Genomic DNA, 57,671 nt, shown 5'->3' with positions numbered 1-57,671 from the left:
TTTTGAGTAAATCCGCTTCCTGATATTTCATCCAACCAGTCTGTACTGGCTCCGCCATCTGTAAAAGGTATACTGAATCCCTGAGAGCGCAAATTTCTTTGCTGACCGGCATTCAGAAATTTAGCCTTATTCGCAAAATTAGATATAGACGCAAATGTTGAATATGTAATGGTTGATGGTATATCTTTATTTACAGTTTTTGTAGTAATAAGAATTACCCCATTTGCCCCTCTTGTTCCATAAATAGCAGCAGCCGAAGCATCTTTTAAAACATCTATAGAAGCAATATCGTTTGGAGAAACCGTATCGATACCTCCCGGCACACCATTAATCAATATCAAAGGTCCTGTCCCTCCTTTTAAAGTAGAAACTCCTCTTAATGAAATATTTGAAGTTGCAGAAGGGTCACCAGAACCATTAGTAATGGTCAAACCTGCTACTTTACCTCTTATAAGATCGGATGCGTCCCTAATATCTCCTCTTGTAAAATCCTTTTCTTTTATACTTGCTATAGCACTTGTAACTCTTTCTTTCTTTTGAGTTCCATATCCTACAACAACAACTTCTGTTAATTCATTTAAGTCTGATTCTAAAATTACATTGAGCGTCTTGCCGTCTGGTTTTAGTTCTTTAGTTTTTAATCCTACATAAGAGAAAACTAATATGACATTGTTTCCTTTAGTAGTAATTTCAAAATTACCGTCGAAATCACTTGTAACTGCATTGGTTGTGTTTTTCTCTAAAACTGACACTCCCGGCAGAGGAAGATTATTTGCGTCTGTAATTTTTCCGCTGTATTTCTGTTGAGAAAAAGAGCTAAAAACAACAAACAAAAATAAAATTGCACAGAACATCTTATCTCTATAACAGGATGTTACAGTGCGTTTAATAACTTGTGTGGTTGGTTTCATAATTTAAACAGTTTGGTTTGTGTACGTTTAACATTTGTAAAGTTATGTTAAATGAGAGTCGGCCAAAATGCTTATATTACCACATGATAATACTATATTATCCGTTTTTAAGTAATAATTATATGTTAATGTGTATTTATCTATAATTTACCAAAGAATTGGGTAAAATTTTAATACATATTCAGTTTAAAACTTAAAATAAAGTATTTATCTCCAGAATTACACCTTTTTCAATTTCAAAAACGAGCCATAAAAAATAGATCCAAAATGTAAAATGGAAAACAAAGCATTATTTATAAATAGTAAAAAATGATATCATCCTGAGCGGAGTCAAATAGACTCAGTCTACCCTTGTTTTTAGTTTGCCCTCAATGGTTTAAAACCCATATTCTTTGTGAACATTTCTCAAAAAAAGCTTTATTTTTCATTTTAAAGATACGATATCCTCAATAATAAGAAGACTTAACCTACAATGCAATAAAGACTATTTTATACAACATTAAATCATCAGCAAATCTGAGATGTTTATTTTTGATATATTACAATATTGAGAGGTTAAATTATCAAAATAGCATTTTTAGACCTTATTTTGAATTAAGTAATACAGCTTTAAAAAAAATTAAATAATATTGCTGAATCCAATTATCATTTTTATAATATGTCTTTTAATCCCGGTTTTGACGAAAGTAAACTCCTCAGAGAACTATCTCAGGGAAGCGAGCCGGCATTTACTATTTTATACAATCGATATAAAAATGGTGTTTATGGAACCGCTTTAAAAATAACAAAATCAAAAATTCTGGCTGAAGAAGTGGTTCAGGATGTGTTTTTAAAAATTTGGCAAAATCATGAAAATTTAGCCGACATAGCCAATTTTGAAAATTATCTTTTTATTATTTCCCGCAATCATATTTTTGATATGATTAAAAAAGTAGCAAGAGAAACCTCTTTGCCGGTTGAACTTACTTATAAAAATACAACTTCAGAAGATACCGACACTGCTGTAAAAGACGATCAGTACAATGTGATTTTGAATCAGATTGTAGAACAGCTCCCGCCTCAGCAACAAAAAGTTTATAAAATGGCTAAACTGGAAGGTTTAAGTCATCAAAAAATTGGTGAAGACTTAGGAATCTCTACAGACACTGTTAAAAAACACATGGCACAGGCCTTAAAATTTGTGCGCCACAGAATTTCCCCTTACATGAATATGTTCATGACAATTCTTTTATTTTTCAAAGTTTAGGGTCTGGTTAGACATTTATTATTAATCTATATTGTTTTTTTATCACATCGTGCGGAGTCGGGATGCATTACTGGTTCTCGACGACGCCCGAACTGGCAATAGGCTGAAATATAAAATTAAAGAGTATTAGCCTTAAAACTTTTCTTTCAAAACAGCCCTTCGGATTATTTTTTTACGTTTTTTTTACATTTTTTTTACTTTCAACTACTCCCTCCCTTTTTTTCAATCGTCTTTATAATAAAGATCACTATTTAAATTGGCTTTGCCCCAAAAATGAACAGGGTCTTAAAAAAATTAAATTTTAAACAGCCCCAGGTTTACTATTTACCACCTATTATTAACTTATTTAATTTCAAATCGAATGCAGGAAAAAATATTTGAAGAATTATTTGAAAATTATTTGCAAAAGAAGCTGTCAGAAGTTGAAGAACAAAAACTGATGGAGCTTATTCGAAATGGTGAATATGATGATTTCATAAAAGAAAAAATTCATGTCATGCTTAAGGAAAAGACCGGATCTGAAGTAATGGGTAACGAGGAGAGTGCCTACATTTTAAGATGTATTTTGTCTGAGCCTAATAATAACAGAGAAGTAATCAGATTAGAACCGGAAAAAAGAACCAGAAAAAAAGTTCTCCGTGTAATCTTTGCTGCAGCGAGCATTATAGCTTTAATCGCTATTGGCAACAGTTTGTTTTTTAAACCAAAAACTTCAATTACAACTCCTGTAATGGAGCAGCCTGTAATTGCAGAAAATACTTCGGTAGATTTTAGCGGCAAACAATTGATTCATCTTCCGGACGGAAGTACAGTTCTTTTGAATGATAACAGTAGTTTAAAATACGAACAAAATTCTTTTAATAACAAAACCCGCGAAGTAACACTTACCGGAGAAGCTTTTTTTGACATTAAAAGAAACGAAACAAAACCGTTTATTGTACATACAGGCAAAGTACAAACCAAAGTTTTGGGTACAGCCTTTAACATCAATACGCACAATTCTTCAAATAATATTGAGGTCACAGTAACAAGAGGTAAAGTTCAGGTTGGAGATGCTCAGAAAATTTACGGCATCATAACGCCTAATCAACAGATTAAAGTGAACAAAAACACCCTCAGCTTTGAACAGAACAAGATCAGCGCTTCAATTGTTACTGAGTGGAAAAGCAATTACCTGATTCTGGATGATATTAATATGGAAGAAGCAATTGCCTTAATTTCTCAGAAATACAAAGTACAGATTTCATTGACAAACGAAAAGATTAAAAATTGCAGAATTACGGCCAGTTTCTTAAATGATGAAGATCTGGATCATGTGCTGAAAGTAATCAGCAGTGTTATTGAAACCGAATATCGTTACAACAAAGCCGGGACGATTATTTTGGACGGAAAAGGCTGTGAATAAATAAAAAAACAAAAAGGGCTGACTAAACCTCCTACTTTAGAAAGCTTTAAAAATAGATATTAACCTTAAAACCAAGCTATAAGAATAAATAAAAAAGCCATCCAGCTCCTACACCAGATGGCCCAAATTTTTAATAATTAAAACCAGTAACCATTAAAAACAAGCAAATTTATGAAATTACGCTGTAAAACAACCATGTTTGACAGGGAAAAGAAATCTGCCTTTTTCCATTTGTCAAAAAAAACACTTATGATCATGCGAATCAGTTTATTCCACATTTTCTTACTGACCTGTGGTACTCATATGGTCTTTGCTACCGAAATGAGCGGTCAAAATTTAGAATCAATATCTATTGACATTGAACTTCATAATCAGGATATTAAAACTTTATTTAAAACCATAGAAAATAAAACCGGATTACTGTTTGCTTATCAGCCGCAGATCATAAAAGATTTTCCAAAAGTAAACACACCCAAAGGACGCCGAAGTGTGAGTGCTATTTTGGATATCGTATTTCAGGGCAGTAATTTAGTTTACAAACAGGTAGACAAAAATGTTGTCATTTATAAAAAAGAAAAAGCAGAATCCAGCACATCCGGAAAAAATAATATGCCGGAAAGTGACCGTACGCTTACAGGAAAAGTTTTGGATGAAAAAGGATTTCCACTACCAGGTGTTTCTGTTCTTCTTGTAGGAAGCAACAAACATGGTGTAACTGATTTTGACGGTCAGTTTTATATTGATTTGCCGCCCGGAAAACACACACTTAAAGTCGCTTATCTGGGATATAAAACACAAGAAATTACGGTTGAAAACCAAAGTTCGATAACTATCAAATTACAGCCCGATTTGGCCAAACTGGACGAGGTTGTTATTATTGGTTATGGAACTACAACCAAAAGAACAAATACCGGATCTGTAGTTAAAATTACTTCACAGGATATTGAAAAACAGCCCATAACCAATATTTTACAAAGTTTACAAGGAAGAACGCCTGGAGTTTTTGTGACCCAGACATCCGGTTATGCAGGATCTGATATGAACATCAGCATTCGTGGTCGAAATTCAATATTGGGAGATAACCTCCCATTGTATATAATTGACGGGGTTCCTTATATAGGCGATGATATAAAAGAACAAGCACAAAGCTCTAATGTTATTAGAGGAGCACAAAAAAGAACCAGTCCTTTAAACATTCTTAACCCTAATGATATTGAAAGTATTGAAATCCTAAAAGATGCAGATGCTACTGCTATTTACGGATCAAGAGGAGCTAATGGGGTTGTGCTTATTACAACCAAAAAAGGAGAGGCAGGAAAAACAGAATTTACTGTAAATGCCTCATCGGGAATTTCAGAAGTAGCTCATAAAATAAAAACATTAGATACGCCTGCTTATCTTAACATGCTGCGCACAGCTTACACCAATGCTAATGCTGTGCCGAATAATAGAAGTACCGGAATCGCTCTTACGGATTATGATCCAAATGCCTACACAGACTGGCAGGAGAAATTAATAGGTGGTTCTGCAGCATTTAATAATTATTCAGGAAGTTTAAAAGGAGGAAATGAAAGTACCAATTTTCTTATAAGTGCTGCCTACCATAATGAAAATACTGTTTTGCCGGGAGATTTTGGATACGATAAATTTTCAACCAATTTTAATGTTAATCATTATACCTTAAACAAAAAATTAAAATTAGGTGCCTCTGTTTTATTTTCTTCAGATAAAAATAAACTTCCGTTTTATGATATAACCAATTATGCTGTTAATACAGCCCCAAATCGTCCAATTTACAATGCTGACGGATCTTATTATTGGTCATCAACTTACTCCAGCGATATCAATCCAATTGCTGCTTTAGACAGAAGAGTAGAAGATCAGGGAACCAATTTAATTTCAAATTTTAGTGCACAATTTGAAATCGCTAAAGGCCTTTCTTTTAAAACCGATTTAGGATATGGAAGGGCACAAATGAAAACGGAACAATTTTTACCAACATCGGGAATGAACCACGTTTATTATACAGCCAATAACATTGCTCTTAACCCTTTTAGATCTTATACTGTTTCTTTAAACAACACAAATAACTTTAATTTTGAGCCGCAATTAAATTACTCTGCCTTAATATGGAAAGGTAATCTTACTGCTCTATTAGGAGGGTCATGGCAACATAGAAAATCTGAAATGCCTTCTTATGTAAATACATCAGTATATAGTTCTGACAATCTTATTGGAATCACAAGTTCTGCCGGAAACGTAACTTCTGCAAATGCAACATCTGAGTATAAATATATTTCTCTTTTTAGCAGGGTGAATTATAATGTTGAAAATAAATATATTCTTAATTTAACCTTTAGAAGAGATGGTTCATCTAGATTTGGTCCTAATAAGCGCTATGGAAATTTCGGTTCTGTGGGTGCTGCATGGATTTTTACTGAAGAGAAATTTTTAAAAGACAATTCGCTGTTAAGTTTTGGAAAAATACGTTCCAGTTATGGAAAAATTGGAAGTGATGATATAGGAGATTATGGCTATGTTTCTACTTATAATGTTACTACTTATGGGGTTGGTAATTCAGCTATGTCACAAGCTCGTATTGCAAATCCAAATTATCGATGGGAAGAGACTAATAAATTTGAAGCAGCAATAGATTTAGGCTTTCTAAAGGACAGAATTTCATTAACGGCTGCCTATTACAGAAACATCTCATCAAATCAATTGATACTTGCTACACTTAGTCCACAAGCAGGATTTACCAGTTTTCAGGATAATTTAGGTGCCACAGTAGAAAATAAAGGATTAGAATTTACTTTAACTTCAACCAACATCCATAGTAAAAACCTAAACTGGACTACGTCATTTAATATTTCTAAAAACGAAAATAAATTACGCTCATTTGCTAATATCGAAACATCAGCATATTATTCCACTTATGTGGTTGGAAGACCATTAAACGCTAATTATTTACTAAATTATACTGGTGTTAATGCAAATGGTATTCCTCAATTTGAAGATGTTAACGGAGATGGTAGAATTTCTAGTGGTTTTGCAGATACAAAGATTGGAGACAGAGTATATCAGGGGCCTTCTTATCCTGACTATTACGGTGGAATATCGAATTCTGTGAGTTACAAGAATTTTTCACTTGACTTTTTATTCCAATTTGTAAAGCAGGAAGGAAGGACTTTATTAACATCGATTGGAGTACAACCCGGATATCCTTTCGGACTGGCAAATTATCAGGTTGATGAATATAACAATTATATAGCGCAGGGTAATGCATTAAGTTCTAACTATCAGGCAAGTTTTTTCAATTATTTAGGTTCTAATGCCAATCTTGTAGATGCATCATATATTAAATTGAAAAATGTAAGTGCATCTTATACAATTCCTTTGAATGAGGCTACACAAAAAATTATTAAAAATGCACGCGTAACACTACAAGGGCAAAATCTGGTAACATTTACCAAATACAAAGGATTTGACCCTGAAACACAAGGTTTGGCCTTACCTCCTTTACGTACTATAACTCTTGGAACTCAGTTGACATTTTAAATTAAAAAAACATGAAAAATAATTCTATAAAATACACCTATATATTTTCGTTTTTTCTTTTAATGGGACTAACGAGCTGTGACGAAATGCTGGAAGTTGACATTCCTATCAATCAAATTATGAGTGAAAAGGTTTATACCTCAGATCAGACAGCAGAAGCGACTGTATACGGAATTTACCAGAGTATGATAACTGGTGGATCATTTACTAATAACCTGCATTACATGCCTGGAGAAACATCGGATGAACTTATACTAAGAAGTCAGCTTACCGACGCTTACGTCACAAACGAAATTATAGAAACCGATGGGCCAAATGGGACTATGTGGACAGACTTTTACAAAACGATTTATAATGCGAATGCTGTTATTGAAGGAATAAATGCAAGCAAAACTCTAACTGCGAGTAAAACCCCTGCCTGGATAGCAGAAGCAAAATTCGTAAGAGCTTATTGTTATTTTAACATGACTAATTTATGGGGTGATGTTCCTCTAATCTTAACTACAGATGTCGAAAAAACGGCTCTGGCACCGCGTGATAGCCAAACTAAAATTTACAATCAGATTGTTCTGGATTTGACAGATGCGGCAAAAGATCTTCCTATTAATTACAGTAATTATGGCAATTTACGTATTAGAGCTACAAAATGGGCAGCAGAAGCATTATTAGCAAGAGTTTATCTTTATTTAGAAAATTGGTCAGAAGCTGCAGCTCACGCCAGCTCAGTAATAAGCCAAAACGGTACCTATAAACTGATTACGGGATTAACTGCCAACAACAGTCCGTTTATTGCTGATAATACAGAAGCCATCCTGCAAATCCCCTATTTCAATTTAGCGTATTCTTATGAAGGTGCTGCCGTGTATAATGCAGGAGGAAAATATCTGCTTCGAAAAGGGTTGTCAATATTTGAAACCAATGATGCCAGAAAAACAAATTGGACTAGCACTGTCGTAGTTTCTGGTACTACATATTTAGAACCAAGAAAATATAAAAATGCATACGTGGCTACTCCAGTGGAGCGTTCAACTTTTTTAAGATTAGCTGAACTTTATTTGATAAGAGCTGAAGCAAGGGTAAAATTAAACAATATTACCGGAGCTCAGGAAGATATTGATGTGATCCGAAACAGAGCTTTACTGGGAAATACCAGTTTAACAGACCCTACTCAATTATTGGATTTAATTGCCTTAGAAAGAGAACGTGAACTTTTTGGAGAGTTCGGCCACAGATGGTTTGATCTCAAAAGAACAGGAAAAGCAGATCAGGTTCTGGGGGCAATTACAGGAAAAATATGGGCTTCAACAGATAGTCTTTATCCTATTCCGGAAACCGCCAGACGCTCAAATCCTTTTTTAACCCAAAACTTAGGATACAACTAAATCATCATTTAAATAATCTACTCAGGAATGTTCCAAAAAAGCATTCCTGAGATTTTAAAAACACTATGGAAACAACAATTGTAAGAGTTGAGGACTTGTCGCATCAATACAGTAAGGATTGGGCAATACAAAATATAAATTTTGAAATCAAAGAAAACAGGATTCTGGGGCTTCTGGGCTCTAATGGTGCCGGAAAATCGACTACTATGAACATCCTTTGCGGGGTTTTAAACCAGACTCACGGAAATATATTTATTGATGGAATTAACCTGAAAGAAAATCCGGTCGAAGCCAAAAAACTAATTGGTTTTTTACCACAGACACCACCGCTTCACCTCGATTTAACGGTAGATGAATATTTGATTCACTGTGCGCAGCTACGACTGGTTAAAAAAGAAGATCTGAGAAACGCTGTTGAAAAAGCCAAAGAAAAATGCGGTATTTCTCATTTCAGCCATCGATTGATTAAAAATTTATCAGGCGGGTACAGACAGCGTGTGGGAATTGCACAAGCCATTATTCATGAGCCAAAGCTGGTGGTTTTAGATGAGCCAACCAACGGACTGGATCCAAATCAGATTTTAGAAGTCAGAAATTTAATTAAAAAAATTGCTCAGGATAAAGCTGTGATTTTTTCGTCACACATTCTTTCTGAAGTTCAGGCTACATGCCAGGATATCCGAATGATCGAAAACGGACACATGGTTTTCTCTGATACACTCGATGCTTTTAATAATTATATCGAAGCCGATAAATTAACGGCAAGTTTCGAAAATCCGCCAACAATCGAGGCATTAACCGCTATCGAAGAAGTTACAGCTGCTGTTTATCTTTCTCCTAAAAAAGTACAGATTACTTTTACAGGAACACAGGAAGTTGCTGAAAAAATTGTAGCTCAAAGTGTTAGCAGTAATTGGAAATTACGCGAAATCCAATTCGAAAAAGTATCTCTGGATGAGATTTTTGCACAATTATCTAAAAAAGCACCTTCAAAAAACGCTATCCTTTCTTAAAAAATAAATAAATGAAAACAATATACAGAATCGCTAAAACCGAACTCAATACCATGTTTTATTCGCCGGTAGCATGGGTTGTTTTAGTCATATTTTCCATCCAGTCCAACTGGAAATTCTTCGAATTAATTGAACGTTTTGAAAAATCGCAAAAGCTAGGCAGTGACATGCACAATTTGTCTCAGATTATTTTTTCAGGCTTTATGGGGTTATTTACAGAAATGCAGAATTATTTATACCTGTATGTTCCACTATTAACCATGGGCTTAGTAAGTCGTGAAATTAACAGCGGATCTATAAAACTGCTGTTTTCTTCTCCAATAAAAATTAAGGAAATTATATTAGGTAAATACCTTGCCATTGCAGCTTATTGCTCACTCTTTGTGGCCATATTGGGATTGCAGGTCGTAATTGCTTATTTCTCTGTTGATAATTTAGATCTAAAATTTGCTATTTCGGGTCTCATTGGCTTGTATTTACTGGTTTGTACCTATGCTGCTATTGGTCTTTTCATGTCTTGTCTTACTTCTTATCAGGTGGTTGCAGCAATCAGTACCTTGGTGGTTTTGGCAGGGTTAAATTTTATTGGCAAATTATGGCAGGACGTTGAATTTGTAAAAGACATAACGTATTTTCTATCCATTGCAGGGCGTGCCAACGAAATGCTTCAGGGGCTTATTATCAGTAAAGATGTATTTTATTTTATTCTGGTAAGTAGTCTTTTTATTGTATTGAGTATCTATAAGTTACAAACCGGACGAGATGCACAATCTATTGTGCAAAGAGTGGCAAAATATACTGCCTTAATAACTGTTGTTTTGGCATTGGGTTACATTACATCAAGAGCCTCACTTACGCTGTACCATGATATGACCCGCACAAAAGACAGAACCCTTACAGCCGCAAGTTTAGATATAGTCAAAAAAATAGAGGGTCCGGTTAAAATAGTAACGTATGTTAACTTATTAGATATCAACTATTCTATGGCTATGCCGTATTCTCAAAATTATGACATGGCACGCTTTGAACAATATACTCGTTTTTTGCCACAAATAGAAATGGAATATGTGTACTATTATGATACCTCAAAGAATGAAGCTTTATATGCCCAAAATCCGGGATTAAGTGACAAGCAACTGGCTGATAAAATGATTGAAACACAGGATTTAAAGATAAAAAAAATATATACTCCTGCAGAAATTAAGAAAATTATTGATTTAGGTCCGGAACAAAACCGCGTAGTGAGAACGGTAGAGTACAACGGACAGAAAACATTTTTAAGAATGTATGATGATATGTTCAAAGCTCCTAGTGAAAAGGAAATCTCAGCAGCCTTAAAACGTTTAATTGTTACGGCTCCAAAAATTGTTTTTGCCACCGGAAACATGGAGCGCAGTGTTGACAAAATTGGAGATAAAAATTATAAGACTGGTTTTAATGAAATTACATTCAGATACTCTTTAATCAATCAGGGCTTTGATGTTGCTTCTGTAGATATCAATGCGCAGAATATCCCTGAACAAACTTCTGTTTTAATAATTGCTGATCCAAAAACACAGTTGAGCCAGGGTGCTGTTAACAGAATCAGTACCTATATCGATCAGGGGAAAAATATAGTTCTTTTGGGAGAGCCAGAAACGAATTCGGCTTTGGCTGCAGTTACAGACAAATTAGGTATTCAATTTACGAAACAGGCATTGGTTCAGGAAAGTGAAATCAATTCTCCCGATTTTCTTGTAACCGATCTTCAAAGAAATGTAGATTCTACTTTAATTAAGTTTAGCCCTAATCCAAATAATAACCCAATTCCATTTTTAGGAAGCAGCGGCATCAAAACAGTTAGAGATACAGGTTTTAAAGTAACACCTCTTTTAAAAACCAATAACCAGCCTGCCTGGGAATCACAAACCGGAATTACATCTGTTTCACCTGAATTGAAAAAACAACCTGCTGTAAAAGCTGTTCCGCTGGTAGTAGCTTTGACGAGAAATATCAATGGTAAATCGCAAAAAATAATTGTTGCCGGAGATGCTGATTTTATGGGTAATGCTGAGTTAAGCCGCGGCGGTTCAGGGACATTCCAGTTTGTAACCGATATTTTCAGCTGGTTCACTAATTACGAATTCCCAATCGATACCACACGCCCTGAAAATACTGATAAAAAGTTAACTATAACAGCAAATCAGGTTTTCATCAGCAAAATTGTCTTCATTGGATTATTTCCCTTATTGATCATATTGGGTGGTGCTTTTATACTGATTAGGAGAAACAGAAGATAAAAATCATCCCAATGGTGTCGTTAAAAATGATATTTGATCTGTTTTTTTGCCCCCAATTAAAAATACCCGAATTGACTTTTTAATGACAACCATTGAATAAAAAATAAAAAAATGACTAAAAAAAATATCATTTTTGGGATGCTGCTGCTGTCTTTTCAAGGCGCATTTTCTCAATTCAAAACCACGATTCCACTGGATAAAAACGTGACAACCGGGAAATTAAAAAACGGGTTAACGTATTATATTTTGCATAATGAAGAACCAAAAGACAGAGCCAGTTTTTACTTTGTTCAGAATGTCGGTGCTATTTTAGAAGATGACAATCAGAACGGACTGGCGCATTTTCTGGAACACATGGCTTTTAACGGAACGGAGCATTTTAAAGGAAAAGGCATTATTAAGATGCTGGAGAAAAACGGTGTAAGTTTTGGAAAAGACATCAATGCTTACACAGCTCAGGATGAAACGGTTTACAACATCAGCACCGTTCCTGTGACCAATGAAAAACTGATTGATTCTACACTTTGGGTTTTACACGACTGGTCAGGATCTTTATCTTTAACCAATGAAGAAATTGATGCAGAAAGAGGCGTAATTCGTGAAGAATGGAGAACCAGACGTACAAGTGATTTTCGTCTAAAAAGCCAGACTGATCAGGTTTTGTACAAAAACTCTAAATACAGCAAAAGAGACGTTATCGGTGATCTGGATATTATCAATAATTTCAAATATGCTGAATTAAGAAATTATTATAAAAAATGGTACAGACCCGATTTACAAGCGGTAATCATTGTTGGTGATATTGATGTAAAAGCCATGGAACAAAAGGTAAAAACGATATTTTCGGGTATTCCTTTAGCAAAAAAGGCTACTGCCAGAACATACGAAAAGATTCCTAACCATGATGATTTGTATTTTGGAACAGCATCTGATAAAGAAGCTTCATCTACTTCTATTACATTACAATATGTACTTGATGAGCCTTTAGTGAGAGACAGCATTGTTTCCCGAAAAAATGTGATGAATTCTTTCTACACCAGTATTCTTAACAATCGCTTTAAAGAATTGATATTAAAAAACCAAAGCTCAGCTTTAAATCTGAAAACCTATTTTTCACCTGTTTCAAGATTAAATACGTCTTTTAATGTTTCGGCTTTAGCCAAAAAAGGAAAAATAATTGAAGCTTTTGAGGAAGCCTACACAGAAACTGAACGTTTGAGACGATTTGGTGCTGTCCAGTCAGAATTAGACCGTACCAAAAAACTTTTTATCAGTTCTTACGATGATTTTCTGAGTAATAAAGATAAAGTAGATAACGACAGCTGGGCTGATAAACTGACCAATTATTTCCTGAAAGCAAAACCGTTTCTTTCTGCTGATGATGACTATAAACTGATCGTAGGAATCATTAAAAGCATCACTTTGGAAGAACTGAACGCTTATGCGAAAACGATTCAGAAACCAAACAATCAGGTAGTTTTAGTTACCGGTTCTGAAGATGACAAAAATGATTTTCCGACTAAGGAAGCTGTTGTTAATGTAATAAAAAAGGTCGAAGGTAAAACTTTAGAACCTTACACAAAAAAAGAAAACAACGCTCCTTTGATCGAAAAAGATTTAAAACCTGCTGCTGTCAAAAAAACATTTGAAGTTGCCGGAATAAAAGATGCAAAAGGTTATATTTTAGAAAACGATGCCAAAATAATTGTGCTTCCAACAACTTATTCCCAAGATCAGATTGTTTTTTCTGCATTTTCAAAAGGAGGTAAATCTTTGGTAAAAACTGAAGATTTGGCATCGGCCGAAATTACAACTACATTAGCCAGATCTTCCGGTTTAGGAAATTTTGATAACATTGGCTTAAAAGAAAAACTGACCGGAAAAGTGGCACAGTCAGCTCCGTTTATTGGTGCAAATACGCAGGGATTTCAAGGAAGTTCCAATAAAGCCGATTTTGAAACGATGCTGCAATTGCTTTACCTTTCTTTTGAATCACCCCGTTTTGATCCGAACATTTTTAATATTCTAAAAGAGCAATATAAAAACCGTCTGGAAACCATTAAAAAAGATAACGAAAGTGCTTTTAAAGACACTGTCGATTTAGCAAATTCAAATAACAATCCAAGAACTTTCCTGTTCAACGAAAAATTTCTGGAGACAATTGATCTAAAAAAAGCTGAAAATATTTACCGTGACCGTTTTAAAAATGCGGCTGATTTCACATTCATTTTTGTTGGAAATATTCCGGATTCAGCTTTAGAGTTAATTCAGAAGTACATCGGGAATCTAAAATCAAATCCTTCTTTAAAAGAGAATTATGCCGATCATAATATTGAACCTAAAAAAGGAAAAACAGTTGTCCATTTCAAACGTCCGATGGAAGTTCCGAAAGCAACTGTTTATCTAAACCTGACAGGTAAAGCTACATACAGTAAAGAAAATGCACTTTCTATGTATGTAATCGGACAATTACTTTCAAAACGATTCCTGCAGACTATCAGAGAAGAAGAAGGCGGAAGTTATGGCGTAAATGTAGGCGGAACTCTGGAACAGATTCCGTCCCCAACTTTCAGTCTTGCACTGACTTTTGACTGTAATCCTGAAAAACAGGAGAAACTGATGCAAATTGTATGGAAAGAATTAAATGACTTAAAAACAGTTCCGGTTAATGCAAACGATCTGGAAGACATCAAAAAAGCATTGATAAAAACCAGAGAAGAATCATTGAAAACCAATTCTTTCTGGAACACAACACTTTACAACAACAGCTTAAATCAGATTCCGTTTTTACAGGATGAAGAATATAAAAATTTAATTTCTAAAATTAATCAGAAAACTATTCAGCAGTTTAGTAAGCACGTTTTGGATAGTTCTAGTAGCGTTGAAGTTATTATGAGCCCTGAAAGCCAATCAGGAAAGTAAGAACTTTAAAATACATTTTTATTTTATTAGTCATTAAAGGTTGTCTTCCCGGACAGCCTTTTTTGTTAGTAAAAAAAGACAAAAAAGAGTTAAAGAAATTGACAAACAGAAAGTATACAAATTTGGTGTTGTATATTTGAAATGTTAATAGTTAGCTATATGAAAAAAATAGGATTTTTATCGTTTGGGCACTGGAATAATCATCCGGGGTATCAGGCTCGCACAGCAAGTGATACGCTGCTTCAGTCTATCGATTTGGCAGTTGCAGCAGAAGAAATCGGACTCGATGGCGCTTATTTCCGTGTGCATCATTTTGCACAGCAGTTAGCATCCCCTTTTCCGTTACTTTCGGCAATTGGAGCCAAAACTAACAAAATAGAGATTGGAACCGGCGTGATTGATATGCGATATGAGAATCCGCTATATATGATCGAAGATGCCGGTGCAGCCGATCTAATATCTGGCGGACGACTGCAATTGGGCATAAGCAGAGGATCTCCGGAACAGGTTATTGATGGCTGGAGATATTTAGGATATGAACCTGAAGAAGGCGACACAGATGCGGATATGGGACGCAAAAAAGCGCTGGATTTTTTGGAAAGACTCAAAGGCGAAGGATTTGCAGAGCCAAACCCCTACCCTATGTTTCCAAATCCGCCGGGTTTATTGCGACTTGAACCCCATTCTGAAGGACTAAGAGAGAGAATCTGGTGGGGAGCAGCATCTAATGCTACTGCAATATGGGCTGCCGAAAACGGTATGCACCTGCAAAGTTCTACTCTGAAATATGACGAAAACGGCAAACCTTTCCACATTCAGCAAGCCGAACAGATCAGGTTGTATAAAGAAGCCTGGAAAAAAGCAGGACACACACGAGAACCAAGAGTCTCAGTAAGCCGTTCGATTTTTGCACTGGTCAACGATCAGGACAGGTATTATTTTGGACAGGACGGAAAAGGAACCGATAGTTTTGGATACATTGAAAGAGATAAAAGAGCCATCTTCGGAAAAAGTTATGCAGCAGAACCGGATAAACTAATTGCAGAACTGGCTCAGGACGAAGCTATTCAGGAAGCAGATACATTATTATTAACCATCCCAAATACTCTGGGTGTTGATTACAATATGCATGTCCTTTCTTCTATTTTACAATATATTGCCCCGGCACTTGGCTGGCGTTAATTTTTTTTAAGCCCTTATTTTAATGTAAGGGCTTTTCTTATTATTCTTGTCAATACTTTTAACAACTGTAAACTTAATCATTAGAGTTATCATTTTCTTTTTCTGCATTTTTTCAGAATCAGAAACAAAAAAAAAGAGATAACCGTAGCTATCTCTTTAAATCAGAAATTAAATTCTAAATTATTCAGGTATTAAATGCTCTTTATAAAACAAATACCAGATCAGATTAATTAAAATTACAAGTTAAAAAAACTGATTTTGCTTTATATATTATTCACAATCTGTAATTAACCTATTATAGATAACATTTTTTCCAAAAAATTAAAAAACGATGCTAAAACGCAAAATTTAAATTCTAGTTTATGAAACCAAATTTGTCTTCAAACACTTTTCCGATTACCGGAATTGGTTTCTTTTGTTCATTTGCGGCATTTATGATTCCGAAAATCCAAAGAATAAATATTGCGTATCCAATATAGCTGAGGAAATAAAGAAAAGGAACTATTGTCAATACTATCGAAAGGGCGATATTCACAGCTAATGAGAATAGAAAAATTCCGAAGCCCTGTTTAAGGTGATACGTTACAAGATCGCTTTTTGGCGTTATGTCTTTGCTTTTTACGAAAGCTATGATCCAGCCAATAATGGTGATATAGCTCAGGATTGATAAGGTTTTATTATTCATTGTTCTAATTATTTATATAGTTCAAAAATAGATGCAATCAAACAAATACGGAATAATCACTTTGTCATCAGTAACTTTTAATTGGTATTTGTGAAGATTGAATTCATAAACTGTCAAAACTATCAGAACATCAGGATCCATCTTTCATTAATTTAAAAAACTGTTCTTTTTTTGCTCTCGAAATTGGCACCACCGATTTGTCATTCATATGAATCATTCCTTCTCTCGAATAACTCAAAATAGCATTCACATTGATCAGATGTGACTGATGAACCCTGAAAAAAATCGGCGGAAGCAAAATATCTTCATAATTTTTTAACGGTTTCGAAACCATTATTTTTCGGCCATCGGTCAGGAAAAAAGTGGTATACGAACCGGAAGTTTCACATCTCAGAATCTGTTCTAATTTGACTACATACATTGCTTCCTGCGTTGGCAGCACAAGTCTGTCAGGAGTTTTAGAAAGATTCGTCTGTAATTCTGTAATCTGCTGTTTTTCGAGAACTCTTTCATGCAGAATTTCTATACGGTCAATTGCCGCTTTTAATTCCTGAGGATCTATTGGTTTTAGCAAATAATCAACCGCACTGTATTTAAAAGCATTAATAGCATGCTGTTCGTAAGCGGTTGTAAAAATGAGGTGAAAAGCATTAAACGAAATCTGCTGTAAAACCTCAAATCCGGTTCCGTCTTTGAGCATAATATCCATAAAAACCAAATCTGGTTTTAGTCTGTCGATTAACTTTTTGGCTTCTTCAACGCTTTCTGCGTATCCAATAATCTGGATATTTTCTCCGGAAACCATTTCCAGCATAATTGAAAGAGCTTCTCTTAACCGGTGTTCGTCTTCAATAATTATGGTTTTGTATATCATTGTAGTATTGGAATATTTATAATTACGATACAGCCCTGCCCGTCTGTATCCGGATTTCTTTCACTGACTGTAAATCCTGCATTCGGATTCTCTTTTTGCATTTTCGCTAATCTTTCATCGGTAATCGTGGTTGAAAGTGATTGGTGAGTATCATTTATCTTCAACTTTCTGGAAGCTGCCAATCCTATTCCGTTGTCTTTAATGGTACAGGTTAAATTTTGACCGGTTTCATCTTCTGTAAAATAAATTTCGATTAAACCCCGTACATTATTTTCCTGTGGTTTTAATCCATGTTCAACAGCATTTTCTATAAAAGGCTGAATCAACAAGGGCGGAATTAAAATATCAGTTTCAATGTTTTCATCACACTCAATTACATAATCAAAACCGTTGTTTAACCGAAGCTGCTGCAATTCGATATAGTTTTTTAAAGTATTGATTTCTTCTTCCAGCGAAATAGTTTCTTTTCTGGATTGTTCTAAAACCTGCCTTGTGAGTTTCGCAAATTTATTTAGATACGAAACTGCCGGAATGGTATCTTTCTGCAAAATCATACTCTGAATATTTCCTAAAGCATTAAAAATAAAATGCGGATCCATCTGTGACCGCAACAGCCTTCTTTCCAAAGACAATCTTGCAGCGAGATTTTCTATTGTTTCCTTTTCCATCAGCTGCATTTTAAGTTCACTATTCGCCTGCTCCTGTTTCAGGAAATCTTCTCTGTTCTGGTAATAGCGCTGACGGTAATAATACGAACGGAACATAAAAACCAGCCCAATCAGTAAAACGCCTGCAATGCCGTAACCCAACAATTTGTTCTTCTGCTGCAATTCATTTTCCAGTTCAAGTTGTTTGATCCTTTCTGCTTTTTTGGATGATTCATATCTCGCTTCAGCGTTTTGTAATTTAGATTGCGTTGATTCATTATATTTCAACTGATTGTATTTGGTAAAAAGCGTATCATATGCATAATATGCCTCAAAATCCTTTCGTTTAACCGAAACATCTTTTAAACAGCTGTAAAAAGTCGCTAAAAGATAATTATCTGTATAAGGCAATGTATTTTGATATTTGATTCCGTCTATAAAAAGAAGTTCTGCCTTGATATAATCGCCTTTTTGAGTAAAATACATTCCCTGGAGTCCTATTGCACTTCTAAAAATAATTTTTACATTATATTTTCTGGCGATGGCAGTGGCTTTTTCCAAAGCAGCTAAAAAAGCCTTTTCATTAATGGGCTGTGAGTCTTTCGTATAAAGATCGGCGAGATTTACATACGCAATTCCGATATTGCTTTTGCTTACAATTTTGTCTGCATTTTTTTCTGCCAGAGCAACCGTTTCCTTAAAAAAATTCATGGCTGTTTCCCATTCCTTTTTTCCGCCGGTTTCGATATTATCTGTCAGAAAACTTCCAAAAGCCAGTCTTGCATACAACAGACTCTCCGGATCTCCTGATTTAGCTGCATGAGCCATTGCTTCTTTCGCATATTTTTCTTCTTTTGCCGGCGATGCAGGATAAAAAAGATACGATATATCCGAAGCAATTTTGGCGCATTGATCGTGGGCTTTTATTTCTGAAAACATTTTATATGCTTCAAGCGAATAATTCAGCGCCTCAGGTTTATCTTCAATATACGATTTCAAAGATCCCATAGCAACAGCTGCGTGCGCTTTTGATCTGATCCTTTTTACATTTTGCGAAAGATAATAAGCCGTATCAGCATAATGCATAAACTCTTTTAAATGAAGCAGTCTTCTTTGCGTAAGCGCCAGGTAAGAATAACAAATGACTTCATCCTCTTTGCTTTTGTTTTTTTTAGCTAAGGCTAATGCCTGATGCTGGATTTTAATACTGGCTACAGTATCCGAAAAACGTTTAGCGTAGCCTTCTGCTGCCATTTTCTCAACAGGAGAAATCTGAGCCTGAATGATTGCGGTAAAGAAGAAAAACAGCAGAAAAATTTTCCGTTTTTTATTGCTGTTAAAAATGAAATTTTGAGGCATAAATGATAATAATTACCCGAAAAATACAAAAGTCTTCTTACTGACCAAACATTTTTAGGATGATTTTTTAACGGATAAAAATCTCACTCACAACACCTTAAAAACCCAACATTTCCTGATATATTTCAGAATTAACCAAATAAAAATCTAAACCTCCCAATTACCAATTGATAATTGTTATTGGTGTGTCTGTGAAGTAATCTTGTTATACTAAATTATTTTAAAATCAAATCTATTATGAATAAGAAAATCCTTTCATTACTATTCGTTCTTTTCTGTTCTTTAACTCAAATCACCTACGGACAGGAAGAAAAACGCACTAAAATTGAAATTACCATAAAAGACGGAAATAAAACAATTACTGCAGTTGTAAGATCTGCAACGGTTTCTTTTACCAAACCCTCTGAGCCTGTTTCAAAAGATCCATTAGACAAAAATGCTTCTAAAAATTATTATCTGGCAGTTGATTTTGAAAAACAGAATATCACTTTACTAAGTGCTTTCGCGAAAAGCAAAAACGGTATAGACGGCGAATTGACTATGGTAGATACCTATGGAAAAACGCCTTCGAGAAAATTTGAGTTTAAAGGTGCAACATTGGACGCTTTAAGCGATCAGCTTAATGGTGATTATTCGAGTTCTTATTTTTCACTGAATTGCCGATCATTGATTATTGACGGTGTAACTATTGAATAATATCAGATGACACAATTTAAAAATTTCACAAAAGACGGAAATAAATACATTATGAAGCGTGAATACGGCTTTAGTTTACTGGTCAGCATCGGGCTTGGGGCTTTTGCTGTCGGCGGAATCTGGATCAACGAAATGGCTATGTTCTGGATTTTTGGTATTCTGTCTGTCTGCAGTATTATTTCAATCTGGTCAAAACAGGTTATCATCGATATGGATGAAAAAGCAATTATTACAAAAGTCGGACTGATTGGTAAAATTTTCCCTATTCCGCTAAAGGATTTTCAAAACTTTGAACTGGTCAGAATGAAGCAGTATTTTATAACAACCAACACTTCATTAAACATAAATTATCTGAAAGACGGAAAAGAAAAAACGGCCATGATTGCACAGGGTTTTACCAGCCGTTCTATGCAAAATCTCGCAAATGAAATAGACGAAATACTGAACAGCTATGCACATTCGTGAAAAATATAACATAAAAGAAACTTCTGATTATTTCATTTTTGAGCCTTTAAAACCAACACAGCAGCTTTCGAAGTGGTTTTTGGCAGGAATTTTTGCCGGCGCGATACTATTACCTCTTTTTCAAAGTTATTTAGACGAAGTTTTATTTTATTCACTTTACCTATTACTGGGCTACGGCGTACTTCACAGCTTATATGATATCATGATCAGGTCAAAAATTCAGTATACATTTGATTTAAAAACAAATTCCGTTTACAGAATGAGTCCAATTTCTGCAAAGAAAAAAATATTGAAACTCGGGGAAGCTGTTATTTTTGTGAGTTCCGAAACGGGAAGCTGGCATTACAGCATTGGAGCGAGAAAAAGTCAGTTTGTAAAAAGTTACATCATCAGTGAAAACTTTAGTTCCGGCAGAAAAAGCGATGAAAAACAAGCTTTATTTGAAGATCAGATTTTGATTAAAATCCAAAAAATGATTGATACTGCTCAGACTGTTTAATAGTAACAATATTTGATATGAAAATTCACAAAATCATCGCCTTAGTAGTTTTATCAACCGTATTATTTTCATGTAATTTTTTTACCGACAGTTCTCCGAACAGGGTTTTTGAACTTATTGGTTTAAATGCCAATAAAATTCCACAAAGTTTTGAACGTGTTTTTAAAGAATATTACCAGCAAAAAGTAAACGGAACTTTACAAGCTCTTGCTGATGATCAAAAATCTATGCGCCCGTCTACCTGTGTTGAAGCAGTGAATTTTTATTATGGAAATACTTTTAAGGAAGACATTAAAAAAATAAACAGCCTAAGCCAGACTGAGGAGACCAAACCCATTATTGAAGCCGGAATCGAATTGTTTAAATATGCACAAGAGGTACAAACCAATGATTTTCCGAAAATTGCAAAAATGATTGACGACGGAAAAACTGAAGAAGAAGTCAATCGTGCCGCAAAAGAACTTGACGACACAAAAGGAATCGAGCTGGATAAAAAATATGAGAAAGTAATGAAATTATTATTGCCGTATGCTGACAAACACGGTGTTGAGTATAAAAAGTTTTAATTTAAAATTATGAATTTTGGGTTATAAGTTGTTGGGATAAAATTAGAATAAGTGTCAGGCTGAGCGGAGTCGAAGCCTTTTTAAACCTAATCCAAATCAACATTTGTAAAACTCATAACCCAAAACTCATAATTCATAACTAAAAAACTACCAGCCTTTTACAGCTCCGCCTTTAAACTCACGTTCGGCCGCTTTCTCCACTTCTTCAGACTGAAAAGCCTTTAAAAACTGTTTTACTTTCTCTTCGTTTTTATTGTCTTCACGGCTAACTACCAAATTCACATAAGGTGAATCTTTATCTTCGACAAACAATGCATCACGGGAAGGAACCAGTCCGGCAGCAGAAGCAAATGTATTGTTGATAATAGCAATTGAAACATTTTCATCATCAAGAGCACGAGGCAATTGAGGGGCTTCTAATTCCAGTATTTTCAGATTTTTAGGATTACTGATAATGTCTGTTACTTTTGGTAGTAAGCCTACACCGTCTTTCAGTTTCAATAAGCCGTTTTTCTGTAAAAGCAATAACGAACGTCCTCCGTTTGTCGGGTCATTCGGAATAATAATCGTGGCTTCGTTTTTCAGCTCCGAAAGGGATTTTATTTTTTTGGAATACGCCGCAATCGGGTAAACAAATGTATTTCCGATAATGGCCAGTTTATAGCCACGCTGTTTAGACTGCTCATCCAAATACGGTTTGTGCTGAAAAGCATTCGCATCGATATCACCCTGACTTAAAGCTTCGTTCGGAATAACATAATCATTAAAAGAAACCAGTTCTACTTCCAGTCCGTATTTTTCTTTGGCTACTTTTTTGGCTGCTTCAGCCACTTTCAATTCCGGTCCCGAAGCAACTCCCACTTTTATAAAATGTGGATCATTTTTTTTATCGTTTCCACAGTTTGATAAAATCAAGGCCAGTGCTAGAATTCCGGCTGTTTTTAAAATGTTTAGTTTATTTTTCATTGCTATATTTCATTTAATTTTTCACTTTCGATTTATACTTCCAGTTTTTCACTTTTCACTTTCGACTTTCGAATAGTTTTTATCTGTGATCAAATCGTTTCGATAAAGCATCTCCCACAAACTGAATCACGAATACCAAAACAACCAGTAAAATTAATACCGAATTCATTGTTACGGCATCATAACCAATATATCCGTATTGATAACCAACTTGTCCAAGTCCGCCTGCTCCGACTGCTCCTCCCATTGCAGAATACCCTACAAGCGTAATTAAAGTGATCGATGCCGCATTTATTAAAGAAGGTAATGCTTCCGGAAGCAATACTTTGTAAACAATCTGAAACGGAGTTGCCCCCAAAGCTCTGGCTGCTTCAATCAATCCTGACGGAAGGCTCAATAAACTGTTTTCAACCAAACGGGCTATAAACGGTGCTGCTCCAATACTCAAAGGAACCAATGCTGCACTAACACCAATCGAAGTTCCGACAAGGGCACGCGTAAACGGAATCATCCATACAATTAAAATAATAAAGGGAATGGAACGAAATACATTGACCAAAATTGACAAAGTCCGGTTTAAAACAGGCTGTTCTAATATTTGATTTTTACGGGTAAGAAAAAGCAAAATTCCGGTTGGAAGTCCCAATACAAAACCAAAAAAGCCCGATACAAAAGTCATCACAATGGTTTCCCAAGTACCTTTTAACAATAAATCTATAATCGAATCAGACATAACCTATAATTTCTGTTTTAATGTGTTTTGAATTAAAATATTGAATCGCAGCATCAAAATTTTCGCGCTTTCCTGATAATTCAATCAGCATAACACCAAAATTTACTTCGCCTGCCTGATCCATTTGTGCGCTTACAATTTTAAAATCAGTATCAAAAAGTCTTGAAACTTCAGAAATAACAGGTTCGTTAACCGACTTTCCTGTCATTTCCAGTTTCAATAACGGATTCAGATTTCCGTTATCTTCTTTTTGTAATTTTTCCTGATAAACCGTTGGAACCTCAATATGTAAAGACGAAGAAATAAATTCTCTGGTCAGTTCATGTTTTGGATCTGCGAAAATTTCGCCGACACTACCCTGCTCTATCAGTTTTCCGTGGCTGATAACCGCAACCTCATCACAAATTGATTTTACCACTTCCATTTGATGTGTAATCAGCAAAATGGTAATGTTTAGGCGTTTGTTGATGTCTTTCAGCAAATTCAAAATAGAGCGTGTTGTAGCAGGATCCAAAGCGCTTGTTGCTTCATCGCACAATAATACTTTCGGATTGTTGGCCAATGTTCTCGCAATCGCAACTCTTTGTTTCTGACCTCCCGAAAGACTTGCCGGATAATCATTGGCTTTTTCAGCCAGACCTACCAATTGCAGTAATTCTGAAACTCTGGTTTTGATTTCGCTTTTTGAAGTTCCTGTCAATTCTAACGGAAAAGCCACATTTTCGAAAACTGTTCTCGAAGAAAGTAAATTGAAATGCTGAAAAATCATTCCGATTTGTCTTCTTTCAATCGCCAGTGCTGCATTTGATAATTGCAGTAAAGCTTTTCCGTCAACAATGATTTCGCCAGAAGTTGGTCTTTCCAATAAATTGACACAACGGATCAAAGTACTTTTTCCCGCACCAGAAGTTCCGATAACACCAAAAATTTTCCCCTGAGGAACCTTTAGCGAAACATCAGACAAAGCCGAAACAATCCTGTCTTTCTGATGAAAAGTTTTGGTTACATTTTTTAATTCAATCATTCTTTAATTCAGGTTAAAAACAAAAAGCCTCTCAAATATTCATGAAAGGCTTTTTGAAATAAATCGTATCTTTTATATATAAGCCAGATCAGTGAAATGCATTACAACATCACAGCACATTATACTGTTGTTGTAATAATTCTTCATATTCTGGTTCTTGTTTCTCATTGCGATTGCAAATTTACACAGATAATTTTATTTTTTATGCAAAAATAACAAAACTTTAAATAACCTATCAAAATAGTAGATTGTTTTATTTCTCAATTTGTTTTCGCATCCAATAATACTGCTAACTGAATACAAGGCGAATCAGAACGATTGCTCCAGGCATGATTCGTTCCGCGTTGGATTACGATATCTCCTGCCTCTAATAATGTTTCTTCTTCATCGACAATTAAATAAATTTCTCCTGAAATAATGATGATATAATCTAAAGTATCGGTTTGATGCATTAACGGATGCGGCTGACCTTCCGGGGCTACGATTCCTAAATCCTTATCCGGCGGGATTTGTACATAACGAAAATAGCTTCCGTGTTTTGGCGTATTCGGAAAAGCGGTATTCTCAATAATTTTTTCTTCGAATTTCGCCGGTGTACTATCGGTTGACCAGATATCAGAAATAATCAGTCCCGGAAAATGCTCTGAAACATTGGTTACAATGGCATCTTGTTCAATGAATGATTTTCCATCTCGTAATCCGGTTACTACTCTTCTTGGTATTGTCTTCATTTTTTACTTATTTTTTTTAAACACATAGAATCATAGTTTTTACTTTGTCTACAAAAAAGGCGTTTCACTTGTTTTAAAAAACATAGCTATGCTTAAAACTTACTTTTCCTAAATTTCGGTATTGCAATTGTCTTAACACATATAATCATAGATATTTAAAAAAATTATAAAAGCGTTTCATCATCTCTAAAATACGTAACTATGTGTTGAGAAATGAATTTCTCTTTTATCCCCCTTTCAAAAAATAAAAAACTATGTTTCTATGTGTTTAAATTTTTAATCCAACCTAAACCATTCATTTACTTCCCTTGCGATTGTATCTTTAATTTTAGGATTTTCAAATTCATTTGTAGCTGAATTATATTCGTAATCTTTCTGCCATTTTTTATAATGTAAAGCCACTTGCTCAATCGCATCACAAATAAACCAAAGCTCTTCATTGGTCGTAATCGGATGAAGCGACAAACGCACCCAGCCCGGTTTATTACTCTGGTTTTTCTGCAATAATTCATTTGTAATCGTTCTGGATCGTTTTTCATCAATATTGAACAAATAATGTGCATACGTACTCGCACATGACCAGCCGCCGCGAACCTGAATTCCGAAACGGTCATTTAAAAGTCTTACGATTAAATTGTAATGAATGTCTTCAATCACAAACGAAACACAGCCGATTCGGTCGCTTTTAAGATCTCCCAAAATTGACAGGCCTTTTATTTTTTGAAGTCTTGAGAAACAAAAATTCAACAATTCTTTTTCTCTGTTTTTAATGTTTTGAACTCCCATTTTTTCTTTCAGTTCCAAAGCCAGTGCTGTTCTGATTACCTGCAGAAAACCCGGAGTACCTCCATCTTCCCTCACTTCTATACCGTCGCTGTAACTGTATTCTCCCAAAGGATTGGTAAATCTTGTATTTCCTCCGCCCGGATTGTCCGGAAAATCAGATTTGTACAGTTTTTCATCAAAAACCAAAATACCACAGGTTCCGGGTCCTCCCAAAAATTTATGAGGCGAAAAGAAAATAGCATCCAGCTTTTGTTCCGGATCTTCCGGATGCATATCAATTTTTACATAAGGAGCCGAAGCCGCAAAATCAACAAAACACAATCCTCCGTTTTGATGCATAATTTTGGCCAATTTATGATACGAAGTAATAATTCCCGTCACATTCGAACAAGCCGTAAACGAGCCAATTTTTAAGCTTCTGTCAGCGTATTTTTTGATTACCTGCGAAAGAATATCAGGATCGACCAGATTGTTTTCATCAGAAGGTAAAATCACGACTTCAGCATTCGTTTCATACCACGGAACCTGATTCGAATGATGTTCCATGTGCGTGATAAAAACTACCGGTTTATCATTTTTATTGTAGTTTTTTCTCAAACCCAGAATACGCTGTAGTTTCGATATCGCTGCTGTCATTCCGGTTCCGGTAGTTACCAAAACATCCGATTCACTGGCATTCACTGCTTTTTTTATAACGTCACGTGCGTACTGATAAGCGTAAGTTGACGTTTTTCCGGTCTGACTTGAAAGTGAATGCGTATTGGCAATCATCGGACCTATTTTATTGAGTATAATATCTTCAATCGGAGCATATAATCTTCCGCTGGCAACCCAGTCTGCATATAACAGCTGCTGTTCTCCGTAAACCGATTCAAAACTGTGATTTATCCCTACTGTGTTTTTTCTGAACTCAGAAAAATAACTTTCTAAACTTACTGGTTTAATGTTATCAATAGCATTCATTTCCCTATCATTTTAAAATTAACAAATTGTATTATTTATTGAATCTTTCGAAGAATTCAAAAGTGCGTAGCAGCTGATCGATTCTCTGGCGATTGTCTCCGCTTCTTGTAATTTCGTGGCTGGCATTTGGCTGGCGTACATATTCAACCGATTTTCCTAAAACTTTCAGTGTTTTATATAACATCTGGCTTTGGGTAACTCCGGTTCTGTAATCGTTATCTCCGTGAATAATCAAAAACGGAATGTTGATGTTTTGTGCGTAATTCAATGGTGATTCACGTTCTAAAATCGCTTTGGTTTCTTCTTCCCACGGATAACCTCCCCAGTATCTCGGCACCATTCGCCACACATTTCCTTCTCCGAAAAAAGTGGGTAAATGATACACCCCACGCTGTGCCGAAGCTGCTTTGAATCGCTGATCATGACTAATAATCCAGGTGGTTAAATAGCCCGCATAAGATCCTCCGGTAATAAAAAGTCGGTTCGTATCTGTCCATCCTTGTGCGGTTGTTTTATCTAAAGCCGTAAGTACATCGCCTGATGGTCCTTCGCCCCAATCTTTAATATTCGATCGCAAAAATTTCTCGCCATAACCCGAAGATCCTCTTGGATTACTGTATAAAACACCATAACCCTGAGCAGCAAAAAACTGATATTCCAGCCACATACTTGCATCTCCCGGACCGAACATTGAAGCCGGACCTCCGTGAATTTCTGTTAATAATGGATATTTTTTGCCTTGCTCAAAATTTATCGGCTTCATTACCCAATATTCAATTTCAAGCCCCTTTTCGTTTTTAAAAGTTGCTTTTTCAGGAAAACTGATTGTTTTGTTTTTTAACCAGTTGGTATTGAATTCGGATACTAACCTTGGCTCTTTTAATTTTAAATCAGAAATATAAAGTTCTGACGGATTCTGAACGTCTGTTTTAGCGAAAGCGATAACTCCGTTATTCATATCATAATCGGTAATTCCCTGATCGAAAGAGGTTAAATTTTCTACTTTTAAAGTGTTTAGCGGAACATTACAAAGCACATAACCGCCATTGCTTGAAGAGATAAAATAAAGCTGTTTGTCATCTTTAGAAAATCGGACATTATTATTATTTCGATCGTAATCAATTATTTTGCTTTTCGCTGAAGGATTCTCTAAACTCAAAATTTTCAGCACCGGGACCGATAAATTATTAATGATACTTTCCTGATACGCCAGCTGTTTTCCTGAAGGTGAAACGGCCAAAAGCTGAAATACAATATTCTCAGCACCTAATAATTCGGTTACATTGGTTCCATCTGTATTGATGGTGTAAATTCTGTTTTCGAGAACTCTGTCCGGATGTCTTTTTTCGTTGATATTTCCGTTGAAAGCAATTTTGGTATTGCTTATAAAAGATGGATTTGAATGGGAATAAAATCCTTTGGTAATCGCTTTTTCTTTTGAGCCGGGTTTGGCATCAATGATAAAAATATGCGTAAAACGTAATTCACTGCTTACCGCTGTTTCGGTCTGAAACTGCAGTTTGTCTACAACTTTTGCTTTTTTGTCTTTTTCGTTGTTTTCCAGATACGCTCTGATGGCATCGATATTTCCGTTTGGATCGGCTTTGGTTTTGTTAACTTTCAGATTTTCATTTGCAGCAAATCCCGGTTTTTCGAAACTCCAGACTGGTAATGCTGCCTTTGAATTTAAAATAGAATCTTTTACCAATTCATTGATGGAAAGCGATGCTGTAAACAAAATCTGTTTTCCGTCCGGGCTCCATTTTGGATTTCCGGCTCCGTATTTTGATTCGGTTAACTGAACGGCTTCTCCGCCTTCGTCAACTTTAAATAAAAAAATCTGTGATTTTCCTTTGATGCTTCTTGTAAAAGCAATCTGTTTTCCGTCGGGACTAAAAACCGGAGAACCCGATCCTTCTTTTCCGAAGGTTAATTGTCTTGGTGCACTGTTTTTTGAAGTTTTAGTGATCCAAAGTTGAGTGTCGTAGTCGTAATCCAATGCATTTTCCGGATTCTTAATAATGCTTTTTACGGTAAAAACAGCATTCTGACCGTCTTTGCTTAATTCTACATCACCAACAGTTCTTATTTTTAAAAGATCAGTAACCTGAATCAGTTCTTTTTTCTGCTGACTGAAACAACAGACAGAGGCAATTAAGGCGAAAGCTATGTATATTTTATTTTTAATCATCTTGATTCTCTTTTAGTTTTTAACATTTTCAAGTATCAGTTTCATGAATTCTTCTCCCAAAACTTCTCCTTTCTTTTTAATGAAATCTTTCGGCGTATTGTCTCCAATTTCAAACACCAGTGCTTCTGTTTTATACGTTTCAAACAAATAACTGAACAAGGTAAAAGTTGGCGGTTTGAAATACAAAGGCTTCACATGTGGCGTATAACCCGGAATTCCGTCTTTGACTTTGTTGAGCCAATTCGGCACAAAACCCGGAATATTTCCTTTTAGATTTGGGTCAACGGTGTAATAAATATCATCGTGAGTCGAATGAAAATCAATTGCAAACAACAATTTATTATCGCCTTTGATTTCGTTTTTCAGAAAATCACGAACAGCTATAGTTTCCGGCTGATTGAAATCATTGTAATCACGGTTCAGATCTATTCCGCCCGAATTATGCCTCCAATAACCGCCATCAACGCCATCGGGATTCAGAAGAGGGATGACGTACACTTCAAATTTCTTTCTGAACTTTTTTGCCAATGGCGTATCGGCTGTTAAACTTTCTACAAAAGCTTCAAGCGCATAATGTCCTGTTACTTCCGGCGGATGATTTCGCCCTGAAATCAGTATTTTATTTTTTGAAGAAGGATTTCCAATACTAAAAACCGGAATTTTTCTTCCCTCGGCAGTTTCCCCAATCGAAGCTTCGGCGGTATTGTTTTTATTTTTTAAAGAAGAAATCCATTCGTTTATTTCTTTGGAAGTTTTCAATTCCTGCGCTGCAATCCAGGTCGTGTCTTTACTGACTTTTACTTTCAGCACATAATTGGAATCTTTTTCTCTTTTTACGAAAGTGCCATTTTCTGAGGCTTTCCATTGTTTTCCGTCGGGACTGATTTTGGCATTGTAACGGTGTTTTACCCCCACAGGGTAGTCAAACCGAATCTGGATTTCCTTATCTCTTTTGGACCAGACTTTAAAAGCATACCAGGGACTTCCGTTGATTGGTGCATTTTCGGGTGTAATCAAAACACTGAACGTATTGTCATCCAGTTTGACTACGCCGTTTAAACGCGCTCCCGCAAAATCATTCCCAAAGAAAACCTCATCTCCGGTTTTATCAAAAACACCTTTCCATTGTTTCTCTACAGGTCGCGTTACAGTTGAAACCGCCGTAATAGGATCCTGTCCTTTAAAACTACTTTTTACCTGTGCATTTGCTGTCATGGCAACTAAAACTGCTGTTGAAAAAAATAATTTCGTTTTCATTTTTTGCTGTTGTTTATTGGTTTAACACATAGAATCATAGTTTTCATAGACTCAAAAGGCGTTTCACTTTGCTTCAAAACACATAGCTATGTGTGAAAACTAGTTTTTTTTAAAACCTTTTTTATTGAAATTTTAATCTATGTTTCTATGTGTTTAATTATTTTCAGGACATTTTATTTAAACACATAGAATCATAGTTTTCATAGACTTAAAAGGCGTTTCACTTTGCTTCAAAACACATAGCTCTGTGTGAAAACCAGTTTTTTCTGACCCATTTTTATTGAAATTTTAATCTATGTTTCTATGTGTTTAATTCTTATTATTTATCCAAAAGCGATTTAAGTGTCGACTGCAATTCTTCTCCGCGAAGGTTTCTTGCTACGATGATTCCTTTAGAATCCACTAAGTAATTGGCAGGAATGGCTCTTACTCCGTATAATTTTGCGATTGCGCTGTTCCAGTAAACCAATTCAGAAACCTGAAGCCAGTTTAGATTATCATCCTGAATTCCTTTAATCCAGTTTTCTTTCTTTTTATCCAGCGAGATTCCGATAATGTTGAATCCTTTGTCGTGAAATTCTTTGTAAGCAGCAACGATATTTGGGTTTTCTTTTCGGCAAGGTCCGCACCATGAAGCCCAGAAATCTACCAAAGTATAGCCTTTTAGGTTTTGTGAAAGACGAACTGGTTTTCCTTCCGGATCGTTGGCTGTGAAATCAGGGGCTTTTTTTCCAACCGCCAATCCGTTTAGTACGGTAACCAGTTCTTTTAATTCTTTCACGTAAGTGGAACTTTGAAGACTTTTATCCAGTAAAGAAATATTCTGTGTGATCTGATCTGGTGTTAATCTGTACGACCAGTTTCTGTACAGCACATAAGCCGATACGATCGACGTTGGATGTTCTGTAATGAATTTACTGATTTCTACATCTTTTGTTTTTTTGTACGTTTCGAATAAATCCTGTGATGCAGAACCTTCAACAACCGAACTGCTGTAATTTTTCTTTGGACTTAATTTTACTGAAATTGGTCCTTTTTCAAGAAAAACATAAAGCGGAATATTCACTGTATTAACGCTCAAACCATATAATTCCGGTGTTTTTATTTTTGTTTTAAAACTAAAACTTCCGTCTTTAACCTTTACCGAATCAATTGTGGTAAACATTTTATTATGAAACTTTTGCAGGTAAACATACTGTGCAACGGTATCGACAACAGTTCCTTTTAATTGCAAATTATTTTCTTGTGCCTGAGTCTGCGTTATTCCCAAAAACAAAGCAAAACCTAATAATATCTTTTTCATTGTATTTGATTTTTAGTAAAACTTTGCCAAAGTGTTAGGCCTTGACAAAGTTTCGTGGTTAATTATATTTGGTTTAGTATAATTTATTAGCTGAAAGTTCTGTATTGGCCGGCGGGAAAATATAATTTGCATCTGTAGGTAAAACTGCCGGTGTCTGTAACTTACTGTCTCCTTTTGCCGGAAGCGTCTGCAGGTTACGAAGCAAATCCGGACCACGGAAACCTTCTCCCAATAACTCGATTCTGCGTTCTTTCCAAATCGCCTGAATCAATTGGTTTTGATCTGAAGTTACCGCTGAATCAAACACATACGAAGCATCAGAACGCTGATGAACTGCTGTTAAAAGATTCGCCGCAAGTGTCAGATTTCCTGTTTTGGCAGCTGCTTCAGCGTAATTCAGCAATACTTCTGAGTATCTGATCACGGGGATATAATCTAAAAACGGGGATGGCTTGGCATACTTTTTAAAATATTGTTTTCCGGAAACCGTTCTGGTCAAATTACGTCTGTTATCGGCTGCTCTCCATTGTGCATCTCCTAAAATTCCGCTTGGATTCAGGTAATATTCTAAATTAGTATTGTAGATATACGCTATCGATGATTGTCCTGTATACGAATCCAGAGAACTCATCGGAATACTGAAAATAGATTCGACAGTAGCATAATTTGAAGAAAAGATCACCGTAATATCAGACTGTAAAGCGTGTTTGACCTCACTTGCTGTAGTAGAAAACGGTGCCTGAGTCTGTGGTGCGAGTTTCTGTGCTTCTTCGATTACTTTTGGCCAGTTGTTTTGCGTCAGATATACTCTGGTTTTTATAGCAATTGCAGTACTTACGTGTGCTCTGGTCGTATTCAGATCTGCAGTTGAATAACTCTGTGGCAGTGCTGCTTCGGCGTCGTCTAAATCTTTTAAAATCTGCGTATAAATTTCTGCCACAGAGCTTCTTGCAAAATCATTATTTGCAGTTCCTGTTTCTGCTTTTAATCGCAATGGAAGCCCTTTTGACGCACCTGCATCTTTATTATAAGGCTGTCCGAAATTGATAACCAGCGTATAATAGGCCAAAGCCCTTACCAGTTTCGCTTCACCGATGTATTGTTTTGCTTTTTCTTCGGTAATTACACCCTGATTTACTGCCAGTCCTTCAATCAGAATATTAGCGTTATTGATTGCAGAATATGCTTGTGACCATAAATTATTGATATCATTGGATCCAGAGCTATATGAATTATTCCAGCTTTCATAACCTGTATAGGTATTTGCTGTAATGTTAATAAAGTCTTCCCCACGCTGATCCTGGTATAAAAGTATACGGCCTCCGTATAAACTTGCTCCTTTAAATGCTTTGTAAATTCCGTTTACCAAACCTTCGATTCTTGCCGGAGTTTTAAAAATATCCTTGTCTGAGATTGTAGTTTCGGGAGCAATATTTAAATCTTCATTATTTTCGCAGGAAGTCAGCAGAATACTTGAAAATAACAATAAAGCTAAAACCGGTTTTCTATGTAATTTGAAATATGTTTTCATGATAATTTTTTATTCGTTATTAAAAACTGACATTAAGACCAAGTGTAAACGTTCTTCCCTGTCCTACGGAGTTTTTTTCGACACCCATAGATGTTGTTGAATTTCCGTTTGAAGAAGTTTCCGGATCTGTTCCTGAATAGGATGTGATTAAGAAAAGATTTGTTGCCTGCGCATAAATTCTAACAGCTGATAATTCTACTTTTGAAAGAATGTCCCTTGGAAGCGAAAAACCAATTGCCAGTTGCTGTAATCTTAAAAAATCAGCTTTTTCAGCATTATCCGAAATTGCAAATCCGCTTGATCCGTTTGAAATAACATCGTTGTAAACCAGTCTCGGAATATTGGTTACCTGTCCCGGAGTTGTCCAACGGTTTAAAACTTCGGTTGAGTTATTGTAAAAACGCTGATCTAAAAGTGTTCCTCTGGTATTGTTCATCACTTTATTTCCTCCTGAATACGTGAAACCTACTGTAAAATCAAAGGCTTTGTATTGCAGATTATTGGTTAAACCTCCATACCAAACCGGCAGCGCATTTCCTAAAACCTGATAATCTGCTACTGTAATCGCTGCTGCGGTTGTTCCGTCAAGATATGTCCAGTTGCTTTGTCCTGTAGGAACTGCTGCACTGTACTGTACTTTTTCTCCATTTTTGTTGATGAAAATTCGGCGGCCGTTCTCCGGATTTACACCCGCACTTACCGCTCCGTAAAGGCTACCGGCAGAATATCCTACTCTGGTCACATTATTCGCTTCTGTCGTAACCTGTGTATAACCAATAATATCTGTATTTCCTTCGGCAAGAGCCGTAACTTTATTCTTCACATGGGTATAATTGAATGAAGCTTTCCATTGAAAATCTTCTTTATTTATGATGGAAGCATTAAGCCCAAGTTCAAATCCTCTGTTGTACATAGATCCCACGTTTGAAAGAATCGCATTTCCCGGAATTCCTTTTGAAGGTGATTGCGGCGTACTTAAGATCAATCCGTTTACGTCGTTATTGAAATAATCTGCCGTGAATTGCAGTCTGTCCTTAAAAAATCCTGCTTCAAGACCAATATTTGTCTGGTCGCTTGTTTCCCAGCCCAAATCTTCGTTTCCTGCCTGTGCAAGTGCCCATGTTGCAGCTGTTCCGTAGATAGATGAACTGTAAAGGTTTTGTGAAGCGTATGCCGAAGAAAGATTTCCGTTACCCACTCTTCCCCAGCTCGCTTTTAATTTAAGTGAATTCAGGTAGTTTGAAATACTGCTGTTTTTAAAGAAAGACTCTTCGCTAAGAGACCATCCGGCAGATACACCACCAAAGTTTCCGTATTTTGTACTTACCCCCAAAGCAGAGTTTCCGTCTTTTCTAAAGTTTCCTGTAATGAAATATTTTCCTGCATAATCATAGGATAACCTGAAGAAAGAAGAAAGAAAAAGTCTTTCTGACAAATCATTTCCTGCTGATTTGATAGTTCCCCATGTTCCCTGATAATTTTCAAAGAAAGGATCTGAAGCATTAGTCTGGTTCGCTCCCCATGACGAGTTTTCAAATTTCTGAACATCATATCCGGCAAGAGCTGCAATATGATGGTTTTCTCCAAAGCGCCTGTCAAAAGACAAACTGTTTGTAAAATTGTAATTGTTTCTCAAAGCCGAGATGTTAGTTGAAGAACCTCCTGTTGCATAAGCTGACGATCCCAGATTCGGACTCAAATAGGTAATATTTTCAGATCTTAACCTGTCAATGCCATAATTACTGTTGAATTTAAATCCTTCAAAAAAGGTAATTGTGGCGTGAACATTTCCAACAAAATGATCATTAGAACTTGTGTAACTGCTGTTGTCAAACAATGCCCCAGGATGCCATAAAGTATTAGTGAACAAGTTATTTCCCGGACTTGTAGTACCTGTAGCACTTAAATTATAAGTCCCATCAGCATTATAAACAGCTACATTTGGCGGCAATGCAAAAGCTAAACGCGCTGCACCAATTAACAACAGACCACTGCTGCCTAATGATCCTGTGTTTTGTGCCTGATTGAAGGTATTGTTGTAAGACAGATTTCCGCCCAGTTTCAGCCATTTGTTTACATCGTGATCGATATTAAACCTTGCCCCTTTTCTTTCGAAATTATTGTCTACTGTAATTCCTTCCTGTTTCGAATAATTGGCAGAAAAATAATATTTTGTATGTTCTGTCCCGCCTGAAATTCCGAGATTGTGATTTTGAGAAACCGCATCACGATATACCTGATCTTTCCATTCTGTATTTACCCGATTACCATTTGCATCATAAGAAGGAAAAAAAAGTGCCGATGCTACCGAAGCATTATTTTCGTTCCCGGATAATATTTTACTGTTTAAAACGGCTTCGTTTTTAATGTCTTCGTATTGTATGTTGTTCAAAAGATCAGGCTGTCTGGTAGCTCTTGTAATTCCGACCCAGGTATCATACGTTACTTTGGCTTTGCCTGCTTTTCCTTTTTTAGTGGTAATTAAAAGTACTCCGCCCGCTGCACGAGATCCATAAATTGAGGTTGATGCCGCATCTTTAAGAATATCGATCGATTCAATATCTGCCGGATTTATATCTGAAAGCGGATTATTCGCTACCGAATTTGTGGTTGAAACATCGCCTGTATTTACCGGAATTCCGTCTACCACTACTAACGGATAAGAACTTAACGAGATAGAATTCACACCGCGAATCCTGATCACCGGAGGGTCATTCAAAACCCCGCTCGGTGTGGAAACATTTACTCCTGAAGCCTTGCCAATAAGTGTCTGCTCAAAACTCTGAACCGGAATATCTTTAATGGTTTTGGCAGTTATGCGGGCTGCAGAACCTGTAAATTCTTTTTTGCTCTGTGTACCATAACCAACAACTAAAACTTCTTTTAATGCTGTATTTTCAGAAGCCAGACGAATATCGTTAAAAGAGGAACTGGTATTTTTTTCTAAAGTTTTATATCCCAAATAACTAAAAGAAAGCTGTTTCTCATTTGATGTCACAGCGATAGAAAACTGACCGTTACTGTCACTGATGGAAGTTTTACCGCTTACAGGTGCAAGAATAGTAACACCCGGCAAAGGTTCTCCGTTTTCGGAATCCCTGACAGTTCCGTTGATCGTTCGGTCTTGTGCAAAAAGACTGCCTGAGAGTATACTGAGCAGAAATAAGAAGCTTAGCAAGATTTTTTTCATAGTAATTTTTTAATTTAAAATTGGACAAAAGAGTTCCCGGGCCCTTGCTAAAAGGCCTTAGTGAAATGTTATTTAAAAAGGAAAAGTGAGAAAGAAATTAGTGTTTTCGCATTCGGAAAACTTCAATATTATTTTCGTTGAAAAATAAATTCAAACTTTCAGAATAGGCACGTAATAAAACTAACTTGGTCTTCATTTTTTTTAAATAAATAATTTTTAACATTGATGATCTTATTCAGATTCACTATGGAAATCTTTCTTATCTGTCCCGCAAAGCGGGAAGGATTTAGCACCTTATTCGGCAACAGGTTGCTAAGACGTCACTGGGCCTACTCCCTCGGTCTTTCTGGATAAGTATCATTCAGAATTTTTCTGTGCTACAAATATACAATATTAATTCTATCGAATTAGTCAAGTTTAAAAATATTTTTTTGATTTTTTTACTAAAAACTCCTCTTATTCTCAATAAACAACTGAGAAACAAAGACTTAATTCTGATAAATATTTTTACTGATTTTGTATTTTATAACATAAATTCAGACTTTTTACCGAATTAAAATCATATAAATGGAGTTTTTGCTGAATAAAAAGCATAAAAAAAGCTCTGTTTAAAAATGAGTTGTGTATTGTAAGTTATCCTGATTTTTTCAGGATTATACAGGAAGATAAGAAACCAGATAGAGAGAGCATTATTAAAAGTAGACTTCTCAATGGTCTGCAATCAAACATCATCAATGGAAAAATACTTGTAATTATCAATAGTACGAATCCAATCAGATAAATATTCTTTCTATAAAATTCGAGATAAAAATTAAAAGCAAGAATTGATATTATAAAAATAATTCCGCTGTAAAAAATAGTCAATCCAGATGCTATAGACTTATGTTGCATTGGAAAAAAATAGTATAAACTGCTGTGGATAATTGTTATTACAACTATTTGAATTAGTGAAGTTAATACTGGTTTTAGAATCTTTTTAATCATTTTTTTAACGATCTATCTGTAAGTTTGGACTTTCTTTCTTTAAAGAGTTATACTCTCTATTAAAGCATCGTATTGATCGCGATCAGTATTTTTGATTCTATGGAGCACCGCTCGAGCAATTTTTACAATTGCATCAACATCGATTGGTTCTAAACTTCGTTCAAAATGTTCACCTAAATGTGAATATTCGTTAACGACACGATTTACTAAATTGATTGAAATTTGTTCACCTTCGAAAAATTTATCTATTCGTTGGTCCAATGTAAGCATATGGCTAGGATATTTATAAAACAAATAAGCTTCTAAGAATTTACGCATATTGTTTCCAAAATTATATTGAAAGTTATGAGCAATAGTTTCTGTATCCGCAGTTGAACACTTATAGATTTGGTCAAATAAATAGTTGAATTCAGTAATGTAATTTTTCAAATAATTGGGAGCAAGATTCAGTTGAGTATTACTTTTTCCTTTTCTTTCTATAATAAAATGTTGTAGTGATGAAATTTTCTTTTCTGTTGGAATAGGTTGATATTTTTCTGGAAACGTAATTTTCTTTAAATATTTTAAGAAATCTAAGTTATGAGTTGATATAAATAATTGACCGTACTTTTTAGGTTTAGCTATAATGCTCTCAATTAAACTATACATAAAAAAAATGTGATTACTGTCCAAACTAGAGATTGGGTCATCAATATATATAATTAGGTTGTTAATATTTGCATCATCTTTCATTTCATCTTCCATTTTTGCAATGAAATAACAAAATGAAATTAGACTTGATTCGCCTTCACTTAAATTTTTGGCATCGGAACCTTCTCGTGTAATTTTAAATTTAATATTGGGAGAATCGCCTTCAGCAATCAATTTTAGTTCATCATGACCAAAAAAATGCGAAAGATGCTGATTAACTAATTCTGCGCCTTTGCTTTCATCTTTAGCTTGTGCTTCTAGAATTCTTTTTTCTTCTTGTATATCTCGAATTGCTTTACCCTTTATTTTTTTTATACCATCTAAAATATCATAGTTTTCCTTTAACGTTTTTAAATCTTCAACATACTTAGTATAATCAATATCTTTTATGTACTTTCCAATTTCTGATATTCGAAGATCGGCTCTGGCTTTCTTTTGATCTGTCGAGAGAGAATTTGTTTTTTCATTATGTATATCTACTAATGCATTTAAATTTTCAAGGATTTGATTTAGTTGATTTGTATTACTTTCGATTACTGGTAAAGTATTTATTTTAAAGATATCTTTGATCCTACCCTTTAATGCATTTATAAGTTCATCAATATATTTTTTAAAAGTCTTTGTTTCACTCGCCCAATCTGATGATATGCTTTGAAAATCAATTCCGAGTGTTGCATAAAAATCATCTTTTTGTATTGAAATATAATTAGAAACAGTGATACTCAATTCATCTAATTCTCTGACTAATTGTTCTATTTCCTTTCTTAAGTCTTCAGATTCTTTACTGAAATGTGCATCAATTTTTTCCCAAATATTCTGCGGTAATGGATTTCCACAGAACCCACATTTTTCTCTTTTATTCTTATGTCTTTCAATTCCTAATCTCACCCACTCTTGTAATAATGAATCATTAAGCAAATCTGCGATTGGTTCACTTATTTTAATTTCCCGACTCAGTAATGAATTAGTTTTATCATAAAGATTTTCAAAATCTATTTTGATTGTATTGATTTTATTAATATTGCCTTTGGAATCTTCCTTAAGTAGTAACTTTTTTTTATCAGTTTCATCATCAGATAATATTGAAGTATCTTTCAATGTTGAAATATCTCCTTTGATTGTATTGATTTGATATGTTGGATAGTTATAAAGGGAAGCATTGTTTTTTATATTTTGTGCTTTTGTTCTAAGTTTACCGTCTAAATCCATTTGTTTGGTTTCTAACGCCAACCTACTATTTTCAAAGTTTTTTGTGGCTTCGATTAATTCGCCAAATAGACCAGTATTGTCTTCTGTGTTCCCCAAAGTTGCTTCTAACTCATTAATTTTTCTATCAAGTTCTACATTTTTTGCGCCTAATATTGTAAATGGCTTGATTGAACCATCAATATTGTGAAGCCAACTCAGATTGTCATTTACAAAATCGGTATTATATACTCTTACCTTTTTATCAGTTCCAAAACTTTCTAAGTTATTTTGTGTAATAACCGTTCCGCCATTAACAGTAATTGAAAAATTGGAATTGGAAAAATTTTCATGTACTCTACCATCCTCAATTGATTTGAAAATCCGAGATAAAGTTGTCTTACCGGAATAATTTCTTCCATAAATAATATTAACCAATCTAAATGTCTCCGAAGAACCAATATTTGTTTCCCAAGAATAATTTTTGAAAAGACCGAAATTATTAATGCTTATTTTTTGTATCATAATTGCATTACGTTTTTGAATATTGCGTTTAATCTCTAACTCTTTTTTACCAAGTACAAAAAAGTTCTAATCATCTAACTTGAGTACACTTCATACCATAAGAACACTGATAATCATTTTAGCGAATATAGGAAAAAACATGATAAATTATGAGTATGTTTTTTGAATTAAGAAAAGACTTCGACTCCGCTCAGCCTGGCAGTTATTTTTAGTTTCTAACTCAACGAAATATTCTTAAAACCAGGGTACTACGCAAATAATAGATTTTACAGTAGCGTTAGAAAGTAACACTTCTGACAACTAGGCTAATCTTTATAAAATTTCTCCTAAGACTGGCTTTTAAATCACTATAGCTCTTAAAAAACTCTTTTTATTTATCATTAAAATAATACGTTTCTTTCGCTTACTTATTTCAAAACAAAAAATAAACATATAAGTATACTTAAATAAAACTATGTAATCATATATGTTTAATATTATTTAAAAATATAAACATATAAATTAATTAATAATAAAATTAATATACATATTTGTTTACTAAAATAAAATTTAATAAATAAATATGTTTACTTTTGTATGAAATTAAAATCAGAAAAGTTATGCGAAATCAAAAAAAATTACTTCTGGAGCAGCTCGATAGAAAACTAAAAGTATTCAAAGAGTCTGAAAAAGTAATTATTCCAGAAAAAGGATGGATTTACAGCATTAGAACAGCACTAAATATGACGCTTGAGCAATTAGGGACAAGAATAAATATGACTAAACAAGGTGTCAAAAAAATTGAAGAAAGAGAATCTACAGGAGCAATAACATTAAAATCCCTTAAAGAAGTCGGCAATGCATTAGACATGAAATTTGTATACGGTTTTGTGCCAAAAGATCAGACACTCGAAAACTTAGTTGATCACAAAGCGCTCGAACTTTCAAAAAAGATTGTTCTCAGGACAAGTAATAATATGAAATTAGAAAATCAAGGCAACAGTGATGAACAGATAAATAAAGCTATAAAAGAATTAGCCAGCGAAATTAAACGAGAAATGCGCAGATCATTATGGGATTAGAGCTTATTTATGAAGACGGTCAGACACCCCTTAGCGAAGAAGAAAAGGAAGGGCTACTAATAAAGACAATTACTACTCATGGTGAGCTGGATGAACATGAACAGTTAAATATTGAAAAAGCTATCGAATGGACTATGCGGTTAAAAATAAAAAAAGAGAAGATCCTAACCGAAGATTTTATAAAAAACCTCCACAAGAAGATGTTCAACAAAGTGTGGCTCTGGGCTGGCGAATTTAGAAGATCGGAAAAAAATATAGGCGTAAAATGGATTATGATAGGCATTGAACTGAGACAGCTACTCGACGATACGGTTTACTGGATTGAAAACAATACATATCCTCCTGATGAAATAGCCATAAGATTTAAACATAGACTGGTTAATATTCATTGTTTTCCAAATGGAAACGGAAGGCATTCCAGGATTATGGCTGACATAATAATTGAGTTAATTTTTAGAAAAGATATTTTCACATGGAATCATTCAAATATGGTAAAAGCAAACGAAACAAGGGCAGAATACATTAAATCTATAAGAGAAGCCGATAACGGGAATATTAATCCTCTAATTAATTTCGCACGAACATAAAAAAAATATTTCTCACGCTTCCGCAAGTCCCGTGAACATAGAATATTTCTTAGGCTAAAAAATAAATAAATTTTAAAATCTTTAAGCGCATTACCCAAGAAGGTAAAAGGGTAAAAAGTAACTACCTCCTAGCCCTGATCGCCAATTGCTCTCGCAATTACCTTTTCTTTTTTCCTTTAAAAAAGAAAAGATAAAACGAAGAGCAGGAACCATGCTGCTAAAAATGCCTCATGATTCCTGCTCCTAAAAAATAATATTCCGTTTATTTCAACAGATTCAGTAAAAGCTGCTGTCCTACGATGTTGGCTTTGTTTTTGGATGAAACGTTAAAGGTTTTCATAGAAGCATTTTCTCCATCGCCTTCGGCTTTTTGGGCTACTTCATTTTCTTTGATACAGCTGAAAATATCGAGCGCACAGAAAATAATTTTTCCTCGCCCGTGTGGTACTACGCTCAAAGCAGAATAGACTTCCTGCTTGTGATCGGAAACACAGCCCACGATGGTTTCACCATTGAACATTCGAAGACCGATTCTGTTTTTGTTGTAGGTGGCAAAACACTGGTATTCCCAATTAAACACACAGGATTGTGGCAGGCCTTCGAACCATTTGGTTTCCTTAACAAAATAATTTCCGCCATACCAGGATGTTCCTAAAGTCTTGAAACCTCTATAATCTGCAGCTTCTTTTTTGGCAAAATAAGTCGCCCAGATATCAATATCATTTACCACGACAATCGTATTTCCGTTATTGACCCATTCCAAAAGATCAGTTACTAATGGATTTCCTGTCTGCTGAGGTTTAAAAGCTCCGATAATCAGACAATTTCCTGATGGTTCTCCTTTTTTATAGTCTTTGTAGGCTATCTTTTCTGAATCGAAATACTTTGCAAGCACTCCCAAAGTATCAGCTACTACAAGATTAGAAGCGATTTTGGCTTTGTTCAGTTTTACAGCAAATAATTCGTCGCTTCCTGAAGCAATAACGACATTGTCTTTCGATACTAATTCGGCAGTAATTTTGGTGTAGCCTTCTGTCTGCGGTACAAAAGTGTTTTTAGAAGACAATAATTCTCCGAATTTAATTCCGCCCGTAACTTTTACAGGAATTGATTTCGTCCAGACGGTTTCTTTCTTTTCGTTTACTGCTTTAACTTTTAGGTCGAATGATCCTTTGATGTCTTTTTCGTTCACGATGAAAAAATCAACTGTCGTTGAATCTTTCACAGACAAAACTTTATTTGTCAATTTTACAGCTACGTATAAAGGTTTGTTGTAGCGGGCAATCAGATCGGCATCTCCTTTAAGATTTCGGTAATTATCTACAACTCCGGAATGGTTTTCCAGCTTCATACTTTCCCATCCGTTAACCGCATAACCATCAATTGTATTATTGATTCGTACATTTTCAATCGTTCTTCCCTGATAATAGTAAGACACATTGCCCATTTTTCTGGTCAGGCTGTCTACATTAGGAAACGACTTCTGGAAATCATTTTTCTTCAGGAAATTATCATAAGCATCGTACCATTTCAAATAATCGTCAGTTTCCCAGCCAATGTCTTTACCGTTTTTAAGAATTTCGTCTCTGATTAACTGTAGTCTTGGCGGCGTCCCTATTGCCCCCTCTTCTCCGTAATAAACGATTTCTGCTTTATTGTCTGTGTATTTTGCATATTTTTTAGGACTGTTGTATAAATTATCATGATACACTCCGGGTCCTCCGGCATGATGCTGATCAAACCAGCCGTAATTGTAAAATTGATCGCTATAAGGCAGCAAATGCAGTTTAAAACGTGGATCCGGCCCTTTTTTGATAGAACCATTGCTGGAATTATAAGTCATTATTCTGGTTGGATCCAGTTTGTGTCCTGCCAGCATCTGTAAGCTGTCTTTCTTTTGTGGCTCTGCTCCTCTTTCGTTGTGCATATTATAAATTACCAATGAAGGATGGCTTCTGTCACGTTTGATCATTCTGAAGAACTTTTCGTCTCTTGCTGCAAAATAAAAATCAGCCTGTTTCTTTTCTGAATCTTTTTTAGGATTAAAAAGCTTCTCCGGAAACTGATTCCCGCCCGGCTCCTGATAGTAAAGCAGTCCCATTTCGTCGGCATAATCCAAAACATTGGTTTGTCCTATCGTACGGTGGAAATTGAGCATATTCAAACCAAGTGCTTTTGCATCGGTAATTTGTTTTTTGGCCAGTTCATCGCTTGGAGCAATTCCGTTTACAGGCCAGAAACCCCAGGATATTGCCGTTCTGACTACGATTCGTTTATTGTTCAGATAAAACTGTTTGTCGCCGTCAACTTCTTTGACCTCAAACCAGCGGAAACCAAATTTTCTCTCTGCTTCATCTTTTACTTCTTTGTCTTTTTTAAGTGAAGCTCTAAGTACATACAAATTAGGATTATCCACATCCCAAAGTTTTGCGTTATCCACTTTAATCGTGAAAGATTGTGATGCATTATCTCCTTTTATGGCCTCAATTGGAAAGCTTTTTTCCCAAACTGATTTACCTGATTTTTTTTCGCTTACTTCTAATACAACATTTCCTTTGAAAACTTCCGATGAATTATTCGTTAATGCAATCTCAGCATCGATTTCATTGACAACTGATTTGTTTTTGATGAAAATATCATTCACAAAAACATTATCAGTCGCAACAATACTTACTCTTCCGGTAATTCCGCCAAAACCGTGAGTCGGATTGGTACGATAATCACCCCACATATAATTGGAACTGTCTCTCCAGTCGAAATTTCCGTTTGGATCTGTTATTCGCACATCAATTCTATTCGATTTTCCGGTTGTTACATAATTGGTAATATCCACGTCAAAAGGAGTTCCGTTAATTAAATCATAACCTGCTAACTTCTGATTTACAAACACCTCAGCCCTGAAACGAACACTTTCAAAATGCAGTACAATTCGCTTACCTTTCATTGATGCCGGTACCTGAACTTCTGTTGAAAACCATGAAATTCCTAAATAATTCCCCGAAACTCCGAAAGGATTTTTGTTCATTCCCCAGTAAAACTGTTCCACGGTTGCCGGAAGATGTACCGTTTTACTTTCTCCTTTTCCAAGTGCAGCCCATCCTCCTGTTGGCTGATTTACAGGCAATGCTTTAATAGTAACTGGCGGCGTAAACAAAACATCGTTCTGCCATTGTGCCATTGGATCCAGCCAAAGCTTCCAGTCATTATTAGATATATCCTGTATTATTCTTTTTTGTGCCGATGAGGTGGCAACAGAAAAAATAAGGAGTAAAACTGCAGGTATAAATTTTAACTTTCTTGAGATGTTTCTCATAAATTTCATTTGTATAAATTCAACAATAGTATTTGGGGTGTTTTAATAAAATATTAAAAATTAAAGTTCAATAAAAAAAGGAGACAAAGCTTCAAACTTAAGTCCCCTTTCAAAACTTATTTAACAATTATTCTTGTTGTCATTCCTGTCTTCTGACTTTTAAGAATATAAACTCCATCAGTCAGATCGCTAACTGAAATAGTGGTTTCTGTACTGGTTGTATCAACTTTCTTTACAACCTGCCCGGCAAGATTAATAACTGCTACAGTATCATACTCTACAACTGATTTCAGGGTTATTTTATTTTTACTCACGGTTGGATAAGCATAAAATAAATCATTTTTTTTCGAAAATTCATTTACACCAAGAGTACCATTCTGACTGTCTGTTAGTTGTTTTACAATGCTGTTGATGTACACTTCAATGTTGGTATAACCTGTATCAAGTGTTTTTAGATTACCATCTGTGGCAACGGAAGGATTTAGACCTTTTTCAGTTTCCCATACATCCGGCATCCCATCTCCATCAGTATCAACAGGTGCTGTTGCAGTTGGCAGTACCGGCCATCCACCGGCTGCTGTCTGAGTATCAATATATCCGTTTGTACTTCCGTTACCGCCATTCATGATAGATGCTGTTCCTGATCGTGTATCAGCAACTGCTCTGGCATCAACTGCATCCCTGAACAAATTTGCTCCGGCATGGTCCAAAACCAGTTCATACGCCTTTACAGCAGTATGCGTCGTGATTTCTCCGGATGCATGAGGTGTTTCAATTTTTAACTCGTCTTTGTTCGCCTGGGTTACGGGTAACTGGCTTCCGTGAAACTGATTAAATACACCATACGTCCAATTGTCCTGAGTAGCTCTTGTCGATCCGTTTACATAATTCCCGTCTACATAATATTTCCCCCAGATTCCGTACAATGGCGATGTTGAATCCAGGCTTCTTCCTGTTGACAAAATACGTTCTTTAGTAGAATTAGAAGTTCCGGGACCCGGTTTCCAGTAATTATTTACCAGATTAACATTCATTGCATCACCACCGTAACAGCTATTGCCGCCCCAGTTGTAGATCACGTTATTACGTATATCCACTAAATCGGTTAAAGCAAAAGGATCGTTTGCATATTCTCCCAATCTGGGATTACGGCTGTCATGATGAGCCAGAAGGTTGTGATGGAACGAAGCATTTTTTCCTCCCCATACGCCTCCATAGCCATGAGCGCCTTTGTCGTGAACAGAATTTCGAAGACTTTCTGAAATAATACACCACTGAAGCGTGAAATTTTCATTCTGATAAAAAGAAACACATTCATCTGTTGACCAGCTCATCGAACAATGGTCAACTATAATATTTTTTTGAAAACGTCCTCCCAATGCATCGTTCTCTACATTTTTTTCATCTCCCATTCTAAAACGTAAATAACGGATGATAACATTATTACCTCTTACCTTCACATTATAATCTCTCAGAGTAATTCCTCCACCCGGAGCTGTTTGTCCTGCAATGGTAATATTATCCGTGATACCCAACTCGCTTTCCAGTTTAATAGTCCCCGATACTTTAAAAACAACAATTCTTGGACCTGACTGATTAATGGCATCACGAAGTGAACCTGGTCCTGAGTCATTTAAATTAGTCACATAAATAAGTTTTCCGCCACGGCCACCGGTAACATATTTACCATAACCTTCTGCTCCGGGAAAGGCGGGAGTATCTTTACTATTTCCTCCTGTTGGTCCCCAAAAAGCGTAAAAAACCTGATTACCTGTAGTCGTTGCTTCTGTTTTTTTAATAGTATTGGGTACTGTCAACGATGTTGACCAACCATAGAATGTGTAACCTATTGCAGTTGGAACAGGTAAGGTTTCAGGAATTCCTTCAGTATAGGTTGTTGGAGTCAATCCCGTTATCACTGATCCGTCAACTGAGTTTTGATACGATATGGTATACGTATTAGCCGTTTTAAATTCTGCTGTATAAGTAATATTTGATGTAATAGAAAAAGTAACCGGATTAACTGTTGAAACCGGATTTCCATTAGCATCTACCCATCTCACAAAATTATAACCAAAGTTCGGAGTTGCAGTCAGCGTAATTTGCGTACCATCAACAAACTGAGTTCCTGGCTGAGCAGAAGAAATACTTCCCCCCGAAGCCGGGCTTGCACTGGTTGTCAAAGCATAAATGGCAACATTAGCATTATCGGTCACTTTTTCAAAATAATCAAAATTACCTACATAGTTATTTCCGGTAACAGGTTTAAATACAAAATACAAATCATGTGTACCTGTCGTTTGGGCTATTGGAACAGAAAAAATTTGATAAGTGGTCCAGTTTCCCGTTGAAGTCGTATTAATATTGGCTGTACCAATTAGAGTACCGCCAACTGCATCTATTCTTATTTCAACAGTCCCAGCCAGAGTACCAACTGTTGGTGATCCGGTTTGGGTTCTGCTGGCTGCTGCGATATCAAAACGGGTATCATATTGATTAAAAACATGTCCTGCGAATCTAATCCAGTATCCATTTTTACAGTTTCCAATATTCTTCCCTCCTGAGAGAGCAGCATTTGTTTCTATTGATACTCCATTGAAGGTACTATAATTTTCAGCTTCAAGTCGCTGAGTCGTTTGCGAAAACCCTATTGCCATAAATAACATCAGCAACAAGGAAATAAAAAATTGTTTTTTCATTTTTTAATTTGATTTATAGAGCTGGTTTAGTTTTTTCGAACCTTCCGTTCTTTAAACCTAATCTCAGTTATTATTATTTTTTGTAGCGGAAAAATCAGGTCTTTTCAGCAGAAATAGATCCCGCTGTCCGCTATATCTTTTCCTTTTTAAAGAAAAAAGAAAAAGGATGCCGCTTCCATCGGGGCTAAAGGAAAACATTTGGCTTTTTTTGAAATATTTGTCCAAATATTTTCCAACAACTAACTACACGAATAGTTTGATCGCAAATCGTTTTATTCCCTGATTACTTTTGCATTGCTAGTTTTCCCATTCTCAGAGAGAACCTGCACAAGATAACAACCCGCAGATAAACCTTCTAAGTCAATGGTTTGTTCCGTTGAGTTATTCCCTTTAAGCTCTTTTATTTTTGTTCCTGAAATAGTATAAATCATGATTTTTTGAATAACTGAATTCGTGTTTACAGTAAAATCATTTCCTCTTACCGGATTTGGATAAAAAGAAAATGTATTTGTGGTAAGTTCTGCATCCGGCACAGACAAATTATTACATGAGGTTGAAACTCCAGTTACTGTATTGATTCCGTTTATTACATTACTGCCACTTACCGTTTCTGCTTTATAGGAAGTAATAGCATTTCCTCCATTGCCTGGAATAGTAATCGAAGAACAGTTTTGGAAATCCAGTCCTGTCACAAAATTGGCAGTCATTCCCTTATTTGCGTTAATCTTCACATTATCAAAAACAACATTAGTGATAGGTGATTCCGGCAAACCATAAAACATTCCTGCATTTGTAGAATTGTTTACGGTAATATTTTTGAACGTAATATTTTTCCAGGTTGGCGTTGTACTTGTAACCGTTCCTGGAGTTAATGTCGATGGAGCTGCTGTAGGTTCTTTTGGATACCAGCTCGTAATCGCAAACGGAGTTGATACATTTTCCATCGTTACATTTGAATAGTAGAATGTAGTTTCATTTCCTCCACGATCAATCGCTGATTTCAAACGAAATCCGTTTGAAGTGCCATTAAAGCTGCAATTATCCACATAAACGTTGTTTACATTAGAAGTGTAGCTTCCCACAGAAACGCCATGGCCTTCTCCAAAAGCACAGTTCTTAATTTTAATATTCTGAGAATTGGCATCCACAGCCACATCATCGTCACCTACAGAGAATTTACAATTCAAAACATCCAATCCATCCCAGTACCACACATCCAGAGCGTCCGTGTTTGGGGCAGTTTCCGGTGCAATAACTGTTACGTTCTTGATTGTTCCGTTTGCTCCACGACCGCTGCCGCTTTTTCCCATAGTAAGACTAACATTTGGAGCGTTGTGTACCGTAATATCAGAAATCAAAACCTTATTACAGGCCTTAAAACGTATGATACCAGGACGACCGATACCAGTAGCATCAAAAGCAGTCCACCACGCACTACCGTCTCCTTCGATTGTCCCTTTTCCGGTTATGGCAATATTGGACAGATTTTCTCCGTAAATAAAAGTTGTATAACTGTCAGCTGTTCCACTGTTTGGATAGGAACCGGCCGGAGATCCATTTCCGTTCCCATAAGGCATCAACTGTAGTGTAGCTCCATCTGAAATTTGAAGATTTACATTGTTTTTCATTGTGATGGGACCACTCAAAAATGGTGAAGCAGCCGCAGGAACAACAACGGTTCCTCCCCCTGCAGCATTAGCAGCGTTAATGGCCGAATTTATTGCCGATGAATTATCAAGACTGGAAGTGCTTCCCCCATATACTGCCTCCGTAATTACATACTGAGTGGCAGGTATGTTAGGCAGAATCTGTGTAGTGGCAACATCAGGAAAAGTCTCTGTTACAAATTCTGCAACACGTGTGATATTTGCGGTCATAGCAAACGTAATAGCTCTATTTGTAGAAACAAGCGTACCATTCTCATCCACCCATTTTGAAAAAATATAGCCATATTCGGGATTTGCCGTCAAACTTATTTGGGTTCCATCAGCAAATTGGGTACCAGATATATTCCTAATTATTGTTCCCGATGAAACCGGACTAACATTGGTAGTCAAAGTGTACATGGTAATACCAGGATCATTGGTCACTTTTTCAAAATAATCAAAATTACCTACATAGTTATTTCCTGAGACAGGTTTAAATACAAAGTATAAATCATGTGTCCCTGTCGTTTGGGCTATAGGAGCAGAAACAATCTGATAGGTTGTCCAGTTTCCTGTTGAAGTCGCATTAATATTGGCCGTACCAATCAGAGTACCACTAACGGCATCTATTCTTATTTCAACAGTTCCGGCTAAAGTTCCAACTGTTGGTGATCCTGTCTGCGTTTTACTGGCAGCTGCGATATCAAAACGGATATCAAACTGACTAAAAACGTGTGCTGCGAATTTAACCCAATAACCATTTTTACAACTTCCGATATTCTTACCACCGGAGAGTGCAGCATTCGTTTCTGTAGCTACTCCATTAAAAGCACTATAATTTTCCGCTTCAATTCGCTGAACTGTTTGAGAAAACCCTATTGCCGAAAATAATATCAGCAATAGGTTAAAAGATAATTGTTTTTTCATCTTTGACATTTTAGTTTTTAATCACTTTTACTTTATAAACCGCTCCTGCTGCATTTTTTAAACTAATAATGTAAAGACCTGGGTTCAGCATACTTAAATCAATTGATCGGACTGTATTTTCTAAAATGCCTTTTTTTACTTTTTGCCCCTGAACAGAATAAATTTCATAATTCAGACTTCCAATTCCTTCCGGCAGTGTCAGGTTTACAATATCTTTTGCCGGTATTGGATAAGCTGTTACCGAATTAGATTCGTTTATATCTCCTAATCCCAACGTAGCACTGAAAGTACTTACAACGCTTAACCCTCCATACTCATTCACTGCCTGTACTGTGTATTCATGTGTACCTGCAGTTGCAGCATTATCCACATAAGTTGCATTGGTTGTAATGTCGATTATCTTTCCGTCTTTACTCACCACATAACAAATCGCATATTGGTTACTGTCCCATTTCAGAGTATTATTTCCTGTAAAAGTAAGGTTCGAAGGTGCTGCAATTTGTTCTACCACCAAACGAGGATCCCATTTGTCAGTTCCGCTCAAAACATTTTCAATCGTAAATGCATCAGCCTCTGCTTTAGTCAGTACCGGATTATAATTTCCAGTCTGAGCCACACTGCTTACTGTAAAAACATTGGTTCGGTTAGCAGTATTAACCGCTACTCCATTTCCGTTTACACTATTGTACTCTGCAAAAAGGGCCGGCAATGTTCCCATACTGGCCCAGCCCAGCGTATTTGGTTCATTTATCATTGTTGTATTTAAATAAACAGCCCTTGGAGCATTTTGCCATGGACGTCCTAAATAATAACTGGTAGCTGCCGTAATAGTATTGTTGTTAAAAATATAGCCATACTGAACATCCGCAGTATGATTTGGAGCAACGATATAACCGCTTGCCACAGAAACCAGTTTACATTCTTCAAACCAGTGTGTTCCGCCTCCGCAAATAAAATCTACATCGCCTTCAATGGTTGATTTGTAGTAAAAACTTCTGTTTCCGCCTGTAACCTGGGTATCCTGTTTACTTCTTAGTCTGATTCCGTTATAAACATTTCTGTCTCCGGCTGGGTTCAATGCTGGTCTCTGACCCGATGTCGTGATTCCGTCCTTATGTTCAATTGTAATATTTTCCATGTATAAATCATTTGCTTCAATCGAAAGAACTGCATTCTTGATTCCCCATCCCGGATTTCCCTGAAGAATGACTTTATCTTTTGACTGTGCAATCAATGACACATTATTTTTCCCTGACGGAAGCTGTAACACAACTCCCTGCGGATTGGTTCCATCGCCTCCCAAATTATAAGTTCCGTTAGTAATCAGTACCAAAAACCTTGTTGATGAATTAGAAGGTGCTTTAGTAAATGCCTCTGCAATCGTTTTTACATATTTACCGGAAGTTACCTGATCTGCCGTTGCATTCGCATCAACAATTAAATCGAAAGCACGTTTTGCCGGAATTGGTTTTTCCATGGTTTTGAAAGACAGGTTAACTGCCGAAGCATTATTACCTGAAAGATCGGTCACAAAACCTGCCGGTAAAGTGAACGTATATTGTGTGTTGTACTCTAAGCCGTAATAACTGAATTTCACTGTTTTGTTTACAAATTCAGCAGTTAAATTTTTCCCGTTGAGTATTGCCTGTCCGGTACCTAATTTTACTTTTTCATCGTAATTAAGAATGATATTTCCACTGGCGCTGGCTGAGGTTGCAGCACTTTCAGGAATGCTCGACAAAAGTATTGGTGCTGTATTGTCTAAAACAGGGATTTCATCTGCTTTTATCATAAGATTTGACAAAACTGTAGCCGTTACATCAGTTGCGCTTCCGTGTTTTGGTCCTGCAATGTTAGGGATCCATTTCAGATATACCTTTGCTTTTCCTTCGGCCTCAACTGGTAAGATTCCACCAATTTGTGTAATTGAACTTGTATTGATCGTAGTCAGATTCGACAGATTTACAAAGTTTACACCGTCAAGCGAATATTGTAAAGTCCATTCGTCACAACCATAATAGTAACCGATAAGTCCGGACGAAACATTTATATTTTTATATCCAATGGTTGAAAAAGAAGTCATAAAGTAGAAAAAATCACCTCTAATTGTATTCCATACCCCAAAACCGCTTTTGCCTCCTCTGTTTTGAAGTCTTACATTGGGAGTTACTATATTGTCTGCCATATTATAGGCAAATAATTGTGGTTTGTTGTCAACATTAGAATACAATTCAGCTACTCTTGGGTGCGCATATTGATCGGTTTTGAATGTCCAGCCTGCGATAAACGATACATTATCGTAAGTTCCCGTAACACTTGTATTGGCATTCATTGTTACCGGAATACTAATTGCCGTTGAACCATTCGACCAATTACTGAATTTAACAATATCATTTTCAATAGCTGTTATCGTAACGTTTGTTCCTTTTTCGTAAACCGAAAATGCCCCGTCTTTTCCCGCAGGAGAAATTGAATAATCTCCTAATCCGTAAGCTCCGTTAACATTTACGCTCAAAGTATAAGTATCAACTGCTGCATATTCTGCAACAAGAGTAGTATTAGAATTAATGGTAAAAGTATATGGATTTGCAGTTGAAACAGGATTTCCATTACCATCTACCCATCTTGTAAAATTATATCCGAAGTTTTTATTTGCTGTTAATGTAATAGCTGTTCCATCGTTGAAATTGGTTCCCGCAGGATTTAAGGTAACTGTCCCTGATGAAACCGGACTAACATTAGTTGCCAAACTATAAGTAACTGCACCCGGAATATTAGTAACTTTTTCCAGATAATCTATATTAAAAAGATAACCTGTATTAGTCGGATGCTTAAAAACCAGATACAAATCATAAGTACCGGTTGTAGGTGTAATGGCAGCCGAGAACATTTTGTAATCGCTGAATCCTGTAGAGCCGCTAACAGTGGCAGTTCCGATTAAAGTTCCGGTGGAAGAACCCAATCGAAACTCAATGGTTCCTCCCGTTGCTCCGGATGCCAGGACATTGAAATTAGTGTCATACTGATTAAATACATGTCCGGTGAAAGCAATCCATGTATTGTTTTTAATATACCCTACATTTTTCCCTCCCGAAAGCGCTGCATTATTTTCTGACTTTGCGCCCGAATTTAAATTATAACTTTCTGCTTCAATTTTCAGGGTGGTTTGCGAAAATCCCATTACTGAAAAGAGTATCAGTAACAAGAACATAAAGTAATGTTTTTTCATTTTGGTTTGGTTAGATAGTTAGTAATTACCTTCTTTAATCAAATTTTGAAGGCGTCGTTTTATTCATTTTTTTTTAGTGATTAGTAATTAGTCCTTAGTGATTAGTTCTTTGTTCTTCAGGTTGTAATTCTTGTCATTCTGAGCGGAGCCGAATGGACTCAGTCTCACAGCTTTTTTTATTCCTTTAAGCGGTTTATAAATTCTTCTCTACTCCGTTACTTTTACCTCATCTTTAATCGATTCAAGGATTTTTAAATCTTTATCGTTTAATTTTTTATTTTTCATATTCAGGTTTACCTCTTTGGTTGTGGTTCCTCCTACTAAAAACACCTGATTTTCTCCTATCGAATTAAATCCTTTGAAACTGATTTTCTGACCATTGGTAAGTCTTGCCGCAAAACCTGATTTTTTAAGGTTCAAATCGACATTGTCAAATTCAATATTTGATACATAATTAACCTGAATTCCGGCATCTGAGCGAAGCACCATGTTTTTAAACTGAATGTTTTCTACAGGCATTTCCGGAATTCCCATAATCTTCACGGCCTGCTGAGCGCCATCTACATAGATATTTTTGAAATACATGTTTTTGAAAGCAGGAGTTGCCTCAGATACAGGAATTTTATCTACAATCATTTCGCCGGTAAGTGGATCCTCGGCAGCTGTTTTGCTAAAATAATAGAGGTTAAAATTGATGGCATCGTTCGGAATATTGCTCATTTTAATATCTTCCATCCAGATATTTTCGACTACCCCTCCACGGCCACGAACCGATTTAAAACGCAATCCGCAATCTGTACCGATGAAGGTCAGGTCTTTTACAAAAATATTGCGCACACCGCCGGACATTTCACTTCCAATTACAAATCCGCCATGACCATGATAAACCACACAATTCGTGATTGTAAATAATTCTGTTGGTTTTCCACGGTCGCGTCCTTCCTGATCTTTACCCGATTTTAAGCAAATAGCATCATCGCCTACATCAAAACGGCAGTTGGTTACGGTTCCGATTCGACAGGATTCTAAATCCAATCCGTCTCCGTTTTGAGAATACCACGGATTACGGACAGTCAGATTGCTCAATGTTACATTTTCACACATCAGCGGATTGACATTCCATGCAGGAGAATTTTGAAAAGTCACCCCGTCCAACAGCAGTTTTTTACAATTCACTAAACTCACCATAACCGGACGAAGTGCCTGTTTGTATGGCTCCATATTTTCGACTGTGGCTATTTTAGGAAGTTGATCTTTTTCTTCATTCCCCATACGTGATCCTTCTGATGGATACCACGTTTTGCCGTCTTTAGAAAGCACACCGCCTGAATTTACTAACGCTTTCCATTGTTCTGTGGTCATTTTGCCAATTTTCACCGGTCGCCATTTAGAGCCGTTTCCGTCAAAAATTCCTTCTCCGGTAATGGCAATGTTTTCCAAATCAATACCCATGATAGGCGACTCGCATCGAAGTACTTTATTACCCTCAAAATAAGAGTCGATAAGTTTGTATTGACTTAAATCGCTTGTAAACAAAACGTAAGCACCATTTTTGGCATGCAGATTTACATTGCTTTTGAGCTGTATGGGGCCGGTAGTCCATAAGCCAGGAGGAATAACCACTACACCTCCCCCCGACTCTGAACATTTTTTGATGGTTTCATTAATTGCTTTTGTACAAAGCTGCTCTGTATTTGGAATTGCCCCAAAATCCAGGATATTCAATGTATCCATTTTAAACTTCGGAAGCTGTACTTCCGGCATTTTAAAAGGAAGTGCTGCTACTGCGCTTTTAGGTTTTGCTAAATTTGTCGCTACAGGAACCGTTTTATTGCTGCAGGAAACCGCTGCAAACATTCCTGCACAAACCAGTAAAATTGTTTTAATTTTTACCATAATTAATCATATGATTACAGAATTAACACATTATATAACAACATATTAACACCTTTATTTCTTCTCTTTTTTCTTTAGAATTACAAAAAACACCTCCCTGTTCACATAGTAAAAGCTATGTAAACTGATGAAAATAAAATCTCTTTGTAATTGAAACTGTTAATTCATTTATCTGTTTAATCTGCGTAAAAATTTAGTACGCCAGATTAAACAGATTTTGAAAACCTTCTAAATTTTCAGACTATATTTCTAAGTGTTACTATTCCGTTTCTTTCTCTATTTTTTATCCAGAATCTTTTGCAGTTCGATGCCTGCCATGATAAACGGACCGACCGCTTTGGCATCATCATCCCTGATAGGTTCTGAAAGATAATATTCGAATGAGCCATCACGATCCTGAGGATTCCTACCTCCTAGTCCGGCAACGGCACAGCATTTTGTAATTGAAATCGTTCCATCTGGATTTTCTTTAATGAACTGTTTCAGGACTCCGTTAAACCCAACTTTTGCAGCTTTCAGATAAGCTTTACCTACGTATCCATTTCGGTAGGCTTTCGCAAAAGAATAAACAAACATGGTCGAACAGGTTGATTCCAGATAATTGCCTTTTCGTTCAGGCTGATCCATCACCTGCCACCACACTCCTGAATGCTTTTCCTGCGCACGAAGAACAGCTTTGAAGACTTTTTGAACAATCTTTATCAGCTCTTTGCGCTTCGGATGGTCTTTTGGAACAAAATCTAAAATATCGACTAAAGCCATGCAGTACCAGCCTTGCGCTCGTCCCCATACGTGAGAGGAACGTCCCGTTTCTTTATTTGCCCAAAACTGTGCTTTCTTTTCATCATAACCATGAAAATTCAGTCCGGTTTTTGGGTCAAAAGTATGCTTCTGAATCAATTCTGCCTGTAAAACAGCATCATCAACCGCTTTCGGAACATTAAAAACTGCTCCATATTCTGCAGAAAACGGATCTGCCATATAAACACCATCGAGCCACATCTGCCAGGGATAGCTTTTCTTGTGCCAATACCCTCCGTCAGAATTTCTTGGGTGGCCTTCTAACTGTTTGTGAAGTGTATCCATTGCTTTTTTATAGCGTTCCTCACCTGTCTTTTTATAAATTTCAAAAAGTATTTTTCCTGAGTTTATAAGGTCAAGACTGTATTTTTCCAGTTCATAACCTCCCAGAATTTTCCCTTCCTTATCAATCAGCTGATCTGCATAAGTGAGTCCGTAATCCCAGTACTTCTGTTCTTTGGTATAATCATAAAGCTTCTGATTTGCTAGTGTTACCAATCCGTTGGTGTAGTTCCATTTCGGAAATTTCACCCCATCAAGAAATACCGGATTCGGAACCCTTTTTTGATCAGAATCTGCCATTTTTCTGGACCATTCAATTGGTGAAATTCCTTCAAAATCACTTTTAGATTTTGATTGCCCAAATGAAGCCAGATGGCAGACCAGAAATGAAAGAAAACAATATTTAATTTTTTTCATAATTACTTATTAGGCCCAATTAATTGAAACTTTAAAAATAAATGTTATGCTTTATAAGAATGGGCTTCGACTCCGCTCAGCCTGACACATTTTTATTACATCAAATTTTATTACTTATTGTTATCTTCTACCCTAAACCAGTCATAATCTGCATAACTGCTGTCACTGATAGACGCTGTTCCAGTCGCAAAAAGTCCAATTTTTGCTCCAACCCAGCGGCCTGCACGTGGTGTAAAAGGTTTTCCAAATACTTTGAAATCCTTTCCATCAGTACTGTAATAAAAAGTAACCTTAGCATCAAAAGGCTCTTTGTTTTGCAGCATTTCCACTTTGGAACGGAAGAAAACCTCTTTTTTCTCAATAGGCATAGATGCAATTTCGGTTTCCAGATCTTTTGAAGTTCTTGCATTTTTCATTAGGCGCTGCACTAATCTTAGTTTCCCTTCCTTAGTCTGCTCGATAGCGATGTAGGCATAATCTTCTCCAAAAACAATTAGACCTGTACCCGATTCTTTTGCATCCGGATTATTTTCGAAAGTTAATTTTGCAGTTGCCGTAAAATTGTCTCCCGGAAATTTCTGCAGTAACAGGTTCGGCATCATCCACATCCTTTTCATATCCGCCTGACGGGGAATACAATTCAGACGCAGGAATCCCAGATTAGCAGATGACCATCCCCAGTGTTGCCCCGGACTTAAATTCGCCTGCCATTGCCATTGCAATCCTAATTGATGGCTATTGAATTCATCCGAAGAAATCAAAGGAGTTGCAGGATAGTTTTTACCCACATTCGGTTTTGTCCATTCCATCACCGGCTCTCCGATTCCGTCTTTGTTAGTGTCTTTCCCCATAATTGGCCATCCATCTTTCCAGGTAACAGGCTGTAGATTCACGATACGCCCGTAAGCCCATCGGTCCTGAAAATGGATAAACCATCCGTCACCATTTGGAGTTTCTACATAACCGCCCTGATGAGGTCCATTCATTTTGGTATCTCCCTGATGTAAAACAATTTTAGATTCATAAGGTCCCCAGACATTTTTAGAACGCATCGCCAGCTGCCAT

General features: G+C 36.0%; 36 protein-coding genes and 1 riboswitch (2 of these 37 running past the window's edge). Of the genes, 14 read left to right on the top strand and 22 right to left on the bottom strand.

What is annotated here, in order from left to right; genetic code table 11:
- Window positions 1-911 carry the beginning of a SusC/RagA family TonB-linked outer membrane protein gene (locus GWR14_RS19055; RefSeq protein ID WP_223150984.1) on the bottom strand. It extends 2,104 nt beyond the left edge of the window, so 911 of the gene's 3,015 nt are visible here — the first part of the coding sequence; the start codon lies at window positions 909-911; the stop codon falls past the left edge of the window.
- Window positions 912-1,569: 658 nt separating this feature from the next.
- Between GWR14_RS19055 and GWR14_RS19050 the strand changes: the two genes are divergently transcribed.
- From GWR14_RS19050 to GWR14_RS19015, 8 genes are all read left to right on the top strand, one after another.
- Entirely contained in the window at window positions 1,570-2,157 is a 588-nt protein-coding gene (locus tag GWR14_RS19050) for an RNA polymerase sigma factor (RefSeq protein WP_163410729.1), read from the top strand.
- A 361-nt stretch (window positions 2,158-2,518) separates the two neighbouring features.
- The gene (locus tag GWR14_RS19045) at window positions 2,519-3,562 is read left to right on the top strand and encodes a FecR family protein (protein ID WP_163410728.1); all 1,044 of its coding nucleotides are present in this window, start codon (window positions 2,519-2,521) and stop codon (window positions 3,560-3,562) included.
- A 171-nt stretch (window positions 3,563-3,733) separates the two neighbouring features.
- Window positions 3,734-7,120, top strand: a complete 3,387-nt coding sequence (locus tag GWR14_RS19040) for a TonB-dependent receptor (protein WP_163410727.1) — start codon at window positions 3,734-3,736, stop codon at window positions 7,118-7,120.
- Between the two features lie 11 nt (window positions 7,121-7,131).
- A complete protein-coding gene (locus GWR14_RS19035; RefSeq protein WP_163410726.1) occupies window positions 7,132-8,502 on the top strand; it encodes a RagB/SusD family nutrient uptake outer membrane protein in 1,371 nt (456 codons plus the stop codon).
- A gap of 65 nt (window positions 8,503-8,567) precedes the next feature.
- A complete protein-coding gene (locus tag GWR14_RS19030; protein ID WP_163410725.1) occupies window positions 8,568-9,515 on the top strand; it encodes an ABC transporter ATP-binding protein in 948 nt (315 codons plus the stop codon).
- A gap of 11 nt (window positions 9,516-9,526) precedes the next feature.
- A complete protein-coding gene (locus GWR14_RS19025; protein ID WP_163410724.1) occupies window positions 9,527-11,794 on the top strand; it encodes a Gldg family protein in 2,268 nt (755 codons plus the stop codon).
- A 111-nt stretch (window positions 11,795-11,905) separates the two neighbouring features.
- The gene (locus tag GWR14_RS19020) at window positions 11,906-14,716 is read left to right on the top strand and encodes a M16 family metallopeptidase (protein ID WP_163410723.1); all 2,811 of its coding nucleotides are present in this window, start codon (window positions 11,906-11,908) and stop codon (window positions 14,714-14,716) included.
- Between the two features lie 159 nt (window positions 14,717-14,875).
- Window positions 14,876-15,898 carry an LLM class flavin-dependent oxidoreductase gene (locus tag GWR14_RS19015; protein WP_163410722.1) on the top strand — a complete coding sequence of 341 codons (1,023 nt, stop codon included), beginning with the start codon at window positions 14,876-14,878 and terminating at the stop codon, window positions 15,896-15,898.
- A 355-nt stretch (window positions 15,899-16,253) separates the two neighbouring features.
- Here GWR14_RS19015 and GWR14_RS19010 read toward each other — a convergent pair whose 3' ends face one another.
- The 3 genes from GWR14_RS19010 to GWR14_RS19000 form a co-directional block, all read right to left on the bottom strand.
- Window positions 16,254-16,583, bottom strand: coding sequence for a DUF4870 domain-containing protein (locus GWR14_RS19010; protein WP_163410721.1), 330 nt, complete (start codon window positions 16,581-16,583; stop codon window positions 16,254-16,256).
- Between the two features lie 130 nt (window positions 16,584-16,713).
- Window positions 16,714-17,457, bottom strand: coding sequence for a LytR/AlgR family response regulator transcription factor (locus tag GWR14_RS19005; RefSeq protein WP_163410720.1), 744 nt, complete (start codon window positions 17,455-17,457; stop codon window positions 16,714-16,716).
- Window positions 17,454-19,463, bottom strand: coding sequence for a sensor histidine kinase (locus GWR14_RS19000; RefSeq protein WP_163410719.1), 2,010 nt, complete (start codon window positions 19,461-19,463; stop codon window positions 17,454-17,456). The genes GWR14_RS19005 and GWR14_RS19000 overlap by 4 nt, the downstream gene beginning before the upstream one ends.
- 237 nt (window positions 19,464-19,700) lie before the next feature.
- On the opposite strand from GWR14_RS19000, the gene GWR14_RS18995 reads away from it, so the two are divergent.
- From GWR14_RS18995 to GWR14_RS18980, 4 genes are read left to right on the top strand one after another with little or no spacing between them, the layout of a single operon-like run.
- Window positions 19,701-20,159, top strand: coding sequence for a hypothetical protein (locus GWR14_RS18995; protein WP_163410718.1), 459 nt, complete (start codon window positions 19,701-19,703; stop codon window positions 20,157-20,159).
- A gap of 6 nt (window positions 20,160-20,165) precedes the next feature.
- Window positions 20,166-20,624, top strand: a complete 459-nt coding sequence (locus GWR14_RS18990) for a hypothetical protein (protein ID WP_163410717.1) — start codon at window positions 20,166-20,168, stop codon at window positions 20,622-20,624.
- Window positions 20,611-21,123 (top strand): hypothetical protein, encoded by a 513-nt coding sequence (locus GWR14_RS18985; RefSeq protein WP_163410716.1) that lies wholly within the window; start codon window positions 20,611-20,613, stop codon window positions 21,121-21,123. Before GWR14_RS18990 ends, GWR14_RS18985 begins: the two co-directional genes overlap by 14 nt.
- Window positions 21,124-21,140: 17 nt before the next feature.
- Window positions 21,141-21,689, top strand: coding sequence for a hypothetical protein (locus GWR14_RS18980; protein ID WP_163410715.1), 549 nt, complete (start codon window positions 21,141-21,143; stop codon window positions 21,687-21,689).
- A 147-nt stretch (window positions 21,690-21,836) separates the two neighbouring features.
- Here GWR14_RS18980 and metQ read toward each other — a convergent pair whose 3' ends face one another.
- From metQ to GWR14_RS18925, 11 genes are all read right to left on the bottom strand, one after another.
- Window positions 21,837-22,655 (bottom strand): methionine ABC transporter substrate-binding lipoprotein MetQ, encoded by an 819-nt coding sequence (metQ, locus tag GWR14_RS18975; protein ID WP_163410714.1) that lies wholly within the window; start codon window positions 22,653-22,655, stop codon window positions 21,837-21,839.
- Window positions 22,656-22,734: 79 nt separating this feature from the next.
- On the bottom strand, window positions 22,735-23,388 hold the full coding sequence (gene metI / locus GWR14_RS18970; RefSeq protein ID WP_163410713.1) for a methionine ABC transporter permease MetI: 654 nt from the start codon (window positions 23,386-23,388) through the stop codon (window positions 22,735-22,737).
- On the bottom strand, window positions 23,381-24,412 hold the full coding sequence (metN, locus tag GWR14_RS18965) for a methionine ABC transporter ATP-binding protein MetN (RefSeq protein ID WP_163410712.1): 1,032 nt from the start codon (window positions 24,410-24,412) through the stop codon (window positions 23,381-23,383). Before metN ends, metI begins: the two co-directional genes overlap by 8 nt.
- Before the next feature lie 260 nt (window positions 24,413-24,672).
- Window positions 24,673-25,143, bottom strand: coding sequence for a cupin domain-containing protein (locus GWR14_RS18960; RefSeq protein ID WP_163410711.1), 471 nt, complete (start codon window positions 25,141-25,143; stop codon window positions 24,673-24,675).
- A 276-nt stretch (window positions 25,144-25,419) separates the two neighbouring features.
- Complete coding sequence (locus GWR14_RS18955) at window positions 25,420-26,892, bottom strand: aminotransferase class V-fold PLP-dependent enzyme (RefSeq protein ID WP_163410710.1); 1,473 nt, start codon at window positions 26,890-26,892, stop codon at window positions 25,420-25,422.
- A gap of 31 nt (window positions 26,893-26,923) precedes the next feature.
- Window positions 26,924-29,083 (bottom strand): S9 family peptidase, encoded by a 2,160-nt coding sequence (locus GWR14_RS18950; protein WP_163410709.1) that lies wholly within the window; start codon window positions 29,081-29,083, stop codon window positions 26,924-26,926.
- Between the two features lie 12 nt (window positions 29,084-29,095).
- Window positions 29,096-30,340, bottom strand: coding sequence for a M14 family metallopeptidase (locus GWR14_RS18945; protein WP_163410708.1), 1,245 nt, complete (start codon window positions 30,338-30,340; stop codon window positions 29,096-29,098).
- A 319-nt stretch (window positions 30,341-30,659) separates the two neighbouring features.
- Complete coding sequence (locus GWR14_RS18940) at window positions 30,660-31,643, bottom strand: TlpA disulfide reductase family protein (RefSeq protein ID WP_163410707.1); 984 nt, start codon at window positions 31,641-31,643, stop codon at window positions 30,660-30,662.
- Between the two features lie 73 nt (window positions 31,644-31,716).
- Complete coding sequence (locus tag GWR14_RS18935) at window positions 31,717-33,174, bottom strand: RagB/SusD family nutrient uptake outer membrane protein (RefSeq protein ID WP_163410706.1); 1,458 nt, start codon at window positions 33,172-33,174, stop codon at window positions 31,717-31,719.
- Between the two features lie 19 nt (window positions 33,175-33,193).
- Complete coding sequence (locus GWR14_RS18930) at window positions 33,194-36,364, bottom strand: SusC/RagA family TonB-linked outer membrane protein (RefSeq protein WP_163410705.1); 3,171 nt, start codon at window positions 36,362-36,364, stop codon at window positions 33,194-33,196.
- Between the two features lie 256 nt (window positions 36,365-36,620).
- Window positions 36,621-36,721, bottom strand: a riboswitch (SAM riboswitch).
- Between the two features lie 666 nt (window positions 36,722-37,387).
- Window positions 37,388-39,748, bottom strand: coding sequence for an AAA family ATPase (locus GWR14_RS18925; protein ID WP_163410704.1), 2,361 nt, complete (start codon window positions 39,746-39,748; stop codon window positions 37,388-37,390).
- Between the two features lie 599 nt (window positions 39,749-40,347).
- Between GWR14_RS18925 and GWR14_RS18920 the strand changes: the two genes are divergently transcribed.
- Both GWR14_RS18920 and GWR14_RS18915 read left to right on the top strand, forming a co-directional pair.
- Window positions 40,348-40,809 (top strand): mobile mystery protein A, encoded by a 462-nt coding sequence (locus GWR14_RS18920; RefSeq protein ID WP_163410703.1) that lies wholly within the window; start codon window positions 40,348-40,350, stop codon window positions 40,807-40,809.
- Window positions 40,800-41,396: a mobile mystery protein B gene (locus GWR14_RS18915; protein ID WP_163410702.1), complete on the top strand. Its 597-nt coding sequence runs from the start codon at window positions 40,800-40,802 to the stop codon at window positions 41,394-41,396. Before GWR14_RS18920 ends, GWR14_RS18915 begins: the two co-directional genes overlap by 10 nt.
- A 262-nt stretch (window positions 41,397-41,658) precedes the next feature.
- On the opposite strand, the gene GWR14_RS18910 is transcribed toward GWR14_RS18915, so the two are convergent.
- From GWR14_RS18910 to GWR14_RS18880, 7 genes are all read right to left on the bottom strand, one after another.
- A complete protein-coding gene (locus GWR14_RS18910; RefSeq protein WP_163410701.1) occupies window positions 41,659-44,709 on the bottom strand; it encodes a glycoside hydrolase family 2 protein in 3,051 nt (1,016 codons plus the stop codon).
- Window positions 44,710-44,825: 116 nt separating this feature from the next.
- A complete protein-coding gene (locus GWR14_RS18905; RefSeq protein ID WP_163410700.1) occupies window positions 44,826-47,408 on the bottom strand; it encodes a carbohydrate-binding protein in 2,583 nt (860 codons plus the stop codon).
- Window positions 47,409-47,680: 272 nt separating this feature from the next.
- Window positions 47,681-49,981, bottom strand: coding sequence for a glycosyl hydrolase family 28 protein (locus tag GWR14_RS18900; RefSeq protein ID WP_163410699.1), 2,301 nt, complete (start codon window positions 49,979-49,981; stop codon window positions 47,681-47,683).
- A gap of 10 nt (window positions 49,982-49,991) precedes the next feature.
- Window positions 49,992-53,210: a pectinesterase family protein gene (locus GWR14_RS18895; protein ID WP_163410698.1), complete on the bottom strand. Its 3,219-nt coding sequence runs from the start codon at window positions 53,208-53,210 to the stop codon at window positions 49,992-49,994.
- 207 nt (window positions 53,211-53,417) lie between these two features.
- The gene (locus GWR14_RS18890) at window positions 53,418-55,106 is read right to left on the bottom strand and encodes a glycoside hydrolase family 28 protein (protein ID WP_163410697.1); all 1,689 of its coding nucleotides are present in this window, start codon (window positions 55,104-55,106) and stop codon (window positions 53,418-53,420) included.
- 276 nt (window positions 55,107-55,382) lie between these two features.
- Complete coding sequence (locus tag GWR14_RS18885) at window positions 55,383-56,606, bottom strand: glycoside hydrolase family 88/105 protein (protein WP_163410696.1); 1,224 nt, start codon at window positions 56,604-56,606, stop codon at window positions 55,383-55,385.
- Window positions 56,607-56,716: 110 nt separating this feature from the next.
- Window positions 56,717-57,671 carry the 3' portion of a glycoside hydrolase family 43 protein gene (locus tag GWR14_RS18880; RefSeq protein WP_163410695.1) on the bottom strand. The gene runs 698 nt beyond the window's last position, so only the last 955 of its 1,653 coding nucleotides appear in the window; its start codon lies beyond the right edge, outside the window; its stop codon occupies window positions 56,717-56,719.

Origin of the sequence: Flavobacterium ajazii (assembly GCF_010614725.1) — a bacterium.
Lineage (GTDB): Bacteria > Bacteroidota > Bacteroidia > Flavobacteriales > Flavobacteriaceae > Flavobacterium > Flavobacterium ajazii.
The sequence above is the reverse complement of the archived record's forward strand: the minus strand, read 5'-3'. Positions and strand labels throughout refer to the sequence as shown.

Excerpts from the sequence above, each read along its gene's own strand:
- GWR14_RS19050 (WP_163410729.1), top strand. The coding sequence starts at position 1,570 with ATGTCTTTTAATCCCGGTTTTGACGAAAGTAAACTCCTCAGAGAACTA.
- GWR14_RS19045 (WP_163410728.1), top strand. The coding sequence starts at position 2,519 with ATGCAGGAAAAAATATTTGAAGAATTATTTGAAAATTATTTGCAAAAG.
- GWR14_RS19040 (WP_163410727.1), top strand. The coding sequence starts at position 3,734 with ATGAAATTACGCTGTAAAACAACCATGTTTGACAGGGAAAAGAAATCT.
- GWR14_RS19035 (WP_163410726.1), top strand. The coding sequence starts at position 7,132 with ATGAAAAATAATTCTATAAAATACACCTATATATTTTCGTTTTTTCTT.
- GWR14_RS19030 (WP_163410725.1), top strand. The coding sequence starts at position 8,568 with ATGGAAACAACAATTGTAAGAGTTGAGGACTTGTCGCATCAATACAGT.
- GWR14_RS19025 (WP_163410724.1), top strand. The coding sequence starts at position 9,527 with ATGAAAACAATATACAGAATCGCTAAAACCGAACTCAATACCATGTTT.
- GWR14_RS19020 (WP_163410723.1), top strand. The coding sequence starts at position 11,906 with ATGACTAAAAAAAATATCATTTTTGGGATGCTGCTGCTGTCTTTTCAA.
- GWR14_RS19015 (WP_163410722.1), top strand. The coding sequence starts at position 14,876 with ATGAAAAAAATAGGATTTTTATCGTTTGGGCACTGGAATAATCATCCG.
- GWR14_RS19010 (WP_163410721.1), bottom strand. The coding sequence starts at position 16,583 with ATGAATAATAAAACCTTATCAATCCTGAGCTATATCACCATTATTGGC.
- GWR14_RS19005 (WP_163410720.1), bottom strand. The coding sequence starts at position 17,457 with ATGATATACAAAACCATAATTATTGAAGACGAACACCGGTTAAGAGAA.
- GWR14_RS19000 (WP_163410719.1), bottom strand. The coding sequence starts at position 19,463 with ATGCCTCAAAATTTCATTTTTAACAGCAATAAAAAACGGAAAATTTTT.
- GWR14_RS18995 (WP_163410718.1), top strand. The coding sequence starts at position 19,701 with ATGAATAAGAAAATCCTTTCATTACTATTCGTTCTTTTCTGTTCTTTA.
- GWR14_RS18990 (WP_163410717.1), top strand. The coding sequence starts at position 20,166 with ATGACACAATTTAAAAATTTCACAAAAGACGGAAATAAATACATTATG.
- GWR14_RS18985 (WP_163410716.1), top strand. The coding sequence starts at position 20,611 with ATGCACATTCGTGAAAAATATAACATAAAAGAAACTTCTGATTATTTC.
- GWR14_RS18980 (WP_163410715.1), top strand. The coding sequence starts at position 21,141 with ATGAAAATTCACAAAATCATCGCCTTAGTAGTTTTATCAACCGTATTA.
- metQ (WP_163410714.1), bottom strand. The coding sequence starts at position 22,655 with ATGAAAAATAAACTAAACATTTTAAAAACAGCCGGAATTCTAGCACTG.
- metI (WP_163410713.1), bottom strand. The coding sequence starts at position 23,388 with ATGTCTGATTCGATTATAGATTTATTGTTAAAAGGTACTTGGGAAACC.
- metN (WP_163410712.1), bottom strand. The coding sequence starts at position 24,412 with ATGATTGAATTAAAAAATGTAACCAAAACTTTTCATCAGAAAGACAGG.
- GWR14_RS18960 (WP_163410711.1), bottom strand. The coding sequence starts at position 25,143 with ATGAAGACAATACCAAGAAGAGTAGTAACCGGATTACGAGATGGAAAA.
- GWR14_RS18955 (WP_163410710.1), bottom strand. The coding sequence starts at position 26,892 with ATGAATGCTATTGATAACATTAAACCAGTAAGTTTAGAAAGTTATTTT.
- GWR14_RS18950 (WP_163410709.1), bottom strand. The coding sequence starts at position 29,083 with ATGATTAAAAATAAAATATACATAGCTTTCGCCTTAATTGCCTCTGTC.
- GWR14_RS18945 (WP_163410708.1), bottom strand. The coding sequence starts at position 30,340 with ATGAAAACGAAATTATTTTTTTCAACAGCAGTTTTAGTTGCCATGACA.
- GWR14_RS18940 (WP_163410707.1), bottom strand. The coding sequence starts at position 31,643 with ATGAAAAAGATATTATTAGGTTTTGCTTTGTTTTTGGGAATAACGCAG.
- GWR14_RS18935 (WP_163410706.1), bottom strand. The coding sequence starts at position 33,174 with ATGAAAACATATTTCAAATTACATAGAAAACCGGTTTTAGCTTTATTG.
- GWR14_RS18930 (WP_163410705.1), bottom strand. The coding sequence starts at position 36,364 with ATGAAAAAAATCTTGCTAAGCTTCTTATTTCTGCTCAGTATACTCTCA.
- GWR14_RS18925 (WP_163410704.1), bottom strand. The coding sequence starts at position 39,748 with ATGATACAAAAAATAAGCATTAATAATTTCGGTCTTTTCAAAAATTAT.
- GWR14_RS18920 (WP_163410703.1), top strand. The coding sequence starts at position 40,348 with ATGCGAAATCAAAAAAAATTACTTCTGGAGCAGCTCGATAGAAAACTA.
- GWR14_RS18915 (WP_163410702.1), top strand. The coding sequence starts at position 40,800 with ATGGGATTAGAGCTTATTTATGAAGACGGTCAGACACCCCTTAGCGAA.
- GWR14_RS18910 (WP_163410701.1), bottom strand. The coding sequence starts at position 44,709 with ATGAGAAACATCTCAAGAAAGTTAAAATTTATACCTGCAGTTTTACTC.
- GWR14_RS18905 (WP_163410700.1), bottom strand. The coding sequence starts at position 47,408 with ATGAAAAAACAATTTTTTATTTCCTTGTTGCTGATGTTATTTATGGCA.
- GWR14_RS18900 (WP_163410699.1), bottom strand. The coding sequence starts at position 49,981 with ATGAAAAAACAATTATCTTTTAACCTATTGCTGATATTATTTTCGGCA.
- GWR14_RS18895 (WP_163410698.1), bottom strand. The coding sequence starts at position 53,210 with ATGAAAAAACATTACTTTATGTTCTTGTTACTGATACTCTTTTCAGTA.
- GWR14_RS18890 (WP_163410697.1), bottom strand. The coding sequence starts at position 55,106 with ATGGTAAAAATTAAAACAATTTTACTGGTTTGTGCAGGAATGTTTGCA.
- GWR14_RS18885 (WP_163410696.1), bottom strand. The coding sequence starts at position 56,606 with ATGAAAAAAATTAAATATTGTTTTCTTTCATTTCTGGTCTGCCATCTG.